Raw genomic sequence first — 57,146 nt, forward strand, 5'->3', positions numbered from 1 at the left:
CGCGAACTCGATCATGTATTCGGCTTAGTTTCGGGCCTATGCAGAGCTACGTTCGACTTGCCGGGCGTCATTGGTACGCCGCGCTACGCGATCGGCTCGCGGCTTTGTGCACCTCCGCCGTGATCCGACTGTGCTTTGCAAATCAGAGATTGCCGACCCCGCCGTCCACCAGCAACTCCGTACCGACCACGAACGTCGATTCGTCCGAAGCGAGGAACACCGCCGCCTTGGCCAACTCGCGCGGTGTGCCCATACGCCCTATCGGCACGAGCGCTCGGATCTCGTTGCGCAGCGCCGCCTCCGCGGCATCCTCCAGTCCCAGTTTGCCGAGGGCCGGCGTTTCGGTGGGGCCGGGGCTGAGGCCGTTCACACGTATCCCCCGGTCTTTCAATTCGCCCGACAGCGTCCGTGCGAGCGAAAGCAGGCCCGCCTTTCCCGCCGCGTAGGAACTGGATTGGGGCAGGCCAATGTGTGCCGAGACCGAGCCGCACAGGATGATCGATGCTGGATCGGCGAAGAGCGGCAGCAATGCCTGGATCAGGAAGAACGGTCCCTTCAGATTGGTCGACAGCTGCGCGTCGAACGTGGCTTCGTCCCAATCCGCCAGGGGCCGGTGTGTGACGTCACCGGCGTTGACGTAGAGGATGTCGAGCGTTCCCCATGCCGTGCGAAGGTCATCGGCGAGCACCTGCTGGGCGTCGACGTCGCCGGCTTCGCTGCTGAACGTGAGCAGTGCATTCCCTAGCTCGCGTTTCGCCGCGATCAGTCCCTGCGTCGATCGGCCGGTGATCGCGACCTGCGCACCTTCCGCGATGAACTGCCGCGCCGTTTCCAGACCGATGCCGCTCGTGCCTCCGGTGATCAGGGCATGCTTGCCCGCCAGTCGTGCCATGTCGCGTCTCCATTACGATGACAGCATATGGCCCGGGTCGGTTTCAATTGTATAGTAGGCACCTTTTTGATACCAATGGGGCATGCAGACGCCGAGTCCAGATCGCGCCGTGGTTGACCCGGGCGAGGGATGTCCCATGGTCGCCTTCGTGAACCTCATCTCCGGCAAATGGGCGATACCGATCCTCTATCGGCTCATCGTCGAGGACTGCCCGGTACGCTTCGGCGAACTGCAGCGCGCGGCCGCTCCGATCACGCAGAAGGAGTTGAGCCGGCATCTACGGCTGTTCGAGCGCCGGGGCCTGGTGACGAGGCGGGTGCACGCCGAGGTGCCGCCACGCGTGGACTATACGGTCACCGATCTCGGCCGCACGTTGAAGCCGACGCTGGATTCCCTCGCCGACTGGATGCGTACCCATGGCGAGACCGTGGCCATTTTCGAAATGCGATCGGCAGATCATCCGGAATGACGCGCATGCGCCTTCCAAGCCGACTCCATTCGGCAGCCGCACCTAACGATTTCCCGGCATCACGCCCGGCCAGCGAATGCCAATCTCCTGCCAGCACGACCTTGCGCTTAGTCGGAGAGGTCGAGCGGCCGGGCTGGCAAGGCGATTGCGCGAGCATTACGGAGACCATGCCGGGCTGAGCTTGACCAACGCCTCGCCGAAGGTCTGTCCCTTCATCAGCCTGACGAAGGCATCCGGCGCTTCCTACAACCCCTCAACTACGTCTTCGCGAAATTGAATCCGCCCTTGCTTCAGCCAGCGCTGCATGTCCGAACGGAATGTGCTTTCGCGATGGGCCCAATCTAGCGAGACGAAGCCTTGATCTGGACTGCCGTCGCGCCCACGGGTCTGGCCGCGGCTAAAACGAGACGCGTCTCGCCCGCCGAGACGCGCCCGATGTCCCTGACCCCGATATGGGCTGCGAAGCCCGGCGCCCCGAGCGGACCTAGGGCGAGCGTCGGTTGAGCCAGGCCGCGAGGCAAACGCCTCAGGCCTTCGCGGTCCGATACGGTGTGGGTCTGCCATCCGCCCTGCGGGATCACGACGTCGCCGGCTACGAAATTGGCGTTGTCCGATTGGAGGACGCGACTGATCGTCCTGCCGACCATCGCATCTCCTATCGGCATCGGTGGCGAATACGACGCGGTGTCACCCATTCGCCCGCGTATGTAGGGTTCGAGGGACAGCCAGAGATACTCGAGGAGTAAGCCACCGGGAGGGCAAGGAGGAATCGGAATGTCTTCGATCCGAAAGTCGGCTCCTGTCGGGAAGCCCGACGGTCGGCGAGCGAGCGCCACCCATCTAGCGGCGGTCACGCCGGACATCCCGCCGGAATCTTAGAAGCATCGCTCGGAGTTTTCGACCGACGTCGGTAACCATGGCGTCGATTGCTTGGCTCATATCCGAGCCGTGATCTGCCCACAATCTTGCTTCGATGTGATCCAGGATCATGACCGTCCTCCTTCTCTCGGCCCGAGGGTCGGCGATCTATGTGAGGACAGCCAGGCGATTGTCCGCAGGGCGCATAAGGTGCGCTTATGTGCTTCGCTGTGATCTGGTTTGCTGGACGCGTGCGTGCACCGCTAATGATCGGGCATGTCCCATCAGCCCTCCTTCGCCGCCCTTCGCGTTTTCGAGGCGGCAGCACGACATGAGAACTTCACGCAGGCGGCCGGCGAGCTTGGCATGACGCAGGCGGCCGTCAGCTACCAAGTGCGACTTCTCGAGCAGCAGCTTGGCATTCGCCTGTTCGTCCGGGAGCGGGGACGCGTTCGCCTGACCCCGGCTGCTGCGGACCTGGCCCGGACCATGACGGGTGCACTAGGATCGATTTCCGCGGCCGTCCGGCGGCTCTACGAGGCGGACGAACAGGCGTTGGTCGTCAGTTGCAGCAGCACGATGGCGGTGAAGTGGCTTGCGCCGCGGCTGGGCCGTTTTCAAGCGCTGAGGCCCGATATCGACCTGCGACTGGACATCAGCGATGCGCTATCCGATTTCAGGGGGGTCGATGCGGCGCTTCGAACGACCGCGATCCCTGCCGAAGGCCTTTACGCCCTCAGGCTCATGGCCATTCATGCGGTCCCCATGTGCAGCCCCGAACTGGCCAGCCGGTTCGCGATCGGTTCTCCGGCGGACCTGCTGGCTACGCCGCTGATTAGCCGGGACGACGTCTGGTGGGAAGACTGGTTCGCCAACGCCGGCATCACGCTCGGCTCCGCACCTCATGGCGGCATCCGGCTCGCCTCGCAGGTGGCGGAAGGCACTGCGGCGATGGCGGGGCACGGCGTTGCGATCCTGACACCGGAATTGTGGGCCGCCGAACTCAACTCCGGACAGCTCGTCATCCCCATCGATCTGCCGTTGGACACGGGAATGTCGCTGTGGTTCGTCTGCCCACATGAGCGACGGTCCGCGCCGAAGCTCCGCGCCTTTGCGGCATGGCTTTCCAGGGAGGCTGGCTAAACAAGGTCGGCGTGCCGTCTGACGATGCACGCGGGACGGCAGGCGAAGGAACGCTGCGCCATCTTGGCCCGGACCGCAGCATCACGAGGGGGTCATCCGTGAAGGGAAGCACAGACCGCATAGCGATCATCCATGCGATATACGGCGCGGCATGTGCCGCAATGGTCTATGCGGAATTGCATCGACCCGTCGCGCTCATCCTGCTGGGCGCCAGTCTCTTCGCGCTGATCGCATCAACTGTCAGTTTCGACGGGCGAGGCGGCGCTGGTCGGAACGATCCCGACGTGTCGGCCGGCATCATCCGCATCAACGTCGCCACCGGTGTCGCCGTCGTGGCTGCCATCGTCATCGCCCATGGCATGCGGGCCGACCGCTACCTCGTAGCAGTCGTACTGGTTGTGATGGCGGTGCACTTCCTGCCGCTCTGGAAGCTGCTGGGCCGCTCCTCGCTCGCGGTGATGGGCGCCGCTCTGGCGGCTTCGGCAGTGTTAGTCTTCCTCAACATTCCCTCCGACGTCGCACCCATGCTGGCATCGCTGATATTCTCGGCGAATAGCGGCCGCCTTGCAGCGCGTCAGCGGGCCCACCGTCCATCGTAGCCTGTCATCGCCGGTTCCTATTTCGCGCCGTAGGTGGCGATGATGCATTGCCAAAGACGCTCAGCGACGGGGCCATGAATGCCACCCGAGCACCTCGATGCGGTCACGGTCTCCACGTGTCGCGGGAGATGCGGAGCTTTGATCCTGACCAGGCGACCCGATGTCAGGTCGTCCCGCACCATAAAGTCGGGGAGGTGGCCCCAGGCCAATCCGTAGAGGATAAGTTCCCGCTTCATCGCATGGTCCGGGACGGAGCAGCGGTTCACCCCGTCGAGCAGGAAATAGTCACCTCCTTGGGCGGCACGTGCGGAGTCGCGGATCACACATTGCGTCGACCGGTGAAGGTGGTCCGGTGGGATGTTCCCGTCCGCGGATGCCGGCAGAAACCCCGGCGCCGCGACGGGGATGAGTTCCACGTCCATCATCGGAATACGCTCGATCCCCGCCAGTTCGGACTCGGCGCGATGAAAAATGATGTCGGCCTCGCCGTTCCGCAGCCGCTCGAAGGGTCCGCCGATCGCTTCATAGTCCAGACGCAATTGCGTGGCCGGCACCCGGGCGAAGAAGGACGATAGCAGGTCGAACACCGGCGCGCGGGGGCACAGGTCGCCGATCACGATCCGAAGGCTGGCCTCCGCTCCCCCGGCAAGCAGCCGCGCTTGTGCGCCAAGCGCGGCTGCATCCCTCAGCGTTGCGGTCACGCGGGCGTGCAGGACGCGGCCCGCCTCGGTCAGCGCGACGCGGTAGCCACCGCGGTCCAGCAACGCGAGACCAAGCCGGGCTTCCAGCCGACCCACGGCCGTGAACACGGACGGATGGGATCGTCCCAGCCTCGCCGCGGCGGCCTGGAAGCTGCCCATGCGCACCACGGCATCGAAGCAGCGCAAATCATGAAGTTTGAGCCCGTCGAGATTGTAGTCGATATCTACAGTCATTTCGCCACCATAGTAATTTTTTAGTAGTCCGAAACCGTCCATCGATAGCGCTGCCAATCAGGAGATCATCGATGGAGAAACAGTTCGCACGAACGGGAGATGGGGTCGCGATCGCATACCGCCTCGACGGCGGCGTGGATGCGCCGGTCCTGATGCTGTCCAACTCCATAGCTACCAGCCTTGAGATGTGGGACGAGATCGTGCCGGCACTCAGCCGGTCGCACCGGGTCCTCCGCTACGATACGAGAGGGCATGGCCGCTCCGGCGTCACGATGGGCGCCTATTCGCTCGATCGGCTGGGGCGCGATGCGCTCGAGCTGCTCGACGCGCTCGGCATCGGGCGAGTCGACGTCTGCGGTCTTTCGCTGGGCGGGATGGTCGGCCAGTGGCTGGGAATTCACGCGCCGGACCGCATCGGGCGGCTGGTGCTGGCGAACACCGCCCCGTCCCTCGCGCCCGCCCAGCAATGGGACGCGTTGATAGCGCAGTTGCGATCACGCACGGACATGGAGTCGATGGCCGACATGTTTATCGGCAACTGGTTTCCTGCGGACTATCCCGAACGGCGCCCTGAGGTGGTGGCGGCGTTTCGACGGATGATAACGCGAACGTCTCCGGATGGCCTGGCCGGTTGTTTTGCCGCCGTTCGCGACATGGACTTCCGACGGACCAACACCCTCATTGCCGCGCCCACCCTGGTGATCGGCGGAACCTCCGATACGGTGACGCTGCCTGCACACAGCGAGCAAATCGTAGCCACGATCCCGAACGCTCGTCTCGTCATGCTTGACGGCGTCCACCTCCTGAACGTCGAGATAGCTGACGATTTCGTTCAGCACGTGGCCGGGTTCCTGTCGGGAGATCATGCTGCCTGACGGACGGGTTCAGCCGCCACCGGCCGGTCGCCCCGGCGTTACGGTGCAACCGAGAGGGTCCATTCCGGCGAGCGCATCCGATCGACATATCCGATGCTGGCGGCTTCACGCCCTTCCCGGCGGTGGTCGTCGACGCAAAGTGACGGTGTCCCGGAACTCCTATGCTTACAGAACGACCAAGGCCACGACAGCGGCATAGAGGACGATGATCAGCATCGTGATATACGCCACCATGCTGAAACCTTGCCATAGGCGAACCAACAGTACGGCGTTGACGATCGCGCCCAAGGCACTCAGCGCGACGACAAGCCATCGTCCCCATGTGACATCGACGGCGGCCAAAGCGGCGAGCACAGGGAGCACGCCGACCCCCACACCAGCGGTCAGTGCGACCTCGAACCGCCAACCCCCATCCGGCAATTCCAGCATCCCACGCAACAGGTACAAGGTCGCCGTCAGCGACAGCAGATAGACTTGAAACGCGATCATGGTCTTCGCCTCCTTCAAGATGCTGGGGCCGCATGGGAGGGGGCCTTCTGCGGACGAGACTAGCTGTTCAGTCCCGGCAATTCGATGATACGAGCCCATCTGTGACGGCGCAGGCGCTAGGTCGGGAGCAAGCCGCCGGCCGGCCTTCCCGACAGATTCGGCTGTTACATCGGCTACAGTCTTGTTTGGGCGATTGCGCAACCGTCCCGCGGCTGGCCCGACTGGGCCACGCAGCTGCGCGACGTGTCCGGTGGGCGAGCCTAGACAAGGCCCTGCGAGTTGCCGAGGCACATTGCGTGCCGTTACGTATCGGCGGGAGAGAGCCTTCGCATCAGTCAGTGGTCGTCACCGATCCGTCAGTCTGGCCGTTTGGTCTCCCCGTGGCGGTACGGATCGGTCTGGCCCTCGAGCCACGGATCCTTGGTGGCTTGCCGCATCGACCGAAGCCGTTCGGCAAGCTGCGCCTTGATCGCGGCGAAATCGGGCGCGTCCGCACGGTTGACGAGCTCGTCGGGGTCGCGGGTAAGGTCGTAGAGCTCCTCGGCGGGACGGTGCCGATAGATCGCCTGGGTGCGCCGTCCCAGGGCGATCGAGGGATCGGCAACGATGGCACGCCAGCTCGGTGATCCCGCGACATCGCCGGCGATCGGATAGTCGAGCGGATGCGCGAGGTTGAGGATATAGCTGTGCGTCCGTGTGCGGATGGCGCGCATCGGGTAATATTGATTGATCTCATGAAAGTCGTGGCTCGCGAACACCGCATCGCGGGCGGGATCGCCGCGCTTGCCCAGGATCGGCAGCAGCGATTTACCCGACAGTGGCGGCGTGGCCGGCGCCGTCACGCCCGTCCATTCGAGGATCGTCGGCGCGATATCGACCCAGCTGACCATCGCGTCGTTGACCGCAGGCGGCGTGCCTGGCGCGCGGATCACCAGCGGCAAATGGAGGCCGGGATCATACAGATTGGTCTTCGCGCCCGGGAACGGTCGGCCGTTGTCGCTGAGGAAGATCACCAGCGTATCGTCGGCGCGGCCCATCGTGGCGAGGTCGTCGAGCAGCATCCCGATGCCCGCATCGAGGCGGCTGAGCGATTCGTAATATTCGGCCAAGTCGCCGCGGACCGCGGGCAGGTCGGGAAGATGCGACGGAATAGGGACGCGGGCCGGATCATACAGCGTCGGCTTGACCCCCGGCCAGGCGCGATCGTTGCCGTAATTCACCGGTGCGCGATGAGGATCGCTGTAGCCGATCGTCACAAAGAACGGCCGATCGTCGTGCGAGCGGATGAAGCTCGATGCCGCGATCGCCAGTTCGCGCACATCGCGGATACCGGAGCGCTCCGGCACCAGTTCCTCCTCATAAGGAAAGGCCGCATTTGGGCCGACATGTTTCTTGCCAACCAGTGCGGTGGCATAGCCGGCGCGGCGCAGCATCGCCGGCAGCGTCTCGATCCCGTCGAGCAGCGACTGGTGATGCACGTCGTGCTGGAGCCCGTACATGCCGTTCTGGTGCGAGTAGAGGCCGGTGTTGATGACCGCGCGGCTGGGACTGCACGACGACACCGCAGCATAGCCCTGCGTGAAACGCGTCCCCTCGCGCGCCAGTCGATCGATTCGCGGCGTTTTGATCGGCACGCCGTAGCAGCCCGCATCTAGCCCCTGATCGTCGGAAATGAGCAGCAGGACGTTGCGGTGCCGGCCAGCACCTGCGGTACGAACGACATCCCCCGCCACGACTGGCGGCGCGGCGGAAACCGCTGTCGAGCTGATGATGCCTTTGATGACGCTGCGCCGATCGACCATCGGATACTCCTTGGCGGCGGCAGCGGACGCTGCCGCCGCGTGATAAAGAACCTCCGGATCAGGTTGGGGGAGGCGCCGGCGATCCGGAGGGCGCCGCCATCTTTAGAAATTGAGCGCGGCGCTAAACCGGAACGAACGACCGAGGATCGGCCGGGCGAGAATAGGCCCGGTGCCCTGCGACCCGATGATGCGCGGATTGCCCTCGGTCAGTCCGATCTCATTGGTCAGATTGTTGCCGGTAACCTGAAGACGGACATGGTCGAACACATCCACCGACACGCCCGCATCGAGCTGATAGAAATGCGGCAGCAGCTGGTTGTTCTCGGGATCGGAGAAGCGATCGCCGGTATATTGCAGCGTTGCGAACAGCGCCGGGCGCAGCGTGCCGATCGGCAGCTCGTACGCGGGCGTCACGCGCCATCCCCATTTCGGCTGCCGCTGGACGCGGTTGCCGGTGTTGTTGATGAGGCCGTTGTTGGTGAAGAATCCCTGATAGGTGGCATCCAGGTAGGTCCCCGATGCATTCAGGCTGAAGCCGCGGAACGGTCGCAGCGTGCCCTCCAGCTCGACGCCCGTCGCCTTGGCACCGCCGGTGGCGCTGGACGGCACGTTGTTGATGATCTGCGTCGTCGCCAAGCCGTCGAACTTGTTGTGGAAACCGGTCGCGTACAGGCTGACCCACGGCAGCGAGACCTTCAGCCCGCCCTCGTAGGTGTCGACCTGCGCGACGATCGTCAGCCCTTCGCGTAAATTGTCGAACGCCGGGAAGCTGTTGCCGCGGCTGTAGCGTCCGAAGACGCCGACCGTCCGGGTGAAGTCGTAATTGACACCCGCGGTCCACGACCATTTCGAATCGGCGTACCGGACCTGGCGCGGGGCCCCGATCACCGCGACGGCATTGTCGTAGAGCGTATTCGGATTGCCATCGAGGTTCACGCTGCCGCCCGGCGTGCGGATCGTGCCGGTAACCTCATGACGCTGCCAGCGGACGCCGCCGTCGATGCGCAGTTCGGGCGTGATCTGCAGTTCGTCGACGCCGTAGAGGGCATAGTCGTTGCCTTCGTACCCTGCGTTGACAAGGAAGGTCGGGCCGCTGGTGAAGCCGCGCAGCGTCGCCTGCTTCAGGCCGGTCGCGTTGGTCAGCGTCATGTCGACGACGCGGGCGTTCGGCGTCGCGGTCAGCAGAATTTGGTTGCCGAGCGACCAGTTATCGCGGGTTGTGTAATTGGCGTAATAGAAGCCGCCGGTCAGCTTGTTTGATCCCGCCGTCCATTCCAGCGCGCTGTCGCTGACGAATGAGGTGATCTTCTTGCGGACTTCCCAGACGCCGGCGCGCATCAGCGGCGTCGCCGCGCCACCCGCGACCGCGCCGCCACCATTGGTATACGTCAGGCTGGTGACGGTCGAACCCGCGCCGCCGAGCGTCGTCGCGAGCGCGGACGCCGCAGTCGGCGCGTCGGCGGGCACCAGGCCAACAGTGTCGGCGGTTCCACCGAGATAGCTGATCCGCTCGCGCACGCGCAGCCCTTCGACAACCGCGTAATCGAAGGTAAGGCCGGTGTTGATGACCTTCGCCCCACGTCCCTGCGCCAGGTCGAGCGTGCGCCCGACGAGGTTGGTCGTCACGCGCGTCTCGGGTCCGGCGAGCGTGCCGGTGCCCGCGTCGAAGTTCGCATATTGACTGATCGACGTACCGTTCTGCACGATCGGAATCGGCAGCAGCCACTGGCCGTGATCGTTCAGGTAGCGCGTATAGACCTCCACCGATCCCTTGTTGTCTTCGAAATCGTGGTGGATATTGGCGGTGACCTGTCCGCCTTGTTCGGCGCGATAGCGGGGGTCGCGGATGCCGTTGCCCTGCGCGTAATAGCCGCCGACCATGAAGCTGGTGTTGCCGCCGAGCGGCCCCGACACCCACGCATCGCCACGCGCTTCATCGTAATCGGTGTACGAAAATTTCGCGAAGCCCTTGAACGTGTCGCCGCCGATGCGTGGCACGACGTTGACGGTCAGGCCCGGCTGCCCGTTGGAGAACAGTGACCCCGTGCCGCCGCGCACCGCCTCGACGCGCTGCACCGTTTCGTCGAGGCGGATCAATTGCGAATTTTCGAGGAACGACAGCGTCGACGGCGGGAAGATCGGCACGCCGCCCAACTGGAAAGTCACGAACTGCGCGTCGCCGCCCGAAGGATAGCCGCGCACGAAGATGTTCGCGCCGTTCTGTCCGCCCGAGCTTTCCGCCATGACGCCCGGTACGGTGCGCAGAAGATCAGCGGTGCTGTTCGGCGCGGCGCGTTCGATCGCATCGTTGCTGAGCGTGGTGACTGCGAACGCCGCGTCCTGCCGGCGCGTGCCGCCGCCGGCGGTGCCCACGACGATGATGTCCTCGCCCGCCTGCGCGTCGGGATCGATGATGCCGGCGTCGGGCTCGGCCCGCTGCGCGGTGCTGGTCGCGGCGACGGGCGCCTCGGCGGGTACGGTCTGCGCCTGCGCCTGGCCGGCGATCATCAGCGCGAACGGTGCGGTGGTGATCAGCAGGCGTGCATGCCTATGGATGGTGTTCATGATATCCTCCCATGATGTTCCGGTGGATCCGGAAGCGCTTGGTTATCGTGTCGTTTGCGACCGATGTGGTCATTGCTCAATGGAATTCGGCGTGTAGCCGCGAATAGTTTTTCTGGTGTTACGGATTTGCATCGCGCGCCCAGGCGAGCCAGATCGCCGCCGCCCGGCGCGCCCTGGAAGGACGTCGCTGTCGCTGGCCTATTTTGCCGCGGTCGTGATGATCCTGGCGATGCGCAGACCCGCGCTGTGCGCGATCGACGGGGCGTCCCGCCTTAAGGATGTGCCGATGGCGATCGGACCGCGGGACGGGCCGTGGTGGCGTCCCGGGCTCATCAGGCCTTGAACAGAGATAGCGGAGGACAATCATGAGAACGTTGGGACGGCACGTGATCGCCCTTGCACTCGCGACGGCGGCGCAGGATCCGTCCCGGCCCGGCGGGGGCGGCGAATATCCCACGCAGGACGGCCTCGGCTGGACCAGCGGTGTCGCCAGCGCGCTGCAGGAGCGGTATCCGGTCACAGCGCAGCCATGATCGCGGCAATGGGTGTCGCGATAGTCGGCTGTCGGGGCGGATGCGCGCCTCGCTGGCAGGTCGATTGCTGATGTTACGGCTTCGGCGTCGTGATCCGTCTAAACGGACGATGCACGACGACGCTGCGATCAAACGATGGTTCACGCAGGAGGTCCTGCCGCTGGAGCGCGACCTCGTCCGGTTCATCGCCCGGCATTGCCGCGACGAGTCCGACGTCCTCGATCTGCGGCAGGAGGTGTACGAGCGGGCGCTGACCGCATCGCCAGCCGACCGCATGCGATCGACCCGCAGCTATGTCTTCACGATCGCACGCAACGTGCTCGTCGACCGGGCGCGGCGGGCCAAGATTGTCTCCTTCGAACAGATCGCCGACATTGACACGGTGAACGTGAACCGCGACCTGCTGGCCGAAGACCGTACCATGACGGCGCGCGACGAATTGCGGCGTGCCATGGCCGGCCTCGACCAGCTGCCGCCGCGGTGTCGTGAGGTTGTGCGGCTGCGCAAGGTCGAAGGCCTGAGCATTCGCGAAACCGCCGACCGTATGCAGGTCAGTCACCACACCATTGAACGGCAGCTGACGCTCGGCCTGCGCGCGCTGGCGAACTTCATGCTCGGCGGAGAAGCGCGGATCAGCCGTCCTCCTGCGCGATCGACATCTGTACGAAAGGCAGATCGATGAGCGCGGCACGGGACATCGAACAGCAGGCCGCGCATTGGCTCGTCGTGCGCGAACAGCCCGGCTGGTCCGCCGATCGCGAAGTCGTGCTCCGGGCCTGGCTGAACGAGAGCGTCGCGCACAAGGCGGCGTTCTGGCGGCTGGAGGCGGGTTGGACCGCCGCCGATCGGCTCGCCGCGATGCGCGGCAGCGAGCAGCGACCGGCGCCGTTGCAGTGGGTCTCCGCCCCCGTCTGGGCGATCGCAGCGTCGATATTGCTGGTGTGCATGGCCGTCCTGTCGTTGTGGCATCTCAGGTCCGGCAGCGCCGATTCATCGATGATCCGCGTCGCCACAGGAATCGGCGGGCGACGTCAGGTCGCGCTGACGGACGGCAGCGCGGTCACGATCAACACCGCCAGTGCGCTGCGCGCGTCCTTCGCCAACGGCAGACGGCGCGTGTGGCTCGATCGCGGCGAAGCCTTTTTCGAGGTCGCGCACGACAAGCGTCATCCGTTCGTGGTGTTCGCCGGCGGTCGCCAGGTCACGGTGCTCGGCACCAAATTCTCGGTGCGGCGCGATGGCGATACCGTCACCGTCGCGGTAGTCGAGGGGCGGGTGCGCGTCGAGGACTCGGATACCGCCATGCCGGAACGCGCGGCGATCATCACCGCGGGGGACGTCGCGATCGTCCGCGGCCGGTCGATGCTGTTGGCCGACCGTTCGGAACAGCGGGTGCAGGACGCACTGACCTGGCGTCGCGGGGTGCTCACATTCGACCAGGTCACGCTGGAACAGGCGGCGCACGAGTTCAATCGCTACAACAGCCGTCAGATTCGTTTGGGCAATGCGCAGGCTGCCCGGCTGCGCATCGGTGGATCGTTCGAGGCGACCAACGTCGATGCGTTCACACGCCTGCTGCACGACGCCTTCGGCCTGACCGTCATCACCGATCATGACGGCGTCACGATAAAATCCTGAAGGCGCGTTACGGTTTTGGCGAGGCCAAACGTCTGACCCCGTGACGGCTCGCAGAGGCCGGCGGGACACATAAGGGGGGGATCATGCGTCAGTCTCATGCGCTTGGAATCATCATGGCGACCAGCGCCATCGTCGGTGCGGTGCCGGCGGCGGCACAGGCCGAAACCCGCAGCACGCTGCGCACCTACGCGATCGGCGCCGGCAGCATGAAGGCCGCACTGGACGCCTGGGCACGCCAGTCGAAACAGCAGATCCTCTATCGGTCCGACGAAATCCGTAGCCTGCGTTCGCCGGGCGTACGCGGACGGCTCCCCGACGCCGATGCCCTTGGCCGCATCCTGTCGGGATCGGGGCTCAAAATGCACCGCGACCCATCGGGTGCGATTGCCGTCACCCGTCCCGTCGCCTCCACCTCCACGAACGCGGGCGTGCAGGAGGTGGCGGTCGCTCCGGCGGCGCCCGAACAGAATCCCACCGCGCAGGCTGCGAGCGGTATCGACGATATCGTCGTCACCGCGCGCCGGACGGAGGAACGCGCGCAGAAGGTGCCCGTGTCGCTGACCGCGTTCACCCAGAACACGATCCGTGAAAAGGGCATCAATACCGCCACCGACCTGCAGAACTTCACGCCGTCGCTGACCGTGCTCGGCAACGTCGCGCGCAACCAGGAAACCTATACGATCCGCGGCATGGGCGGCGGCGGCGGGGCAGGGACCGGCAGCGGCCCCGGCGTCGTCGGCTATTTCGCCGAAGTCCCCTCGTCGGCGAGCGGTCCGGGCAGCTTCTACGACCTCGCCTCGCTCCAGGTGCTCAAAGGGCCGCAGGGAACGCTGTTCGGGCGCAACACGACCGGCGGCGCCGTATTGCTCGAGCCGGCGCGGCCCAAGATGAACCAGGTTGAGGGCTATGTCGAAGGGACGCTCGGCAATCTGCGCCGCCGCAGCGCCCAGGCCGCGCTGAACATTCCGATCGTCGACGGCGTGCTCGCGATCCGCGTCGCGGGTCAGTTCGATAAGCGCGACGGCTATGTCCGCGACGTGCTAACGGGGCGCGACTATCTCAACCGCAACAATTATTCGCTGCGCCTGGGCATCCAGTTCAACCCGACCGCGACGATCAACAGCTACACTGCGGTCAATTATATCGACGTCGACGAACACGGCGGCGGCAGCATCCTGCTCGCGGTGCGCCCGGGCAGCCCCTATGCCGCGCTCCTCCAGCCCTATCTCGCCCAGCAACAGGCGCGCGGGCCGCGGCTGACATCCACGGGCGTCAATACGTTCGAGAAGGCGAAAAACCTGCTCGTCCTCAACAACACGACCTGGTCGCCGATGCCGCAGCTCACGATCAAGAACGTCTTCAGCTACGGCCGCAGTCGCTCGACCAGCGCGACCGATCGCGATTCGACGCCGCTGCCGATCGCCGACCTGCTGGGTGCGTTCCCGGGCGGCTACAACAACAACCTGCGCACGATCACCGAGGAATTGCAGGCCCGCTACCACAATGGCCGGTTCAGCCTGCAGGGCGGCGGTTTCTACCTCGACGAAAAGAGCCCGGCGCCGCTCACCTTCCTGACGGTCAATCCGTTACAGGCGGGCGGTATCCTCGGTGGTGGGCCGATCATCTTGCCGACCGCGGTGCAGGCGCTGCTCGGCGTCAACGGCCCGTTGCTCCCCGCGCTCAATGTCCAGCCCTATGCCTCGGTTCGCGGTCGCAGCAAGGCGCTGTATGCGCAGGCGCAGTATAAGATCGTCCCCACGCTCACCGCGACCGCTGGCTTCCGCTGGACCTGGGACACCTTCGGTGGCGACATCGAAAGCTATCAGGATGCGCAGAGCTATCAGGTGTTCAACCGCCTTGCCGCGCTGGGCATCGTCTCCCCGGCGCAGGCGGCGCAGGTGATCGGCCTCAACGCCAACCTCTGCGTCTACGACGCGTTTCTGGCGGTGGCCGCGGGTGGCTTCCCGACGCTGAAATATCCGAACTGCACGCGGCCGACGTTCAGCGGCAAGAGCGACGGGCCGACCTGGCAGTTGGGCCTCGACTGGCAGGCCGATCCGCAGACCCTGGTCTATGCGGTGTCGCGTCGGGGGTATAAATCGGGTGCGAACAACCCGATCGTGACGCTGTTCCTGGGCAGCGATTACCCGCTCGCGCCGGTCAAACCCGAGCGGGTGACCGATGCCGAGGTCGGACTGAAGCGCGACTGGACGATCGGCGGGGTGCAGGCGCGTACCAACGTGTCGGCCTTCTACACCTGGTTCAACGACGTGCAGGTGGTGCAGCGTGCCGCGATCGCCGGCGCCGACATCCTCGCCAATGCCAAGAAGGCGCGCGTCGTCGGCCTGGAATTCGAAGGCGCGATCGTGCCCTTCAAGGCGCTGACGATCAGCGGCACCTATTCGTACAACGACGCCAAATTCCTCGATTATGTCACGATCCCGATCCCCGCGATCCCTTCGGCGCTGACCGCGGCGCAGCCGTCGCGCGATCTGTCGAGCACGCCCTTTACCTTCGTCGCGCGGCACAAGTTCAGCCTCGACGGGCGGTTGGCGCTGCCGATCCCGGCGGGCGAGGGGGACATGGCGCTGCGTGCGACCTATTCGTGGCAGTCGCGCCAGCGCGTCGCGCCCGATGCGCAGCCTTTCGATACGATCGATCCCTACGGCCTGCTCAACCTGCGCCTAGAATGGAACCAGATGCGCGGCGCACCGCTCGATCTGGCGATCTACGGCACCAATGTGCTCGGCAAAGAATATCGGATCACCGCCAATACCGGCTACAACAATTCCGGGTTCAGCAATTCGATCTATGGTGAAGCCGCGCAATACGGCCTGTCGCTGCGGTATCGCTTCTGATGCGCAGGCATGTTCCGGCGGCGATCATCGCCTTGCTGCTGGCGTCGTGCAGTTCGGGGCCCGGACGTCGCGCGATCACGCCGTCGCAGCAACAGTTGGTGGACCGCATGGGCCGTGCCGGCGCGGCGGGCATCGACGCCAACGGTCGCGCCGACGGGGGCATGAGCGTCGCCGGCACACTCGCCGGCCGCCCCTTCGGCATCGCCGTGCCCGCGCGGTGGAACGGGCAGGCGGTCTTGTTCGCCAACGGCTATTCGATCCCGGGCAGTCCGGTGTCCGTACCGGCCGATCCGGTCGCGAAAGACCCGTCCGGCGGGTTCCTGACTGCCGCCTACAAACAAGGCTTCGCCGTCGGCCAGAGCGCGTACGACAAACCGGCGATGGCGGTGAAAAGCGGCGTCGCCAACACTTTGCGCCTGCGCGGCTGGTTCGAACGGCTCGGCGCGCGGCGCTTCTACCTTGGCGGTGCTTCGATGGGGGGCAACATCGTCATGGCGCTGATTGAACAGCATCCGAAGGCCTTCGCCGGCGCGATGAGCGCGTGCGGCGTCACCGGCGGCTGGGACAGCGAGATCGGCAGCCTCGTCGATCTGCGCGCCGCCTATAACTTCTACGCGCGCGGCACCAAATACGAACTGCCGGGCAATCACGACATCGCCGCGAACGGCGTGTCGCCGACGCCCCCGACGGGGTTTGGGTTCGTCCGCACGCCATGGCTATTCTGGCAGCTCAAGAAGATGAGCGGGGTCATGGCCGACCTGTTCAAGGCGGCGCGCGCCAACCCCAACGGTCCCGAAGCCCGCATGATATCGCGCATTGCATCGGTGGCCAAGGCGGACGCGGATCCCGCCAGCTTCATTTTTCCGATCATGACCGCGATGGTCAGCATGGAGGACATGCGCGCCAGCTTCGGCGGCGTCGTCTACGGCAATGTCGGCAAGGTCTACGACAGCCCGCTGCTGAGCACCGCGGAGAAGGCCGAGCTCAATGCCGGTATCCAGCGGATCGCCTCTGACGCGCCGGCGCGCGCCTTTGCCCGGCAATGGCATGAATCGACCGGGCGCTTCACCACGCCGCTGATCGCGGTCCACAACCGCCACGACGGCCTCGTCTTCGCGCAGGAAGCGCTGCTGCTCCGGCAGCGCGTGAACGCCGCAGGCAATCAGGCGCATCTGTTCCAGTTCTGGGCCCCGTCGCTGCAGAAGGACATTCCCGGCACCGGCCTAAAAGGCTGGGCGCATTGTGGCTTCAACCCGCGGCAGGCGGGGGTGCTGTGGAACACGCTGCACGGCTGGGTCGAGAGCGGCCGCAAGCCCGTACTGGGAGTTTACTGATGATCGATCGGCGACAGGCGCTTGCGCTCGGAGCGGCGGCGATGGCGACGCCCGCGCTGGCGCGTGGCCCCCGCGACACCTTCCTGTGGGGCGCGGCTACCGCGGGGCACCAGGTCGAGGGCAACAATATCAACGCCGATATCTGGCTGCTCGAACAGATGAAGCCGACGCTGTTCGCCGAGCCCTCGGGCGACGCCTGCGACAGCCTGCATCGCTGGGACGAGGACGTGGCGATCGTAAAGGCGCTCGGCCTCAACGCCTATCGCTTCTCGGTCGAATGGAGCCGGATCGAGCCGGCCGAGGGTCAGTTCAGCCAGGCCTATCTCGACCATTATGCGCGGATCGTCGCAGCCTGTCGCGCAGCGGGCCTGGCGCCCGTCGTGACGTTCAATCATTTTACGACGCCGCGCTGGTTCGCCGCGCGGGGCGGATGGGAAGCCGATGATGCGCCCGCATTGTTCGCCCGCTATTGCGACCGCGTCGCCCGCGCGATGGCCGGCGGGATCAGTTATGCGCTGACCTTCAACGAACCCAATCTGTCGATCAGCGGCCCGTGGTCGCGTTTCCGGCCGGACGCGAAGGCCAAGGCGGCAACACAGGCGATGATCGCCGCGGCGGCGAAGGCGTCTGGTTCGGACCGCTTCTCGCTGCTCAACGGTGGCGATCCTGCGCCGATGATTCCGGGCCTGCTGCGCGCCCACCGTCTCGGCCGCGCGGCGATCAAGGCGGTGCGCAGCGACCTGCCGGTGGGAATGAGCCTTGCGATCTCCGACGACATCGCGCTGTCGGGTGGCGAGGCGATGCTCGCCGCCAAGCGCCGCGCCTATTACGAACCCTTCTTCGAAGCGGCACGCGACGACGATTTCGTCGGGGTGCAGACCTATGAACGGACGTACCTCGGCAGCAACGGCCCGGTCGATGCCCCCGTGAAGACGCAGCGCCGGGCCGACGGCAAACCCTATGAACCCGAAGCGATCGGCGGATCGATCCGCTATGCGCATCGTGCCACGGGCAAACCGATCATGGTGACCGAAAACGGCATCGACGCGACCGACGACGCCGAACGGGCACGTTTCATCCCCTCGGCGATCGCCGCGGTGGAGGCGGCGCGGCGTGACGGCTTACCCGTCCTCGGCTACATTCACTGGTCGCTGCTCGACAATTTCGAATGGCTCAGCGGTTACAAGCCGCGCTACGGCCTGGTCGCCGTCGACCGCACGACCTTCAAACGCACCGTCAAGCCCAGTGCCCGCGTGCTGGGACGCATCGCGCAGGCCCGCCGAACGGCATGAGTGCACCGGCATTTCCGCGGGCTGAGTTGATGAGGGAACTCGGGCTCCGTGCCGCGGTGACTTTGCCGGCGGGGCTGCCGAATCCACGCCGATCCAAGGAGACGAACCCATGATCCGCTGGCTGATGCCGATCGTCCTGCTTGCCGTGCCGGCGATGGTGCAGGGACCGGCAACGCCGGTGCCCGCCTTTCGCCTGCCGCCGTCGAACCAGTTGAGCGACGCGGCGAAAGCGGTGCTGGACCGTATGGCCGCGGCGACCGCCCCTGCGTCCATCGCCGGCGACGTCACCAAACAACGCGCCTTCTACGGTCAGTGGAACGACGACCGCCTTGCCGAGATGCGGCGGCGATTCCGTACCGAGGCCAGGCACGACACGATCGGCGGTGTCGGGGTGGACGACGTCACGCCGCAGGCTGGCATTGCCCCCGGCAATGTCGCCCGTCTCCTCATCAACGTCCACGGCGGCGCATTCATGTGGGGTGCCGGCAGCGGAGCGCTGGTGGAGGCGATTCCGGTCGCCGCGACCATGCGCATCCGGGTCGTGACGGTCGATTACCGGCTCGCTCCCGAACACCGGTATCCAGCCGCATCGGAGGACGTGACGGCGGTCTATCGCGCATTGCTCAAACGCTATCGGCCCGAAAATATCGGAATCTACGGCTGTTCGGCAGGCGGCGTCATCACCGCGCAAGCGACCGCGTGGATCGCGAAACAGGGTCTGCCCCGCCCCGGTGCGATCGGCACATTCTGCGGCACCGGCGCGGCGTATAGCGGCGACAGCCCCTTTGTCGCACCCGCGCTGGCGGGCAACGCGCCGCCGGCGATTCCCTCGCTGCCGACGACGCTGCCCGTCAGTTATATGGAAGGGGTGCCGGTAAGCGATCCGCTCGCCTACCCGCTGCAATCGCCGACGCAGATCAGGGCGATGCCGCCGACGCTTCTGCTGGCGGGCGGACGCGACTTTGCGGTCAGCGCGCTGACGCTCGCGCATCGCCGACTGGCCGCGGCCGGCGTCGACAGTGAGTTGCAGCTGTTCGACGGCCTGCCTCACGCCTTCTTCATGTGGCCCGACATGCCCGAATCGGACGAGGCGTTCGCGATTATCGCGCGCTTCTTCGACGCGCATCTCGGCCGTCGTCCTCGCTGATCCCCGACAGGAGAAACCTCATGCCGCTTCGCCTTGCCGCTTTGCCTCTCGCGCTGCTCGCCGTAGCGCCCGCCGCCGCGCAGATCGCGCCCGCTCCGGCCGTGCTCACTGCCGCACAATCCGCGCTCGTCGCGAAGGCGCGCGCGAACGGTGCCACCGATGTCGTGGCACGCCCCGCCCCGGCGGGCGGCGTCACGCTGGTCGGCAAGCTGGAGGGCGATCAGTTCGCCGTCTCCTTCCCCGCCGGATGGAAAGGCGACGGCCTGGTCTACGCGCATGGCTATTCGACGCCCGGCACGCCGGTTGCGGTGTCCGAGGATCCGACAGCGGCCACCACCGGGGGCGGCATGATGCGCTTCGCCTATGACGATGGCGTGGCCGTCGGGCACAGTGCCTATGACAAGGACGGGCTGGGGGTCGAAACCGGCACCCGCAACACCAAGCGCCTGCGCGATTTCCTCGTCAAGATGGGTGCACGGCGCGTGTATGCGACCGGCGACTCGATGGGCGGCGGGATCGTCGTCACGCTGCTCGAAACCTATCCGGGTGCGTTCGCCGGCGGGCTCGCGCGATGCGGCGTCGTCGGCAGCTGGAAGACGCTGCTCGGCCAGCTCTACGACATGCGCGCCGCCTACAATGTATTGACGAAGGGCACGCCTTATGCGCTGCCCGGCGAACAGGACATTCGCCGCTCCGCCTTGTCCACCACGCCGCCCGCGGGCAGCACGATGGATGCCAAGACCTATGGTTGGGCGCAGCTGACACGGATCGCGACGCCCGTGCTGGCGCTGTTCGATGCCGCGAAGAAGAACCCCGCAGGGCACGAGGCGCGCATCGTGAAGCAGGTTGCGGCGATCGGCGGCTTCGACGTCGACCCCGGATCGATCGCCTTTCCGCTCGTCACCATCAGCTTGGGCGCGGACGACATGGCGGGGACGGCCGGCGGGTTGCCCTATGGCAATATCGGCAAGGTCTATGCCAGCGACACGATGACGGCGGCGGAGGCCGCGGCGCTCAACCGCGACATCCAGCGCGTCGCCGCGTCGCCCGCGGCGCTCGCTTATATGACGCGCTGGCACGAAGCGACCGGCCGAATCGCCGATCCGTTGGTCACGATGCACAACAGCATCGATTCGCTAGTACCCTATTCGCAGGAAACCATGCTGGTTGACGCCGTCCGCAAGGCCGGCCGCGCGCGCCTGCTGGCCGGATATCCCGTGCCGCCATTGCGTGCCCCGCTACCCGTCGGGGGTGTCGAGGCGTATACGCATTGCGGTTTCACGCCCGCGCAGACGAAGGCGGCGTGGTCGGCGCTGCACGGCTGGGTGGAGACTGGCAGCCGCCCGGCGCCGGACGTGGTGAAATAGTGTGGTCGTGCGTTGACGATCGTGCCCCGGCGGCCGCAGTTCCGATGCCGAAAGAGCTACGGCCACCTCACGTCGTATCGCAGGCCTCGATCGAATCGACGGAGTATGAAATCTCCCTGCTCCGCCCTTTAGAGTTGAGCCGGTCGGCGAGCGCTAGGGTTCAAACCCAATCAGGTGATTGACGCATGCGCGGATGGCGCCAGAGTGTAGCCGCTGGTTGGAGACGCGCGATGCATGTACCCGAAGGCTTTGGCGTAGTGACACCGTATATCTTCGCTGACGGAGCCGAGGAATATGTGCACTTTCTAAAGACGGCGTTTGGCGCACACGAGATCGGCCGTAGCACGGCTCCGGATGGGCGCATCGCCAACTGCCAGCTTCAGTTCTCAGCGACGACGATCATGGTCAGCGAGGCGTCCGAGCAGTTTCCCGCGACACGCGCGGCGCATTACCTTTATGTCGCTGACGCTGACGCTGCGATGGCGAAGGCAGAGCAGGCCGGTGCCGAGAAAATCATGGATGTCGGGGACATGCCCTACGGCGACAGACAGGGCGGAGTCCGGGACCCGGCCGGGAATATCTGGTGGGTGTCGCAACGGATGACGGCCGAACCGTATTTTTGATGCTGGCTTGATCTTAGGTTGAGGTGGAGGCGGCTTTCCTGATCACAGGCAATTTAGATCATGGGAGGTTGGGCGCGGCGCTGTGCTGGCTATCGAACTATGCGTGGGCGGCGGTCAAGCCGCATCTGCCAAAGAACGAAGGGGAGGCGAAGCTGGCGCGCTGTCTTCGACGGTGCTCGACATCTGTTCCGCTCTGCATGCCATGATTAAGAGGGAGGAAGACATAGACTGGACGCGTCACGGGCAATAGGCGGGTATGCGGCAGTTATGCCCTGGCCACAGCGTGGCTGTTTTTGGGAGCGAGAACCCCGTCAAAGGTCGCGGCGTTCGATGCGATCGACGTAGAACGGCTCAACATCCGGGAGCCGGATGGCACGCTGTGCATGACCGTCGCATCCCGCAGCCGGATGCCCGGGATCATCGTCGCTGGACGAGAGACGCCGCATCCTGACCGACCGCAGGCTGGCATGCTGTTTCAATGACGAAGGCGCCGAGAACGGCGGTCTGGTGTTTTCCGGCGCACTGAAGGACGGCAAACCGACCAATCTGGGGCATTGTCGTTCGATCGCTGGCGACAGGACCAAGACCCTTGCGCTGGGCAGTACTGAGGATGGCAAAGACCGCCAGGTCGGGCTTGCGATCAACGACCGCCCCGATCAGCCAGTTGATTTCCCCGCGGTAGCACGATTGGTGCAGGAGCCGTCAGGCGCAACCCGTGACGCGGCCGTGCGTGCGGCGGGTGCCGCGGTGATGCCGCGCGCGTTTTTGGGTAGGGCTCTGGACAAATCGTCGGTCCTGGCGATGCGTGACGCGGCGGGCCGGAAGCGGCTGGAGGTTCGCGTGGGGGCAGACGGAAAGGCGTCGATCGATTTCCTCGACGCCGATGGACGCGTAAGCCGTTCCATCACGGGAAGCTAGGTGGAACGCTGGGTGGTAAGACCCAGTTGCGGCCATTCGCGGCGACTTAAGCGACTCCCGGAAGCGGACATATGTTAAGTTTGCGTCGATTACGGTTACGGTTTGCAGGTTACGCTCTGCCCTTTTCGACCCGACGGCCTTGCTCCGCACCGCGCGTGCGATCTCGGTAGAGTTCGCTGAGGCGATCGCGAAGCCAGCGGTGCGATGGGTCGGAATCGACCCGCGGATGCCACGCCGCCACCAATGTAAACGGCGATAGCGACAAGGGTGGCTCGCCTAGCGCAAGACTGCGAGCGGAGGCGGTCAGCAAGCTAAGGGGCAGCGTGGCGACGAGATCGTCGGCTGCGACCGCCTCGATCGCCAGTAGATAGCTTTGTACAGACAGCGCGACGCGTCGCGACCGACCGCGGTCAGCAAGAGCCAGATCGACGAGTCCTGTAAACCCACCACCATCGCCCGAAACAAGAACGTGATCGCGGTTACAATAATCGTCCAGATCGACGGGGCACGCACCAGCAGGGCGTACTGCTACCACGAACCGGTCGCGAACGATCGTACGCACCATCAGCGCCGGCAATCGATCGAATTGTGCCGGCGCGCCTAGCGCGAGGTCGATATGCCCCTTCTCCAGATCATCGAGCCGCGCCGTATCAAACTGATGCAACGCGCACCGCACGCCGGGTCCAGCCATTCCGCGCACGGCGCTCACCAACGGCAGAGCCGCGATCGTCGCCGCGTTGTCGTTCGCCATGATGGAGAATATCCGCTCGGCGCGAACCGGATCGAAGACGCGTCCGGCGACTGCGGCGTCGAGGTCCGTGAGAGCACCGCGCGCCGCGTCGGCGATGGCTCTTGCGCGGTCGGTTGCGACCAGCCCGCGCCGCCCCGTCGCGGCCACGAGCAAGGGATCGTGGAGAACGGCGCGTAGGCTTGCCAGCCGCGCGGACATGCGAGGCTGGCTGATGCCCACTCGCTTGGCCGCCCGGCCGACACTCTCTTCCTCGACCAGCGCAACAAGCGATGGCAGCAACGGCAGAAGGGCATCGTTCATCCGCATGACGAATACCAAACATACGCGCCATACTGTTGCCGGATCAACCTATGGCTTCCTACCTCTGACGAGGTACTGTTTCAGGAGATGAATCATGATGACGGCGGAAGACCTAGCCAAGGAATTTCATACCGCGCTGGTTGCGCGCGACTGGTCCGCGATGCGGTCGCTGTTCCATGACGACGCAAGCTGGACCCTGCCTGGGGACAACGCGATCTCGGGAACGGCCGCTGGCGCCGACGCGGTCGTGGAACGAGCCCGTTTGATTGCCAGCTATGGGTTGTCTTTCAAGCTCGAGCATATTCTACTTAGCCGCGACAACATGGCTCTGGCACTTCACAACACGGCTGAGCGCAACGGCATCCGGCTGGACGAAAAGTTGGCTACCGTCTGCCGCCTGCGCGACGGGCGCATTGCGGCGATTGAGACGTTTCTTTCCGATATTCCCGGGATGGACCGCTTTTTCGCGCGCGATTAGAGTAAGCGTTTTCCACGCGAGTTCCGGCGGCCTACACTTTACCTGCACCTCGTCGTCGGCATCAAAGGCAGATGACTGGTTCCAACAACGGACACGTCTCGTTACCCGAGGATTGCCGATGCTTTTCGAGATTGCCACCCTTGCTGGCTCGGTCTTTACCGCGAAGAATGCCAAGAAGGGCGCGCACCGATGGTTGGAGGATGCGTCTGCCGGTTTTGTATTAGGGATGTGGACGACGGAGATCGGTCCCGTTGGCGATCTGATTATCCTGCGGGCTTTCAACGATGCAGAAGCACTCGATGCCGAGCGGCGTCGTGCCTTGCTGAGCGATGATCCGTTCGGGAGTTCGTCCGCTCACGCACGGCTGACGATGGAAAGTTACGCGCCGTTCCCTTTCTTGCCCGAACCCGCCCCCCGCGATTACGGTGGGATCTTCGAGCTGAGGACTTATCATCTCGTATCGGGCGGGTTACCGGCAACCCTGGAGGGTTGGAAAGAGGCGATCGGTCCCGCCCACCGCTATATCGATCATCTCGTCACCGCGATGTATGCGCTCGACGGCGACGCCAGGATCTTCCATCTTTGGGGCTTCGCGAGCGTCGAGGAACGCAACAACCTGCGACGAGAACATTATGCCTCGGGCGTGTGGCCTCCGCGGGGAGGGCCCGAGAATATTGTCCATGCTTATTCGACCCTTGCGTTTGCCGAGACGGGCTATCCCATTTGCTAGGACACAGCCGGGATAAGCGTTGGCAAAGGAAGGGGTCCCGACAGCCGCGGATTCCTCTTCAGGCCCTCGGACGGCAGGCCATGGGCCGCGATATCATGATGGCCCGTCTGACCCCATCAACCCAATCCCGGTCGTTTAGGCCGACCTGAGCCCCGCCCAACTTTGCCCGTTCGTTCAGCTTACTGGCGCGGAAGTGGTCCATCGCGGAGCGGTTGTTCACCAGTAATTACGAACCCCTCAGTGGCAATCGCCGCCGGGGTGACAGCTTCGGTCAGACGTCGGCGATCGCGAGACCGCCGCCGCTCCCTGCCAACCGATTTTGAAGAGATTGACGACAGGATCTAGCTTTCGCGTAATGGAGACCGCTTGGCCTACCGCGATCCTTCGCCGGCTTCGCCCGCTACGGCGCCCTGTCGCCGCCGAGACCGACCTTCTCCCGGTTGACGCACCGATCGAGAACGCGGCGCAGGATCTTCTTCGTCGGTCGCCGCTGGTCGCGAGGGTCGCCGAGCTGCTGGGGCGCCGCAACTTCCCGGCTGGCCGCGTCATCGCGATCAGGGGGGACTGGGGCTCCGGCAAGTCCCCGTTCAAAAACCTCGTCGCCGAGCGGCTATCGTCACGGCTCTGTGGCCGGGTGATATGCGGATGCCCTTCGTCTGCGAGGGCGCTGCCGCCACCGGAAAGATACGGCCCCGATGTCCGGCTCGCGCGTGCCGACGATCGCGGCACCGGGCCCGGAGCCTGGCGGCCCGGGCCCCTCGCGATGGGGCAGGAACGCCTTATCGATTTCGACACCCCAAGGCACCAAGGCGACCTGGTCGGGCGAGGCGGTGCCGTCGGGGAGGATGACGACAGGCAGGATGATCAGCGCGCGATGCGCCAGCCCTTCGATGTCCTCGCGGCTGTCGCGGTGCAGTGCCACGTGCGGCGTCATGCGCCGTCTCCCGTAAAGGCCTTGACCAGGTCCCAGGCGGCAAGGACGTTGGCGCGCCTCGTATCGGTCGCATCCCAGCACTCGACAAGCTCGCTAAAGTGCGCCGCATATTAGGGGAGAATTTCCGCCTCTACGGCATGCAAGGTCTGGCGTCAGCTGCGGCGCAAAGCGTTCTACGTCGCATGCTGCGCTGTTGCCTCCCCCGATGCGGGCAATAGGTCTGGCTGGCGTGATTGGCGACACACCGATGCGTACCACCATCAGCGACAAGGCGGCGCCGTGCCCGCTCGACCGGGTCAACCGGCAGTTCCGCACGCCGGCGCGATTTCGGCGTATGCGTTCTTGCAATCGATTGTTGCAATCCTTTGCAGGCGACGATACCGTCGTATGCATAAGTAGGTCTACGCACGCTGGGCCATGCCGGAAGAGGATGAATGAGCAAGGCTTCCCATTGGCTCGTCCGCGTTGCGCCCTACATCGCGGCGACGGGGAAGACCGGGCGTTTCAACCTCGACGGCAGCGTGCGGTGGAGCAGATCGAAGGCCAAGGCCATCTATGCGTCCAACAACGGCCTGACGACGCTCGACGTCAATCAGGACGGCGTGATCCAGATGCCCGAACGGTCGGTGCCGGTGGTCAGCCTCGCCAATGCCAAGCCGGTCGATTACCGCAAGAGCTACTTCACCTGGTCGGTTGGCGCGAATTACGAAATCCAGACGGACGTAGCGCTGTTCGCACGCGTCAGCCGCGGCGCGCGGTTTAATGCGAACCGGGTCCTGTTCGGCGGCGGCGTGCGTGAAGACGGCAGCATCGCCGACGCGCTCGCGGTCAATTTCGTCAACCAGCAAGAGGCAGGTATCAAGTTCCGGTCGGGCGGCTTCTTCGCCAATCTGACCGCGTTCCGCGCAACCACCGCGGAATCGAACGAACTCGTGATTCCCGTGCACCGGACGATCAACAACAAATACCGCTCCTACGGCCTCGAGCTGGAAGGCGGCCTGGACTATGGCGTCTTCCACCTGACCGGTGGCGCGACCTATACGCATGCGCGCATCGTCGATAGCCAAGTCACCCCCGCGCTGAACGGCTACATCCCCTATCGGCAGGCCGATCTGATCTTCCAGGCATCGCCGCAGGTGGCGATCGACGGGTTCAGGCTGGGCGCGAGCTTCATCGGCACGACGTTCTCTTATGCCTCCGACGTCAATGAGCTGAAGATGCCGGGCTATGTCCTGACCGGCGCGTTCGCGTCCTACGCGATCACCCCGGCGCTGCAACTGTCAGTGAACGCCCAGAACCTCTTCAACGTGCTGGCGATCACCGAGCTTGGCATTTGGAGCGACACGCTGCCGACGAACGGGACCAACGCCGCGCGCGCCTTCCCGGGGCGCAACTTCAGTGCGACGATCGCGCCGCCAGCTCGCTCGTCTCTATGGTGCGACGCACGACTTGGCGGCGCAGTGGACGCGGGTGGAGGCGGCGGTGCCGGCCGGCGCGGCGGCGCGGATCGGCCTGTGCGTCGACCTGGCGCCGAAGCACACCGCCGACGATCACGCCCGGGCGGGCGCGGCGAAAGCCGGCGATCCCTTCTATATCGATTTCCATATCGCGCTCGATGCAGAACACGCCGCAATGCGCGAAGCGGTGCCACCGCAGGCGCTCCCGACCATCGCCCGGCAATTTCACGGTCGGGCCGGCAATGAGCGGACACGTGTGGACGACATTCTACCCGTTCCAATGGGACCTCAACTGGGTGATCATGCTGGCGATGATCGGGACGATGCTGCGGCTCGCCAACCATGGGTTCGAGGCGTTCCGCCTCGATTCCATCGCCCTTCTTTGGAAACAGGCGGGGACGGACGGCCGCAATCTTCCCCAGTCGCATTTCATCGCTCGTGCGTTGCGTGCCGTGCTGGACATCGCCCTGCCTGCGACGCCGCTCAAGGCGGAGGCGATCATGCGCGCGAGCAGCGGGCTGCCGCGCGACGCCAACTGGCGGAGCTCTGTGCGCTGCCACGACGACATCGGCTGGGGCGCCGTGCTCGGCGATCTCGCCGGGATCGATGCCAATCCGGCGGCACGGTTGGCGGCGGTGGCGCGCTACCTAGAGGGGCCGGGGGCGGCTGGGCACGCGATAAGCCGTTCCAGTCGGGCGGTTCGGCGCTGCACGGCACCAACGGCATGCTTGCGTCGCTTGCGGGACTCGAGGCGGCGCAGGATGATGCCGCACGGCAGGCGGTGTTCCGGCGCATCGCGCTGCTCGATGCGCTTGCGATCGGCGCCGGCGGCATCGCGACGACTTACATGAGGGACGAGACGGGGATGACCAATCACTACGGCTATCGCGACGACCCAGCGCGGCGGATCGGCGGCGACCTCGCCCGGTTGCGGCGGGCGCGCATGGCCAGCCGGGGCGCGTGCGTGTCGACGCGGGTCGCGACCGATGAGCCCACACTGCTTGCGGCCCGCTGCGGTGCCGACACCGTGTTATTCGATTTCTCCGGCGATCCGGCGTCGCTGCCCGCGGCGGGCAATGATCGCCTGACCGGCGAGGCGGGGGCGGGGATGTTCGACGGCTGGCAGGTCGCTTGGATCGCTGGAGACGTTCGATGATGCCACGCCTGTCGCTCGCCCGGATCGTCGAGATGAACCTCGGCTTCCTGGGGCTGCAATTCTCGTTCGGCCTGCAACAGGCGAACATGGCGCCGATCTACGGCTATCTCGGCGCGGACGAAGCGTCGCTGCCGCTGCTCTGGCTCGCCGGGCCGATGACCGGGCTCATCGTCCAGCCGCTGATCGGCGCGCTGTCGGACCGGACGACGAGCCGGCTGGGTCGGCGGACGCCCTATTTCCTCGTCGGCGCGATCCTGTGCAGCCTATGCCTGTTGGCAATGCCGTACAGCCCGACCTTGTGGGTCGCAGCGAGCCTGTTGTGGATCCTCGATGCCGCCAACAACGTCACGATGGAGCCGTATCGCGCTTATGTCGGCGACCGCCTTGGCGAGGACCAGCGCCCCACCGGATTCCTGATCCAGGCGGCCTTCACCGGGCTCGCCCAGACGTTGAGCTATCTCGCGCCGTCGCTGCTGGTTTGGTGGGGGATGAACAAGGATGCGGTCGACGCCAACGGCATTCCTGACATCACCCGCATCGCCTTCGTCGTTGGGGCGGTGCTGTCGCTGTCGACGATCCTGTGGTCGGTGCTGCGCGTTCCCGAACTGCCGCTGTCCGCCGAGCAACGGGCGGCGATGCAGGCCGACCGGGTCACTTTGGGCGGTGCAGTCCGCGATGTCGTCGCGGCGATCCGCGACATGCCGCCCGCGATGCGCCGGCTTGGCGTTGCGATGCTATGCCAATGGTATGCGATGTTCGCCTATTGGCAGTTCATCGCCTTCGCGCTCGCGCGCTCGTTGCACGGCACATCCGATGCCGCGAGCCAGGGATTTCGCGACGCCGCGCTGACCGTGGGACAGATTGGCGCCTTCTACAACGCCATCGCCTTCGTCGGCGCGCTGGCGCTGGTGCCGGTGACCCGCCGCTACGGCGCGCGCACCGTCCATGCAGCCTGTCTCGTTGCATCGGGCGCGGCGATGCTGACGATACCGGGCATCGCTAGCGAAGGCTGGCTGTATCTGCCGATGATCGGCATCGGCCTCGGCTGGGCGAGCATGATGGGCAACCCCTATGTCATGCTGACCGACACCGTGCCGCCGGCGAAGTTCGGCATCTACATGGGCATCTTCAACATGTTCATCGTCATTCCGATGATGATCGAGAGCCTGACCGTCCCGTTATTCTATCGTCCGCTACTCGGTGGCGACGCGCGTGGCATGCTGTACGTCGCGGGCGCGCTGATGGTCGCTGGAGCGGTGGCGACGCTTCGGGTCGGCGACCGGAACAAACGGAGCGTGGCGACATGATCACGCGTCGGATCCGCTGGCGGCGGTCACCGCGGACATGCCGCCGTTCTTCATCTATCACACCAGCGACGATCCTGTCGTCGACGCCGGCGGCATCACGCGCTTCTACGACGCGCTTCAAGCCCGCCACATGCCCGTCGAGCTGCATATTTTCCAGAGGGGGCGACATGGCAGCGGATTGGGCGGCGCCGATCCCGCACTCGCCCGGTGGCCCGAATTGATGGAGCACTGGCTGCGTGCGCTGGGCATGATCCGGCCGCCACGTTAAGCGTGGATCGCGGCACGCGAGTGCGCGTTCCTCCCTGTGGCCACGCTGGCGACGCGTACGGGTGGCGTAGGCGACACGATGGCGGCATCGCGTTTGAACCCGGTGCTGCGCAGTCGTGCCGTCGGCAACCGTAGGAGGATGGAAAAAGACATGAGCGACATGCCCGATCGTCCGCAACGCAAGAGCATCCTGCTCGTCGGCGCATCGCGTGGCCTGGGTGAGGCGATGGCGCGCGTTTTCGTGCAGAAGAGCTGGCACGTCGTCGGCACGGTCCGCGGCGATGGCCCGAACCTCCTGCGCGATCTGGCGCGCGATCATCCCGAGCAGGTCGAAGTCGAACGGCTCGACATCACCGATCCTACCCAGATCGCGGCGCTGGGCGAACGGCTCGCCGGCCGGGTCTTCGACATCCTCTTCGTCAACGCCGGCATCACCAACGACGATCAATCGGAAACCATCGCCGAGACGTCTACGGAAGAGTTCGTCCGCGTGATGGTCACGAACGTGCTCGGCGTGATGCGGACTGTCGAGGGGCTACAAAATCGCGTGCGCGATCATGGCCTGATCGGCGTCATGTCGTCGGGCCAGGGCAGTATCGCGAACAATGAGAAGGGCGGTCACGAGGTCTACCGCGGCAGCAAGGCTGCGCTGAACCAGTATATGCGCAGTTATGCCGCGCGCCATGCCAGCGATGGTCGCGCGCTGGTGCTGATGGCACCGGGGTGGATCCGCACCGGACTCGGCGGACCCGATGCGCCGTTCGGCATCGAGGAAACCATCCCCGAACTAGTCGATACGCTGCTTGCCCAGCAAGGTCGGGCAGGGTGCCGTTTCATCGATCGCCACGGCGAAACCGTGCCCTGGTAAACGCGCGCGCGCGGCCATGCGCGGGTACGCAATAATCGACATGGTCGGCGCTGATGGCATCGGCGGGGATCGCCTTGCCCTTCGCGGGGCGGGAGCGATCGGGTTGGGCCATTTGAATGCTCGCCAAAGCCAGCGGCGCGACCGCGGCGGTCATCGGCAAGAGGCCGCATGCGCTGCGCGGACCGCACCGTCTATGCCGGTGACGAGAATTCAGCGGCCATTATTCATAGGCAGACCGACGATCCGGGCGCCGACAGCGACGCGCTGGAGCAATCTGCCTTTCAGACGTTTCGCCAGCCGCGCGATGTCATCGCGGTCGGCATGGCGCGAAAGTCGGCGCGCCTGCTCGCAAAGTCTATCCGCCACCTGAAGCGGTCGCTGTCGCGTCCACTCCTGGCAGGCGGCCGATCAAAACCGGCATTGCCAGGAGAACGAGGGGGTATTGCAACAGCAATCCGGCGATGATCGCGATCGCCAGCGGCTGCTGGATGCCCGCACCCTGGCCGAGCGCCAGCGCGAGCGGCAGCAGCGTCAGGATCGCGGCGAGCGTCGTCATCGTGATCGGCCGCAGCCGATTGTGCGCGGCCGTCCGTGCCGCCTGAAGCGGCGGCATGGTGTGGGCCAGCTCCTGAAATTCGCTGACGTAGAAGATCGCCATCTCGGTGCCGATGCCGATGATCATCGTCATGCCCATCAGCGCGGTGATGTTAAGGTCGACACCGGTCAGCCAGAGCGCGGTGAATACCGCGGTCGTCGACAGCAGCGAGCAGCCGATGATGACGAGCGGCAGCAACAGCCGCCGGTAGAGGACCAGCAGCAGGATGAACTCGGCGACCAGCGCGGCGAGAAACACCTTGATGAGCCCGGCGAAGGCGATCTGCTGCTGCTGATAGAGGCCGCCCAGCTCGTAGCGGACGCCGGGGCCGAGCACGCCGGGGCGGGCGAGCGCGCGCGTGACGTCGGCGATCGTCGCGCCGAGGCCGCGGCCCTGGATACGCCCGGTCACCGCGACCATCGGTTCGAGGTTCTCGCGCGCGATCTGCGGCTGGCCGGTGATGGGGACGAGATCGGCGACGCGCGACAGCGGCAGGACGTGGCCGTCCGCGGCGCGGATCGGCAGCCGCGCGAGCGCGTCCCGCGTGATCGTGGTGGCGCCGGGCAGGCGGACGCGGACGTCGACCGCCTTGGTCGGCAACGCGAGCGTGGTGGCGACATTGCCCTGCAAAGCGACGTCGACCGCGTTCTGGACGTCGGCGGGGGTGACGCCCTGGAAGCCCGCGCGGATCGGATCGATGCGCACATCGATCGCGTCGCCGGCGAGTTGAACGCCGTCCTTCACCTCGACGACGCCGCTGACCTTGTCGATCACGGCGGCGACCTTGCGCGCCTGATCGGTGAGGACGGTAGGATCGGCGGCGAACAGCTTGATCTCGATCGGCTGCGGCACGGCCGTCAGGTCGCCGATAAGATCCTCCATCAGCTGCGCGACCTCGACCTGCACGCCGGGCACCCGCGCGGCAACCTGATCGGCGATCCCCGCGGCGACCTCTTCGGTACCGCGCGCATGATCGGCCCTGAGGCGCACGAAATAATCGCCGTGGTAGCTCTGGCCGAGATCGCCGCCGAGCCCGGTGCCGAGCCGGCGCGAGAAGGTGAGGACGTCGGGATCGGCGCGCAGCAGCGCATCGACCTCAGCCATCCGCCGCTCCGTCTCGTCGAGCGACGTGCCGGGCGGCGTGTAATAGTCCATGACGAAGCCGCCCTCGTCTACCTTGGGCATGAAGCCGGTGGGTACGTTGGCATAGCCGACGTAGCCGAGCACCAACAGCGGCACGGCGATGACGGCGAGCAGCCACGGGCGCATCGAGAGCCGGTCGAGCAGCGCGGCGTGGCCGCGTGCGAGCCGGCCGTCGTCGGCGTCGTCGGCGCCGTGGGCTGCGTCGAACGTCACCCATCGCTGCGCCAAGACGGGCACGACAAAGGCGGTCATCGCCCAGGAGATCGCGAGCGCCGCCGCCATCGTCACCGACAGCGCCTTCGAAAAGGCGCCGGTGACCCCGGTCAGGAAGGAGAGCGGCAGGAAGACGATCAGCGTCGCGAGGCTTGATCCGGTGAGCGGCACGAGGAATTCGCGCGCGGCGGGCAGCACCGCGGCGCGTCCGGCGGGCCCGCCGTCGTCGGCCGGCGCGGCGGCGCGGCGGACGATGTGTTCGACCATGACGATGACGTCGTCGATCAGCAGCCCGACCGCCGCCGCGATGCCGCCCAGCGTCATGATGTTGAAGCTCATGCCGAGGATCGCGAGCACCAGCACGGTGGCGGCGAGCGTCGCGGGGACGACGATCGCGGCGATCAGCGTGATCCGCCAGCTGCGCAGGAACAGCAGCAGGACGAGCGCGGCGAGCACCAGGCCGATCAGCACCGCGTCGCGGACGCTGGCGACGGACTGGGTGACGAGCTCGCTCTGGTCGTACCAGCTGACCAGCCGCGTGCCGGGAGGCAGCGATGCGGTGGCGAGCCTCGCGGCGACGGCATGGGCGATCTGCACCGCATTGCCGTCGGGCTGTTCGTAGATGTTGAGCAGCACCGCGGGCCGTCCGTCCTCGCTGACGCGCAGCCATTGCGGCACGACGCCCTGCTGCACCGTCGCGACGTCGCGGACGCGCACGACCCCGGCGGGGTCGGTGCGCACGACGACGTCGCCGACCGCGGCGGGACTGGTAAGCGTGCGATCGGCGACGACCAGCGACAGGCGACCGCGATCCTGCACGCGCCCGACCGCGCTCAGCACGTTGCCGTTGGCGATCGCGGTGGACAGGTCGCTCATCGCGAGATTGTGGCTGGCGAGGCGCGCGGGGTCGGCGAGCACCTCGACCTCCGCCGTCTCACCGCCTTGGACGTCGACGCGCGCCAGCCCCTCGATCCCGCTGAGCAGCGGGACGAGCTGATAGCGGGCGACGTCCTGCAACTGGGTGGGCGACGCCCGCGTCGTCTCGATCGCGTAGGAGATGATCGGGAAGACCGTCGGGTCCATGCGGCGGACGTTGTAGGTGGTGCCGGGCGGCAGCGTGCCGAGCGCCCGCGACATCGCCGCCTCCACCAGCAGCGTGCTCGCGACCATGTCGCGGCCCCAGCCGAAGTCGATCGACACCTGCGCCGATCCGCGCGTCGTCTCCGAACGGACGTTGCGCACGCCTTGCACCGCACGCAGCGCCTGCTCGACCGGCTTGGTGACGATCAGCGCGGTCTGGTCGGCGGGGCGCGAGCCGGCGTCGATGTCGACGACGACGCGCGGAAAGGCGACTTGCGGGAATAGTCCGATCGGCAGCGACAGCGCCGCGACGGCGCCGGCAAGGGCGACCGCGAGGGCGATGATGAGGATCGCCAGCGGCTGGCGCCGCAGCAGCGCGGCGTAGCTCACCGCGCGCCGCCGGTGCGGACCGGATCGCCGTCCGTGAGCTGATAGGCGCCATCGACGATCACCGGCGCTTCGGACGTGAGAGCGCCGTCGACGAGGTCGTCAGCGGTGCCGTCCACCACGACGCTGACGGGCACGGCCTTCGCCTTGCCGCCGTGAAGCTGGAACACCTGCGCGCGGCCTTCCACATCGATCACGACGGCGCGGTGGGGGACGCGCCAGCCGCTCGCCTGCCCGGTCTGGATCGCGACGCGCAGCGCCTCGCCGGACAGGATCGCACCGGCGGGATAGGCGATGTCGACGTCGATCTGGCGCGTGCGCGGGTTGAGCATCGCGTCGATCCGCCGCACCCGCCCGGCGACCGGCGCGCCGCCGCCGTCGAGCCGGGTCAGCGTAACGGGGGCATCGACGAGCAGGTCGTTACGCCGCGCGGGATCGACGCCGACGGTGACGATCAATCCGCCGGCGCGCGCGATCGTCGCCAGCGCCTGGCCGGGCTGGGTCCGGTCGCCGGGGGCGACGGGCAGGGTCGCGACGACCCCCGCAAAGGGTGCGCGGAGCACGGTTTCGCCGACGCCGGCACCCTCGCTGCGCAAGGCGGCGAGCGCGCTGCGCGCGTCGGCGACCGCCTTGTCCGCCTGGACGAGCTGGTCCCGTGTCGCGAGCTGCTGGGTCAGCAATTGCGCCGTGGTCGCGCGCTGCGATGTCGCCGCGGTCAGCGCGTCCACCGCCTGGCGGTAGGCGCTGCGCGCCGAGGGTGCGACGGTGAAGCGGAGCACGGGCTGACCGGCGCGGACGGTGGCGCCGGCGACCGCGGCGACTGCCGTGACCTGGCCCGGCTGCGGCACGCTGAGCGTGACGACGCCGTTGCTGGCGGGCGTCGCCTCGCCGAATGCCTCGATCGTGTGCGCCTCGGTCCCTTGCCGCGCGGGCGTGGTGGTGACGAGCACCGTCGGCGTCGCGGTGGGTTCGGCCGCGGGTTCGCCGGTGCCGCATCCGGCAAGCGTCAGCAGCAGGGCGAGCGCGAGCAGCGGCGTGGGGGGAAGGATGCGCGCGGTCACCGCGCCGCTCCCTTGGTGCCCGGATCGGCGAGGCCGAGCGTCGTCACACCCGGCAGCCCGAGGCCGAGCAGGGTGCTCACCGCCACCTGCCGGTCGAGCAGGCCCAGCCGCAACGTCGCCACTTCCTGTTCCTTTGCGAAGTGATTGGTGATGAGGTCGACATAGGCGCGCTCGTCGAGCGCAGCCGCGCTGAACGCGGCGGCGGCGCGCATCGCCGCCGAGCGCGCGGCGGGCAGATCGCGCTCCACGATCGCCAATTGCCGCTGCAGTTGTTCCATCTCCCCGAGCAGCGCGCCGACCTCGCCCGTGGTTGCGGCGAGGCGGGCGGCATATTCGGCCTGGAGCTGCGCGCGGGTGGCGCGGGCGATCGCGACATTACCCTGGTTGCGGTCGAACAGCGGCAGGCCGAGCTGCGCGTTGGGGCCGGCGTTGATGACGCGCGAACTGTCGCTCGAGGCGCTGCCGCCGAGGATCAGGTCGGGAAACTGGGCGAGGATCGCAGCACGGAGCGTCTCGTCCTGCGCGAGATAGCCGAAGCGCAGCGCAAGCAGGTCCGGCCGCCGTGCGGGCAGCGTCGGGATCGCGGCGCGCGCGCCTGCGATGTCGAAGGGCGGCAGCTGCGGCGCCGGCTGCAACGGCACCACGACTTCGGGGGTCAGGCCGAGCAAAGCGTTGAGCTTGTGCCGGTCCTGCACCTGCGTCTGGTCGAGCGTTTGCAGGCTGGCGCGCGCCTGCTGGAAGCCGACCACGCTGGGGGCGGCGGTGACGAGGGTCGCATTACCCTGCGCCAATGCCGCCTGCGTCCCGGCGTTGCGACGGCCGAGGATGCGCACCGCCTCGTCGAGCAGCGGCCGTGTCGCCTCGCGCGCGATGAGGTCGACGGCGAGCTGGCGCGCCTGGCCGGCCACCTGCCATTCCTGCCACAGCAGGTCGGCGCGGACCTGCGCGGTGGCGGCGCGCGCGCTGCGGACGCGGGGCTTGTAGACAAGCAGTGCCTTGATGTCCTGCGCCAGGCCGATGTTCCACGCCGGCACCTCGCCCGCGCCGGAAACGAGCGGCAGCAGCGCGCCGGTCAACGACGGGTTGGGCAGCACGCCCGCCTGCACCCGCTGCGCCTGCGCGACGCCCAATTTGGTCCGGGCGGCGGCTAGGTCAGGATTGCGGGCGAGCGCGAGCGCGACGACATCCTCGACGCCAAGCGGCGTGGGCGTTGTGGTGGCGGGCAGCGCTGGCGCGAGCGCCGACGCCGCGGCGAGCGGGGCCGGCGTGTAATGCGCGCAGCCCCCCGCCAGAAGGGCGAGCGCCGGCGCCAATCGGGCCTGGATGCGCACGGATTGTTACTCCTCGGTCCCGGCGGTAGAATTGCCAGCTCAAAGGGCGCTTTAGCCGCGGGTGGGGGCGGACGAACATTGTATCTTCCCAATGTCGCGCAAAGCCGCTGGCGCCGCGGCGCGCGGCGCGATCAAGAGGGGGTGAAGGAGACTCGTGCCATGCCGTCGATCCGCCCCCTTGCTCTCGTCCTGCTTGCGCTTGCCGCGCCCGTCGTTGCTGGCGACACCGTCCGTTCGATACCCGTGCCCGGCGATGGGGGCTGGGATTACGCCAGCATCGATGCGGCCGCGCGGCGGCTCTACATCGCGCATGGCGATGCCGTGTCGGTCGTCGACCTCGCGACCGGACGAGCGCTCGCCCCGATCGGGCCGGCGGCACACGCGCACGCCGTGGTCCCGCTGCCGACGGGCGAGATCGCGGTGACCAACGGCACCGACAATAGCGTGCGCTTCTTTGCCGCGGCATCGGGGCGCCAAGTGGCGAGCCTGACCGTTGGCGCGAAGCCCGACGCGGCGGTCGTCGATCCCGCGACCGGGCACCTGTTGTCGATGGATGCCGATGCCGGATCGGTGGCGGAGATCGACGTCCGCGCGCATCGGCTGGTGCGCACCATTCCGGTCGCCGAAGGCCTTGAATATGCCGCGGTCGTCGGACGTGCGCTGTTCGTCAACAACGAGGACAAGAGCGAGATCGATGTCGTCGACCTGACCCGCGGTGCGGCCGTCGCGCCGATCGCGATGCCCGGTTGCGAGGCGCCGACGGGGCTGGGCCTGGATGCGACGCACCACCGGCTGATCGCCGCCTGTGCCAACGGTGTCGCGGCGATCGTCGACACGGACAAGCGCGCGCTCGTCGGGCGGGTGCCGATCGGGCGCGGCCCCGACGCGGTGATCGTCGATCAGGCGCGGAGCCGCGCCTATATTCCCGCGGGCAAGGACGGCGTGCTCGACGTGCTGTCGCTCGCGGACGCGCGCGCGGTGACGCATCAGGCGACGATCCGGACGGAAGCGAGCGCGCGGACCGGCGCGCTCGATCCGCGCACCGGCACGGTGTGGCTGCCCGCGGCGCAGCTGGCGCCGGCGGCAGGCACCGGCAAGCCCAAGGCGGTGCCCGGCAGCTTCCACGTCCTCGCCGTCCACCCCGGCTGACCGGCGCGGGCGCCCGCGATGCGTATCCTGCTGGCCGAGGACGACGCCGACACCGCCGCGCAGGTCGCGGCCGGCTTGCGCGCGATCGGTCATGTCGTGGCGGTGCATGGCGATGGCGCCGCGGCGCGCGAGGCGGGGCTGACCGAGCCCTTCGACCTCGCGATCCTCGACCGGATGCTGCCGGCCGCCGACGGGATCGCGATCCTGGAGGCGTGGCGCGCAGCCGGCATCCGCATGCCGGTCATCATGCTGACCGCGCGCGGCAGCATCGCCGACCGCGTCACCGGCCTTGATGCGGGGGCGGACGATTATCTGGTCAAACCGTTTGCCTTTCCGGAATTGTCGGCGCGCGTCAGCGCGTTGCTGCGCCGACCGCCGATCGCGGAGGTGGCGACGCAGCTTCGGGTCGGCGACGTGACGCTCGACGTGCTGCGCCGCGAGGTGCGCCGCGGCCCGCGCGAGGTACGGCTGCAGCCGCGCGAATTCCGAATCCTTGAGGAACTGATGCGCCACGCCGGGCGTGTCGTCACGCGCAAGATGCTGCTGGAGGCGGTGTGGGGCTTCCGCTTTGATCCGCAGACCAATATCGTCGAAAGCCACTTGAGCCGCATGCGCGCCAAGCTCAACGACGGGTTCGAGCGCGACCCGGTCGAGACGCTACGCGGCGAGGGCTATCGTATGCGTAGCCATGGCTGACTGGCGGCGCAGCACGGCGTATCGCATCGCGCTGACCCATTCCGCGGCGTTCGCGTTGGCGATCGCGATCCTCGGTACGCTCGTCTATTTCGCCGCCGACGCCGCCTTCCGCCGCCAGCAGGACGTCGCATTGGCCGAGGCGAGCGCGGACCTCGTCCGCGACTATCGCGCCAAGGGCCCGGCCGAGGTCGCCGACACGATCGCCGCGCGCAGCGGACGCAGCGGCGTCGTCACCTTCGGCTATGCGCTGTTCGACGCGCGCGGGCGACGGGTGGCGGGGACGTTCGATCTGGCCATGCCCCCGCTCGGCTTTGCCGACGTCAGCTTCCGCGATCCTGTCGAAGGGGCGGATGCGGCGCGGACGCTGACCAGCCGATTGCCCGACGGCAGCCGGCTGGTCGTCGGCGTCGATTCGCAGGCGCTCGAGCAGATCGACCACGTCATCCTCAGCCTGTTCGTCGGTGCCTTCCTGCTGGTGGTGCTGATCGGCGTGGTCGCGGCGCTATGGATCGGCGGCTATCTGCGCCGCCGGATCGAACAGGTCAGTCTGACCGCGGAGGCGATCATGGCGGGTGACATCCGCCACCGCGTGCCGGTGTCGAAGCGCGGCGACGAATTCGACCATCTCGGCGGCGTGCTCAACCGCATGCTGGAACGGATCGGGCGGCTGCTCGAGAACCTGCGGCAGGTGTCGGCCGATGTTGCGCACGACCTGCGCAGTCCGCTGGCACGCCTGCGCGGCGGCATGGAGAGCGCGCTCGCCGCGCCGGAAGGGCCAATGCGCGACGCGGCGATCGCGCGCGCCATCCGGCAGAGCGACGATCTGCTCGCGCTGTTCGCGGGCATCCTGCACATCGTCGACGTCGATGCCGGCGACGTCCGCCAGCGGTTCGCGCCGCTCGACCTCGGCGCGCTGGTCGAGGATTTATGCGACAGCTATGCGCCCGCGGTCGGCGACCGCGGGCGGACGCTGTCGTGTACCAGCGCGCCCGGTCTGATCGTGAGCGGCAGCGCCGAATTGCTGTCGCAGGCGGTGATCAACCTCCTGGACAACGCGCTGGCGCACACCCCGGCGGGCACGCACATTGACGCCCGCGTCGAGGCGGTGGGGGACGGGGTCGTCGTGGTCGTGGCAGACGACGGCCCCGGCGTGCCCGAGGCTGATCGCGAACGCATCGTCGAGCGGTTCGTGCGCCTCGATCGGACGCGCGCCGCTGCCGGACACGGCCTCGGCCTGAACCTCGTGGCGGCGATCGCCCGTGCGCACGACGGCACCCTGACGATCGGCGATGCCGGCCCGGGCCTGACCGCCACCCTCCGCCTGCCACGTGCCTGACGTGCGGCGAGGCGATCGCATCGGCGCACCGTTCAAGACGACAGCCGCGCTGCAGGAGCGCCTACGCGCACTGATGGCGAAGCCGGAGGTGCGGGAGGTCCATGCCGACCTGGTCGCGCGCGAGACGATCGCGGAGCACGCGACGTTCACCTTCCACGGGCTGCGCAAAAACGCCTGCTGCAACCTCCTCGAGCGTGGTCCGAACGACAGCGAGGTCGGCGAAATCCTTTGCGTGACCCCTGAAACGGTCAGGCACTACGGCAAACGGGCGCGGGTTCTGGTCATAGCGCAAGGCGCTTTGAAACGCGTGACCCGCGGCAGGATTTTGAGCTTTGGGGGAACTGGTGCCGATTCTTGTGGGAACCAACTCACCAGGAAGGGTGCCGCAAGTGCTTGATTTAACACCGAATGGTGACCCCTACGGGAATCGAACCCGTGTTTCAGCCGTGAAAGGGCCGCGTCCTAACCGCTAGACGAAGGGGCCGCTGGAAAGCGTTGGGGGCCATTAGGGGAGGGGCGGCGAGCGGTCAAGCGGGTTCTTTCGCCGCCGTTCGGCGCATCTCCTCGATCCCGTCGAGGCGTGTCAGTCGGCCCAGGCGGCGTCGTCGATATGCATTTCGGCGACCGCGCGGCCGCTCCAATCGTCGCTCCGGATGCGACCGGCAAGCCACAGACGCCGGTGGGGCGCGGCGCCGAGCAGCGTCTGGCCGAGCAAGCTGTCGGCGGCGCGGAAGGCCATCGCCTTGAAACTGCGGCCGTCGTCGCCGGCGACGATCGCGCGGACGTGGTTGGTGCCGACGCGGTCGACCTTGATGAGGCGCACGGGCCCCGTCGCGACGCGCGGCGCGGGCCAGCCGGTGCCATAGGGGCCGCCCGCGTCGAGCGAGTCGACGAGGTCGGGCGTCACGCCGCCGGGCGCGACCACAGTGTCGAGGCGGAGCGCCCGGCCCTCGCGCGCCACCGCGACGGCGGCAGCGAGGCGGTCTTCGAGGAAATCGGCGAGCGCATGGATATTGTCGGCCGCGATGGTGAGCCCCGCCGCCATCGCATGGCCGCCGCCCGCGACGATCAGGCCGTGTTCGCGCGCGGCGAGGATCGCGGCACCCAGGTCGACGCCCGGGATCGAGCGTCCCGATCCCTTGCCGAGCCCGTCGTCGCCGAGCGCGATGACGATCGCGGGCCGGTCGAGCCGTTCCTTGAGCCGCCCGGCGACGATGCCGATCACGCCCGGGTGCCAGCCCTCGCCGGCGACGACCGCGACCATCCGGTCGGCGGCGGCGCGCGCCTCGGCCACCTGTTGCACGTCCGCCTCGATCGCGCGGCGTTCCTCGTTCAACCGGTCGAGCTCGGCGGCGATGTCGCGCGCCTCGTCCGCATCCTGCGTGGTCAGCAGCCGCACGCCGAGGTCGGCGCGGCCGACGCGGCCGCCAGCGTTGATCCGGGGGCCGAGCGCGTAGCCCAGGTCCTGGCACGTCGGCGCGCGCGTCAGCCGCGATGCCTCGATCAACGCGGAAAGGCCGATGTTGCGCCGCTGCGCCATCACCTTCAGCCCTTGTGCGACGAAGGCACGGTTGAGCCCGCGCAACTGCGCGACGTCGGCGACGGTGCCGAGCGCGACGAGATCGAGCAGGTCGAGCAGCCGCGGTTCGGGCCGATCAGCAAAGAAGCCGCGCGCGCGCAAGCTCCGCAGCAGTGCCGCCGCGAGCAGGAAACAGACGCCGACCGCGGCGAGATGACCGTGCGCCGCCGCGTCCACCGCCTCGTCGAGCCGGTTGGGGTTGACCAGAGCATGCGCCGGCGGCAGCGCGGACAGGCATTTGTGGTGGTCGACGACCAGGATGTCGGCGGCACCATCGCGCATCGCCTCCAGCGCCTCGAAAGCCTGCGCTCCGCAATCGACGGTGACGATCAGCCGGGCGCCTTCCGCCGCGAGCCGCCGCAGCGCGGGGGCGGAGGGGCCATAGCCTTCGGTCAGGCGATCGGGGATATAGGGTCGGGCGGCAAGGCCAAGATCGCGCAACAGGCGGATCAGCAATGCGGCGGAGGTCGCGCCGTCGACGTCGTAATCGCCGAACACCGCGACCTGCTCGCCGCGCTCGACCGCATCGGCGAGCCGCGCGGCGGCGCGGTCCATGTCGCGGAAGATCGACGGATCGGGCATGAAGCCGCGGATGGAAGGCGTGCGATGCGCCTCGATGCCCTCGCGCGGGCAACCGCGGGCGAGTAACAATTGCGTGACGAGATCGTCGGTCCCGAAGCCGTCCGTGCCGAAACCATCCCGATGGTCCGCGGCGAGCCCGCGCCACTGCCACGGCTGGCCCAGGATCGAGGCGGACACGCCCAGTGCGGGCGGCGGGCCGACGACGTTGCCGCCGCCGGTGGTCGGATAGGAAGGACGCGGCGGCATCAGTAGCGCGTCCAGCGCCCTTCGCGGAACCACTTGGTGACGACGTATTTCGTCCCCTCCACCACCGCCGTGCCTTCGTGCAGCGTCAGCAGATTGGGGCTGCCATCGGGGTTCATGTTGTTCCAGGCGAGCAGCATGCCGGCGCGCGGCGCGACCTTGAAGCCCGCCTGCGGGAACCAGGTGGCGCCGCCTTCGGCGACGTCGTTCAGGTAGATCATCGCGGTCCAGGTGCGCTGGCCGCCCGATTTCTGCATGTCCGCCCAGTAGCTTTCCGAATCGTGGAAATAATCGTGGTGCGCGCGAAACTGCTGGCCGGGGGCGTAACGCTGGCCCTGCATCGTCTCGCCCTGGTCGGCCGGGATGCCGAGCAGGTCGGCGATCGCCTCGTCGATCGGGCGGATGTCGGGCGAATAACGGTCCATGTCGCAGCTTTCGCTCGTGCGAAAGTCGCTGTCCGCCTTGTCCGACAGCAGCGTCGACGGGCGGCGGCCCGCGTCGATCACTGCCATCAGCATCGCGCATTGCGCGGCATCGAGGAAATCGAGCTGGTAGTAAGCCTGGACGTTGGCGACGCCCGCTGCGGTCACCGCCGGATTGGCGTCGAGCCGTGCGGCGACCTGTTCGCCGATCCGTCGACGGACGGGGTTGGCGCCGGAGGCAGAGGGCTTGCGCGCGAACATGGCCCGGGGATGCCGCCGCGGGCGCGCAAAGGCAAGAGGGTGCGCGGCGCGGCGGGGCAGGGGCCCGGTCGACCGACCGGGCCCCTGCGTTCGGGGTCAGAAGAATATTCCGTAGACGACGTCCACCACCCGGCCGTTGCGCACGTCGACGAGCAGCGCATCGTCGTAGTATCGCACCCAGCGATACGGGCCATAGGCCTCCGGCAGGCGATAGTCGAACGGGTCGTCGATCCAGTAATTCGACCCCCACAGGCCGGTCCAGAGCGTCGTGCCGACCGAGAAGCGGCGATAGCCGTAGCGCCAGCCCGATGGCGCATAATATTCGGGCAGCCGGTAGGCACCGCGGTTCGTCGCGCGATAGCGGCTCCAGTCGTAGCGCCGGTCGTCGCGCCAGCCGCGGTTCCACGCGCCGCGATCGTCGGGCCGCCCGCGATCCCAGCCGGTTTGCGGGTTCCAGCTGCCGCCGCGCCAGCCGGGCCGTCCTGCCGCGAGCGGCGCCTGATTGGCGCCGGGGTGATCCCAGCCGGGTCGCCGGTCGCGCCAGTCCGCACGATCCCCGCCGCGGGGGGCGTCGAAGCCGGGGCGGTCGGGGCCGGGCTGCCCGCGGTCGCCGCGCCAGTCCTCGCGCGGCCGGTCGGCGCGATCGGGGCCGCGATCCGGGCGCGCGGCACCCATGTCGAGGCGGTTGCGCCAGTCCGGCCGCATGTCCGTGCGTCCGTCGGCACCAGGGGCGCCGAACGCGCGATCCGGCTGGCGATCCGGCCGCTCGCCATCGGGGCGCCCGGCGCCACGGCGGTCGTCCCACGGACGTTCGCTACGGAAATCGGGGCGAGCCGCCTGGACGTCGCCCGGCCCACCACCTGGCCCTCCGCCCGGCCCGCCGGGGCCGCGCGGCGCACCGGGGCCACCGGGCCGATCACCCGGCGGACGCTGGCGCTCGGGTCGTCCGCCACGGTCACCACCGACCTCCTGCGCCTGCGTCGCCACGGGCATCAGCATCGATGCCGCCAGCAATGCCTTGATCAACGTCCTCATCTCGTCCCGTCCTCGCTCGCCGGCGCACACGCCGGCCCCGTTCATGCGGTGCTTGTGCACGATCCGCCATGTGTCGAAGCTGAATTGCTTCGTCAGCCTAGCGAAAGAAAGACGGGGTTTGACGCGGCGATCAGCGCGACGACGGCGGGACGAGTGCGGGCACCGCGCGCGCCGCATCGGCGGGATCGATGCCCGGCCGCGCGCCGGCGGGGATCGTCTCCTCACCGCGCAATGCCCGGCCCGCGCGCTGGATCGCCTCGATCAGCCGCGGATAGACGCCGCAGCGGCAGATGTTGCCGATCGCCGCCTCGATCGCCGCCTCGCTGGGGTCGGGTGTGCGGCGCAGCAGCGCCTGCGCGGCCATGACGATGCCGGGGATGCAGAATCCGCATTGCGGCAGGTTGGCGGCGATGAAGGCGAGTTGCAGCGGGTGGTTGCGCTCGCGCGACAGTCCCTCGATCGTGGTGACGTAGCTGCCCTCGATCCGGCCGATGGGTAGCGTGCACGACGCGACGGCACGGCCGTCGACATCGACGATGCACGCGCCGCACTCGCCGGTGCCGCAGCCATATTTGGTGCCGGTCAGGTTGGACGCATCGCGCAGCGCCCACAGCAAGGGCGTTTCGGGATCGAGCCGATAGTCGACCGGCTGGTTGTTGACGGTAAGGCGCGCCATGCGGGCGTCCTACGCCAGCTGGGGTGCCCCGATCCAGCCCCGTCGCCGGATCGGGGACGCGGTCGACATCCCGCGGCGCATCGCACCCTGGCGCCGCAATCATGCAAAATCGCCAAGCCGCTTGCGTCGCGGCGGATTCTGCGGAAAGCCACGCCCGTCACGACGGAAGACGCGCTGTGCCGGCCGGTCATCGCCCGGCTTGCCAGCCCGGCGCGGGCGTGCTTGTACGTCATGTAACCGCTTACAAGCAAAGAGAGAGGGGCCGGAACGCCACATGGCTATCAACGTCAGCACCCATCAGTCGGGGGACGCCGCCGCCGGCGATGCCGCCCACGGCTATGACGCGCCAGATCTGCGCGTCTTCGTCATCGCGCTGTTCTTCATCTTCGGCGGGATCACCAGTCTCAACGACATCATCATCCCGAAGCTGAAGGAGCTGTTCACGCTCGACCATGCGACGTCGATGCTGGTCCAATCGGCGTTTTTCCTCGCCTACGCGCTTTTCTCGCTGCCCGCGGCCGCGATCGTGCGCAAGGCGGGCTATATGCGCACCGCGTCGATCGGCCTCGTCACGATGATGGTCGGCTGCCTCCTGTTCATCCCCGCCGCGCAGAGCGCGAAGTTCGAGATGTTCCTGGCCGCGCTATTCGTCCTCGGCGCGGGCATCACGATCGTGCAGGTGGTCGCCAATCCGCTGATCTCGCTGCTCGGCAAGCCGGAAACCGCGTCGAGCCGCCTGACCTTCGCGCAGGCGTTCAACTCGCTCGGCACGACGATCTTTCCGCGCGTCGGCTCGTCGCTGATCCTCGGCGGCCTCGCCAGCGTCAGCGCCGCCTCGCTCAGCGGCGCCGCGCTCGTCGCCTATCGCCAGGAAGCGTCGCAGGCGATCGTTCATACCTACATCGGCCTTGCCATCGCGCTCGCGATCATCGCCGCCGTCGTGTGGACGCGCCGCAACCGCCTGAACGAGGAACAGGACCAGACGGGCAGCATCTTCCACGCCTTCACCCTGCTCCGGCGTCCGCGCTTCGCGATGGGGGCGGCGTGCATCTTCCTCTACGTCGGCGCGGAAGTGTCGATCGGGTCGGTGATCGTGCTGTATCTGATGCAATCGTCGGTGTTCGGCATCAGCGATCAGGCGGCGGGCAATTATGTCGCGTATTACTGGGGGGGGGCGCTGGTCGGTCGCTTCATCGGGTCGTACGTGCTGACGCGCATCGCGCCGGGCAAGGTGCTCGCCGCCGTGGCGACGGGGGCGATCGCGCTGATCCTGATCTCGGCGAATTCGACCGGCACGCTCGCCGGCTGGACGCTGCTCGCGATCGGGCTGATGAACTCGATCATGTTCCCGACGATCTTCAGCCTCGCCAGCGAAGGGCTGGGCAAGCGGGCGGCGGAAGGATCGGGCGTCATCGCGACCGCGATCGTCGGCGGCGCGGTGATCCCGCCGCTGACCGGCGTGATCGCGGACCACAGCGGGTCGATGCAATTCTCGCTGGTCCTGCCGGCGATCTGCTACGCGATCATCCTCGCCTATGGCCTCTATGCGCGCAAACCCGTGCGCGCGGTCGAGGGCGCCTGAGGCGGATCAGGGCTCGGCGTCGGCCGAGCCCTTTCGCGGCGCCGGCCGGCCTAGCGCCAGGTCGGCGTCGGAAAAGCGGATCGGCGTGCGCAGGCCGCGGATCGGTGCGGTGTCCAGCACCATGCCGCGCGCCATCACCTGCGGGTCGGTCAGCGCCTGTTCGACGCTGTTGATCGGCCCCGCGGGCACGCCCGCCGCCGCGAGGTGCGCCAGCAGATCGTCGCGCGCGAACCGGCGCGTCGCGTCGGTGATCGCGGCGAACAGCGCGGACTGGTGCGCCAGCCGTCCGGCGTTGGTCGCCCATTCGAGCTGCGGCGACAGGCCGACGATGTCGCAAAAGCGCCCGAACTGGCCATCGTTGCCGACCGCCAGGATGAACCAGCCGTCCGCCGTCTCGAACACCGCATAGGGCGACACGTTCATATGCGCATTGCCGACGCGCGGCGGGCTTTCGCCGGTGGCGAAATAGTTCGCGGCCTGGTTGGCGAGCACGCCGACCATCGTGTCGAGCAGCGCCATGTCGATATGCTGGCCGCGCCCCGTCCGTTCGCGCATCGCCAGCGCAGCCTGGATCGCGATGACGCTGTACAGGCCGGTGGCGATGTCGGCCATCGCGACGCCGATCTTCTGCGGCGCACCGTCGGGCTCGCCGGTCAGGCTCATCATCCCGCTCATGCCCTGGACGATATAGTCGTATCCGGCGCGCGTGGCGTAGGGCCCGTCCTGTCCGAAACCGGTGATCGAACAATAGACGAGGCGCGGGTTGAGCGCCGACAGGCTGGCATAATCGAGCCCGTATTTGGCGAGACCGCCGACCTTGAAATTCTCGATCAGTACGTCCGCGTCGGCCGCGAGCGCGCGCACTCTTGCCTGCCCTTCGGGCGTGGTGAAGTCGACGACGTGGCTGGTCTTGCCGCGGTTGCACGCGTGGAAATAGGCCGCGTCGCAGCTGCCGTCCGGATTGGCGACGAAGGGCGGCCCCCAACTGCGCGTATCGTCGCCGGCCGGGGATTCGATCTTGGTCACTTCTGCGCCGAGATCGGCGAGCACCTGGCCCGCCCAGGGCCCGGCGAGGATGCGGGCGAGTTCCAGGACCTTGAGGCCGGCGAGGGGCGTGGTCATTCTGCCTTGTCCCCGCTCGTCATCCCCGCGAAGGCGGGGATCCAGACGCGCAACGCTTCGAAGGAGTCGCCGCGGCAGCGGCTCTGGATCCCCGCCTTCGCGAGGATGACATAGGAAAGAAAGGAGATGGTGCGAACGAGCGCCTCCCTCAAAACGCCGCGATTCCGGTGATCGCGCGGCCGAGGATCAGCGCGTGGACGTCGTGCGCGCCTTCGTAGGTGTTGACCGTCTCCAGGTTCATGACGTGGCGCATGACCTGATATTCGCCCGAAATGCCGTTGCCGCCGTGCATGTCGCGCGCGGTGCGGGCGATGTCGAGCGCCTTGCCGACGTTGTTGCGCTTGACGATCGAAACCATCTCGGGCGCGAAGCGACCTTCGTCCATCAGCCGGCCGACGCGCAAAGACGCCTGCAGGCCGAGCGCGATCTCGGTCTCCATATCGGCGAGCTTCTTCTGGTATAGCTGCCGCCCGGCGAGCGGCGTGCCGAACTGCTTGCGGTCGAGGCCATATTGTCGCGCCGCATGGAAGCAGAACTCCGCCGCGCCGAGCGCGCCCCAGCTGATCCCGTAACGCGCGCGGTTGAGGCAGCCGAACGGACCCTTCAGCCCCTCGACGTTGGGGAGCAGCGCCTCCTCGCCAACCTCGACCTCGTCCATCATCACCATGCCGGTGATCGACGCGCGCAAGCTGAGCTTGCCCTCGATCTTCGGCGCGGTCAGGCCCTTCATCCCCTTTTCCAGGATGAAGCCGCGGATCGCGCCGCCATGCGCGTCGCTCTTCGCCCAGATGACGAAGACGTCGGCGATCGGGCTGTTCGAAATCCACGTCTTGGCGCCGGAGATGACATAGCCGCCATCGACCTGGCGCGCGCGCGTGGTCATGCCGCCGGGATCGGAGCCGGCATCTGGCTCAGTCAGGCCGAAACAGCCGATCCATTCGCCGCTGGCCAGTTTTGGCAGATATTTGCGGCGCTGGTCGTCCGAACCATAGGCATGGATCGGAAACATGACGAGGCTCGATTGCACGCTCATCATCGAGCGATAACCCGAATCGACCCGCTCCACCTCGCGCGCGACGAGGCCGTAGGCGACGTAGCTGGCGCCGACGCCGCCGAATTCCTCCGGGATCGTCGGGCCGAGCAGGCCGAGTTCGCCCATCTCGCGGAAGATCGCGGGATCAGTGTGTTCGTGCTGGAAGGCGTCGATGATGCGGGGCGCAAGTTTGTCCTGCGCGTAGGCCCGCGCGGTATCGCGGATCATGCGTTCGTCTTCGCTCAACTGCTCGTCGAGCAGGAACGGATCCGCCCAGTCGAACTTGCCCATACCGGCCATCGCATCGCTCTCCTTTTCAAGGATGCGGTACGGGGGAAGGCCGGCATAGGCAAGTTCCTCCCCCAGCATTCGCAGGGGAGGAATCAGGCGTCTACAATCCGAACCGCAGCGTCGCGCGCAGGTCGCGGCCGGCAAGCGGCGCGAAGTCCTTGAGGAAGCTGGAATGCCGGCGCGCGACGACGTCGAAGACGTTGTTCGCCGACAGCAGCAGGCTGGTGCGGCTGTCCGGTCCGAACGGCTTCAGCGACACCGACGCATTAACCATCGTATAGGCCGGCGTGCGCGTCTCGAACGCCGCGATACGCCCCTGCGCGAAGGCATGTTCCGCTTCGACGCGCGCGCTCAGCCGGTCGCCCTGCACCTCGATCCCGCCAAGCAGACGGGCCGGCGGGATGCGCGGCACGGGACCCTGGTCGACGATCGTCGCGCGGACGTAATCGCCGAGCAGGTCGGCGTTGATCGCATAGCCGCCGATCTGGGCGAGCTTGACCGACCCGTCCGCCTCGAACCCCCAATAACGGGCGTCGCGCTGCTGATACTGGAAGCAGGGGAGGTCGACGTCACGGCCCGACGGCGCGGCCGCGGCGGCGCAGGCTGCCTGATCGACCTGGTTCTCCGAGATATAGTTGGTGAACCAGTTGTAATAGGCCGACGCATCGAAGCTGAAGCCGGTGCCATGCGCATGCAGCGTCGCCTCCAACCCCCAGGATTTCTCCAGCCGGAAGTTCGGATTGCCCAGTTCGTACGCCTGCGTGCCAGCGTGCGCGCCATTGGCGAACAATTCCTCTGCCGACGGTGCGCGCTCGGTGCGCGATCCGTTGAGGCCGACGCGGATCGTGTCGGTCAGCGCATAGGACGCGCCAAGCGAGCCCGATACCGCGTCGAAATGCCGCTTGCCCGCAAAGAAACGCTGGTCGCCGGCGGGCGTGCGCGCGGCAAGGTCGCTGACCTCGTAGCGCAGGCCGCCTTCGGCGCGGAACGGGCCGCTGGCATATTGCTGCAGCGTGAAGAAGCCGGTCTGGTTGGTCTCGTTCTTCGGCAGGAACGCCTCGTCGCCCTTCACGTCGAACTGGCGGTTGAAATACTGGACGCCGCTTGCCCCCTGCCAGCCGCCGCGGTTTGCCTGCACCAGTTCCAGCCGCGCCTCCAGCCCGTTGTTGTAGAAAGCGGTGCCGACGCTGCCGTCTGCGCCAAGCTCGAAGTGGCGATAGGTCGCCTGGCCGGCGCGGATGCGGATACGGTCGAGGAAGCCGCCGCCGGTCCGCACCTCGCCGCGCAGGTCGACGCGGTTCTGGACGACGGACAGGCGCGGCGCCTCCTGCTCCTGGCCGACCTGGGTCGCGTAGCGGATCGGCACGCCGTACAGGCTGTCGTAATGGCTGTAGCTGATGCCGAGGTTGCCGGTGTCGGTGATGATCGACGCGCCGGCGCCCGCGGTCCACGTTTCCGCCGCCGAATTGGGCAGGCGATCGCGCAAGGCGGCGGACGCGGCGAAGTCGATCGGCTCGTCGGTGCCCGGTTGCGGCAGGCCGACCTGGCTGAGCGCGGCGCGCCGCGCCGCCGAGGACAGCAGATAACCGTGGCCCGTGCGCAGGTCGTCCGACTTCAGATACGATCCGTCGGCGTGGAGGACGAGATGGTCGCCGACCGCGACGTCGCCCGCCATGCCGGCGGAGCGCTCGTTCGCCGCCGACCCGTAATTGGCGATGCCGTTCACGCGATAGCCGTCCTTGGGCAGGGTGCGCGGGATGCGCGTGTCGATGACGTTGACGACGCCGCCGACCGCGGACGATCCGAACAACAGCGCCGACGGCCCGCGCAGCACCTCGACCCGTTCGGCGAGCAGCGGGTCGATGATGACGGCATGGTCGACGCTGGTGTTGCTGACATCGATCGCGCCGATACCGTCGGTCAGCACCCGAACGCGGTCGCCCTGGAAGCCGCGCAGGATCGGCCGCGACGCGCTGGGGCCGAACGAGGTGGCCGACACGCCGGGCTGGCGCGCCAGCGTCTCGCCGATCGTCGGGCGCAGTTCGCGGGTCAGCGCCTCGCCCGACAGCACGGTCGTGCCCTGCAGCACGTCGCGCTCGCTCTGGTCGATCGGTGCCGTAACGATGATGTCGCGGGTCTGGTCGCGCTGCGCGGGCGTGCCGGGCGCGTCCGTTTGTGCGGCGGCGGGAAGCGCGGGCAGGGCGAGCACGGCCGCGCCGGCCAGCAGGGCGAATTTTGTCATCGATACTCCGAACGGCTACTGGGACTGAAAGCATGACGCGCAACGGCAATCGCGCGTCATCTATCTTTCATGATACATCATATCAAATGAAATATTGCGGTGCGACGCGGTTTCCCGATCTGCGGTCGCGCACCGTCGCGCACCGTCGCGCACCGTCGCGCACCGTCGCGCACCGTCGCGCACCGTCGCGCAACGGCCCCTCAATCGTCGTCGATCAGCAGGATCGCGAGTGTCACCCCGCTCGCGTCGCGTCGTATCACCACCAGTTCGGCGACGAAGGCGCCGCGTACCGGCAGTTCGGCCTGCGGCAGGGCGGCGAGCCAGCGGTCTGCCGCGCCGTCACGCGCCGCGTCGATCGCGAAGGTCAATTGCAACCGCCGCCCGGCGAATGTCGCGCTCGCCCAAGCGCGCTCCTCATGCCCCAGTGCCGTAAGCGACAGGCCATGCGCCGCGGCATGACGATCAAGCGCACGGACCAGCCGCGCCGCCGCGCCGATGCGAAAGGTGGCGAAGCTCATGCGCCGTCCTCCCGCATGAACGCGAGGACGCGCGCCAGCGTCGCCGCACGCAACGCCCGTCCCTGACGCAGATCGTGGACCAGTCGCGGATCGTTGATCGCGCGCCGGCCGAACGTGGCCGGCGGCATGCGGGTGCGCGCCAGATAGGCGTTGATCGTAAATAGCAATGGCATCGTCTCCCTCCCGAGTCCCGAATCCGTGTTCCTGAAATGTTCTCATTATTCCAACTTGTCTAGGAAAAATTCCTACGGTACGTTCACGATCGTGGAACCGGATGATCCGAGGGCGACCGTCCGGTCGCTGGCGCAGGCGCGGGGCGTCAGCCTGACGGCATTGTCGCTGATGCTCGGGCGCAACGCGGCTTATTTGCAGCAGTTCGTCACGCGCGGGTCACCGCGCCGTCTCGCGACCGACGACCGGCGGCGGCTCGCGGATTTCTTCGGCATCGACGAGGACGCGCTGGGTGCGGAAACACGCCGCAGGGCGTTCATGCTGCCGCGGCTGGACGTTGCGGTGTCGGCGGGGCCGGGCGCTCTGGTCGATGCGGAGGTCGCGATGGGGGCGGCGGCGATCGACCCGGCGCTTGCCGCGCATCTCGGTCTGCGTGAAGGGGCGGCATCGATCGTACGCGTGCGCGGTTCATCGATGGAGCCGGGCCTCGTCGACGGCGACCTGATCGTCGTCGATCAGGCGAAACGGAAGCCCGATGCGCGCGGCGGCGTCTTCGTGGTGCGCATCGACGGGACGGTGATGGTCAAGCGCGTCGCGCATGGCGCGGACGGCACGCTGGAGGTGCGCAGCGATAATCCCGCCGCGCCGCCCGTGCCCGATGCGCCGGTGGAGGTGATCGGCCGCGTCGTCTGGCTGATGCGCGCGCCGCGTTGATCGATGGGTTTGCCCGGGGGCGGAGTCAGGCGCGCCGGTCGCGCAGCCAGATCGCGACCGCGCCCGCACTGCCGATCGCAAGGCCAGCGAGGAAGCCGATCGTCACCTGACCCTCGGCCAGGCCGATCCCGGCGCCCAGGATCGAACAGGCGGCGATGAGGAAACCGCCCGCGGCGGAGGGGGGAGTGTCGGCCATAGCGCGCGTCCTGCCACGTCCCGCCGCGGTACGCCAGCGTCCCGCTTCGGGATGCCAGGGACGGCGCGGCGCACATGCGTTTACCATCGGGTCGCGCCGCACTGCATCATAAACGGCAATTGGCATGCGGATTGTAGGGGGGATGCGCATGGCCCTGCTGCATCTTTCATCAGATACCCCCATTTACGTCGCCGACGCCGACCAGGTGTCGGAAGCCGCCGATCTGATCGCCGATTTCGGCGAGCATGCCGCGCTGGAAGCCGCGATCCGCGCCGGGCGGATGCGCGACATCGGCAATCATGTGCATTTCTGCCGCTGGCGCCAGACCGAACGGCTCATCGAACTGCTCGCCAGCGACGCGGCGATCGGCACGGTGCATTGACGCGCGGACGCTGATCGCGCCGTACCGGTCGTCTCGTGCGCCCGGACGAACCCGGTCCGGACGACGAGAGGACTGTCGCGGCGGCGCATCCCCCGCTAGAGACGGTGGCCATGACGGCGCGCGTAGGGTGGTTCGGGCTGAGCGCGACTGCCGCGGTTCTCCTTTGCGATCCCGCGATGGCGCAGACGGTCGCGCCGGCACGACCTGCGCCCACGACACCGGCATCCGCGACGCCATTCCCGGGGGCGGACGGCACCGCCATCCCGCTCGATCCCAATGCGCCGCTCGCATCGATGCCCGACATCGGCGTCGACTGGCCCGATCTCGCGACCGCGCCGGGCGCGCCCTCGGGCCGCGCGCCGGGAACCGCCAGCGCCGCGGCCAGCGATGCGGGGGCGGAACGCCGCTATGGCTGGCGGATCGACGGGATCGACGCGGTGGCGACGCCGCTGCTGCGCCGCCGGTTCGACCAATTGTCGTCGCTGTCGGCGAATGACGGTGCGCCCGCCAATGCGGCGCAGCTCGACCGGCGCGCGCGCGAGGACGCCGATCTGCTCACCACCTTGCTGCGCGGCGAGGGCTATTACGACGCCCGCGTCGCGACGCGCGTCGAGCCCGGCGACAAGCCGCAGGTGATCCTGGCCGCGGAGCCGGGCACGCTCTACCGCTTCAGCGCGGTCACCGTGCCCGGCCTCGCGGGCGCGGGGGACCAGACCGATGCGCTGCGCCAGGCGCTCGGCATCAAGCCCGACGATCCGGTCAGCGCAGACGCCGTCGTCGCGGGGCAGGCGCGGCTCAGGACCGACCTGTGGCGCCAGGGGTTTCCCTTCGCCGACGTGCGCCCGCCCGAGCTGGTCGTCGACCACGCGACGCGCACCGCGACGCTCGACCTTGCCGTCTCGACGGGGACGGAGCGCCGCTTCGGCCGGATCGTCGCGCTGCCCGGCAATCGCGTCTTCGGTGCGGATCACGTGGCGGAGATCGCGCGCTTCACGCCCCGCCAGCGCTATGACGTCGCCTCGCTCGACGACCTCAAACGCGCGCTGATCCAGACCGGCCTCGTCTCGTCGGTCGAAGTGAAGCCAATCGACAGCAGCGACCCGGGCGTCGTCGATGTCGGCGTCAAGCTGGAGCCCGCGCCGCCGCGCACGATCGCGGGCGAACTCGGCTACGGCACGGGCGAGGGCGCGCGGGCGGAAATCAGCTGGACGAACCGCAACCTGTTCCCGCCCGAAGGCGGGCTGACGCTGCGCAGCGTGCTCGGCACGCAGGAACAATTGGGCAGCATCGTCTTCCGGCGCAACAATTTCGAGGGCCGCGACCGCGTCCTCACCGCCGAACTCGCCGCCGCGCACACCGTGCGCGACGCCTATGACGCCAAGACATTCTCGCTCTCCGCCAGCCTCGAGCGGCAGACGAACATTTTCTTTCAAAAGGCGTGGACCTGGTCGTTCGGCGCCGAGCTGCTCGCCTCCGACGAGCGCGACGTGATCGCGGCGACGGGCGCGCCGCGGCGGCGCACCTTCTTCATCAGCGCGCTGCCGACCAGCCTGAACTATGACGGGTCGGACGACCTGCTCAATCCGACGCGCGGGTTCCGGCTGGGCGGGCGGGTCAGCCCGGAACTGTCGCTGCAGGGCGCGGTGTTCGGTTACACCCGCATCCAGCTCGACGGCAGCGCGTACCACCCGATCCGCGACGGGGTCGTGCTGGCGGGGCGGGTGCGGTTCGGGTCGATCCTGGGCGCGCCGCGCGACCAGATCGCGCCGTCGCGGCGCTTCTACGCGGGCGGCGGCGCATCGGTGCGCGGCTACGGCTACCAGGCGATCGGCCCGCGCGACGTCAACAACGATCCGATCGGCGGGCGCAGCCTTGCCGAATTCTCGATCGAGACGCGCGTCAAGGTGAAGGGCAATTTCGGCATCGTTCCCTTCCTCGATGGCGGCAACATCTACACCAGCACGCTGCCGGGGCTCAGCCGCTTCCAGTACGGCACCGGCGTCGGCCTGCGCTATTATTCGAACTTCGGCCCGATCCGCCTCGACGTCGGCACGCCGCTCAACCCGCAAAAGGGCGACAGCCGGGTCGCGGTCTACGTATCGCTGGGGCAGGCGTTTTGAAGCGGGCGTGGCGCTGGATCGCGGGCGCAATCGCCGCATTGGCGCTGATCCTCGGCATCGCGCTCGTCGTCGTCGACAGCGACGTCGGCCACCGCTGGGTCGCGACGCGCATCGCCACGATCCGCACGGCCAACGGCCTGCGCTTCGCGATCGGGCGGATCGACGGCTCGCTCTATGGGCGCAGCCGGCTGCGCGACGTGCGCGTCTACGACCTCGACGGGCTGATGCTGCAGGCGCCGGAGGCGGCGCTCGACTGGCGGCCCTGGGCATGGCTGCGCAACCGGCTGGACATCCGCGCGCTGATCGTGCCGCAGGCGACGCTGTTCCACGCCCCCCGCACCCGCGCGAGTGCGACGCACGGGCCTGTGCTGCCCGATTTCGACATCCGCATCGGCCGGCTGGCGGTCGGGCGCATCCTGCTCGAAAAGCCGGTGCTCGGCAGCGTCCGGTCGGGGCGGCTCGTCGGGCGCGCCGACGTCCGGTCGGGACGCGTGCTCGTGTCGCTCGACGGTATCGTCGCCGGCACCGACCGGCTGCATGCGCATGTCGATGCCGCGCCCGATGCCGACCGGTTCGACCTGTCCGTCCATGCCGTCGGGCAGCGCGGCGGATTGCTGGCGCGGGCCATCGCGCGGGGCCGCCCCGTGTCGGTCGACGTCGATGGCGACGGCAGCTGGTCGCGCTGGCGCGGGCGGGCGCGGGCGCGCACCGGGGCAGGGCCCGCGCTGCTGCGCCTCGCCGATCTGTCGCTTGCCGCCGACGCCGGGAGATACCGGCTGGCCGGTCGCATCGCGCCCGCCCCGCTGCTGACCGGCAAAGCGCAACGGCTGACCGCGCCATCGGTGCGCGTCCGGGGCGATGCGACGCTCGCCGGGCGGCAGCTGGAAGGCAGCATGCAACTCGACAGTGCGGCGCTGTCGGCGCGCGCGACGGGCGGCATTGATCTGGCGCGCAGCGCGTGGCGCGACGTGCGTATCCGCGCGCGGTTGCTCCGCCCGGCGGCGCTGTTTCCCAACATGAGCGGGCGCGACATTGCCGCGCGTGCGATCCTCGACGGTGCCTTCGCTGCACCGCGCTTCGATTTCCGGGTCGCCGCCGCGCATGTCGCGTTCGACCGGACGGGCTTCGATTCGGCCTATCTCGCCGGCGGCGGGCGGCTCGGGCGCAGCCCGGCGCGGATCGTCGCGCGCTTCGCCGCGCGGCAGGTGACGGGCGTCGGCGCGGTCGCGGGCGGCATCCTGCGCAACCTGTCCGTCGATGGTCCGCTGCTCGTCACGCCGCGGCTGCTGCGCGGCGATGTCCTGCGCCTGTCGTCCGATCGGCTGCGCGGGCGGATCACGCTCGCGCTCGACCTTGCCAACGGCCGCTATGCGGTCGGGCTGGTCGGCGCGCTGGGCCGGTACCTGATCCCCGGGCTCGGCATCGTCGATGTCCACTCCTCGCTAAACGTCGTACCCGGACCGGGCGGCCGGGGCACGCGCATCGTCGGGCGGGGCAGCGCGGATGTGCTGCGCCTCGACAACGCCTTCTTCCGCACGCTGACCGATGGTTTGCCGCACCTGACCAGCGCGATCGAGCGCACACCCGACGGCATTCTGCACTTCACCGATCTACGCCTCACATCCCCGCTGCTGACACTTCAGGGCGCGGGCTATCGCCGCCGCGACGGCAGTTTCCATGTCGAGGCGAACGGGCGACACCAGCGCTACGGCCCCGTCGTGCTCCGCCTCGATGGCCGGATCGAGCGGCCGACGATCGACCTGCAACTTGCCGCGCCGGCGCCCGCGCTCGGCTTGTCGGGGGTGCGGGCGCATCTCGATCCGACCCCGGCGGGATTCGCCTTCATCGCGATCGGCGGGTCGCGGCTCGGCGGTTTCACCGGCAACGGCGCGATCCTGTTGCCCAAGGGCGGGCAGGCGGCGATCGACGTCGCCGCGCTGACCATCGGCGCGACCGTGGCACACGGGCGGTTGCAGATCGTGCCGGGTGGTTTCGACGGCCGGCTCGCCGTCGCAGGCGGCGGCATCGATGGCGCGCTGCAATTCCGCCCGGTCGCCGGCAACCAGCGGATCGTCGTCGCGCTCGATGCGAAGGACGCGCGGATCGCCGCGGCGACCTTGCGCCGCGGGCATCTCGACGCCGACGTCGTGCTCGATCCCGCGGGCACGACGATCGATGCGACTGCGACGGGGCAGGGCCTGCGCCAGGGTCGGCTGGTGTTGGCACGGTTCGCGGGCACCGCGCGGCTGCGCGGCGGCGTCGGCACGATCAAGGGTTCGCTCGCCGGATCGCGCGGACGCGGCTTCGACATCCATGCCGCCGCCGACATCGCGCCCGATCGCTATGCCATCACCGCGGACGGCAGCGTCGACCGCCGTCCGTTGCGCCTGTTGTCGCCCGC

51 protein-coding genes, 1 tRNA gene and 1 pseudogene (1 of these 53 only partly in view) are annotated in these 57,146 nt (G+C 67.8%); 31 read left to right on the forward strand and 22 right to left on the reverse strand.

Annotated elements, in window-relative coordinates; genetic code table 11:
* Positions 1-142 precede the first annotated feature (142 nt).
* Positions 143-892, reverse strand: coding sequence for an SDR family oxidoreductase (locus DM480_RS12010; protein ID WP_115379328.1), 750 nt, complete (start codon positions 890-892; stop codon positions 143-145).
* Between the two features lie 136 nt (positions 893-1,028).
* On the opposite strand from DM480_RS12010, the gene DM480_RS12015 reads away from it, so the two are divergent.
* Positions 1,029-1,361 (forward strand): winged helix-turn-helix transcriptional regulator, encoded by a 333-nt coding sequence (locus DM480_RS12015; protein ID WP_232833982.1) that lies wholly within the window; start codon positions 1,029-1,031, stop codon positions 1,359-1,361.
* A 341-nt stretch (positions 1,362-1,702) separates the two neighbouring features.
* Here DM480_RS12015 and DM480_RS18870 read toward each other — a convergent pair whose 3' ends face one another.
* Positions 1,703-2,224 carry a hypothetical protein gene (locus tag DM480_RS18870; RefSeq protein WP_198665818.1) on the reverse strand — a complete coding sequence of 174 codons (522 nt, stop codon included), beginning with the start codon at positions 2,222-2,224 and terminating at the stop codon, positions 1,703-1,705.
* Between the two features lie 271 nt (positions 2,225-2,495).
* Here DM480_RS18870 and DM480_RS12025 point away from each other — a divergent pair, with 271 nt between their 5' ends.
* Both DM480_RS12025 and DM480_RS12030 read left to right on the forward strand, forming a co-directional pair.
* Positions 2,496-3,362, forward strand: coding sequence for a LysR substrate-binding domain-containing protein (locus DM480_RS12025; protein WP_115379332.1), 867 nt, complete (start codon positions 2,496-2,498; stop codon positions 3,360-3,362).
* 98 nt (positions 3,363-3,460) lie between these two features.
* Complete coding sequence (locus tag DM480_RS12030; RefSeq protein WP_125471520.1) at positions 3,461-3,961, forward strand: hypothetical protein; 501 nt, start codon at positions 3,461-3,463, stop codon at positions 3,959-3,961.
* A 17-nt stretch (positions 3,962-3,978) separates the two neighbouring features.
* Here the strand turns inward: DM480_RS12030 and DM480_RS12035 are convergent, their stop codons facing one another.
* On the reverse strand, positions 3,979-4,938 hold the full coding sequence (locus DM480_RS12035; RefSeq protein WP_198665819.1) for a LysR family transcriptional regulator: 960 nt from the start codon (positions 4,936-4,938) through the stop codon (positions 3,979-3,981).
* Between the two features lie 29 nt (positions 4,939-4,967).
* Between DM480_RS12035 and DM480_RS12040 the strand changes: the two genes are divergently transcribed.
* Positions 4,968-5,771: an alpha/beta fold hydrolase gene (locus tag DM480_RS12040; protein WP_115379338.1), complete on the forward strand. Its 804-nt coding sequence runs from the start codon at positions 4,968-4,970 to the stop codon at positions 5,769-5,771.
* A gap of 165 nt (positions 5,772-5,936) precedes the next feature.
* On the opposite strand, the gene DM480_RS12045 is transcribed toward DM480_RS12040, so the two are convergent.
* The 3 genes from DM480_RS12045 to DM480_RS12055 all read right to left on the reverse strand — a co-directional run bounded on the left by DM480_RS12045 (position 5,937) and on the right by DM480_RS12055 (position 10,627).
* On the reverse strand, positions 5,937-6,260 hold the full coding sequence (locus DM480_RS12045; RefSeq protein ID WP_115379340.1) for a hypothetical protein: 324 nt from the start codon (positions 6,258-6,260) through the stop codon (positions 5,937-5,939).
* A gap of 356 nt (positions 6,261-6,616) precedes the next feature.
* Positions 6,617-8,062, reverse strand: coding sequence for a sulfatase family protein (locus tag DM480_RS12050; protein ID WP_115379342.1), 1,446 nt, complete (start codon positions 8,060-8,062; stop codon positions 6,617-6,619).
* A gap of 102 nt (positions 8,063-8,164) precedes the next feature.
* Entirely contained in the window at positions 8,165-10,627 is a 2,463-nt protein-coding gene (locus DM480_RS12055) for a TonB-dependent receptor (protein ID WP_115379344.1), read from the reverse strand.
* 386 nt (positions 10,628-11,013) lie between these two features.
* Here DM480_RS12055 and DM480_RS18110 point away from each other — a divergent pair, with 386 nt between their 5' ends.
* The 10 genes from DM480_RS18110 (at position 11,014) to DM480_RS12100 (ending at position 22,337) form a co-directional block, all read left to right on the forward strand.
* A complete protein-coding gene (locus DM480_RS18110; RefSeq protein ID WP_157968794.1) occupies positions 11,014-11,160 on the forward strand; it encodes a hypothetical protein in 147 nt (48 codons plus the stop codon).
* A gap of 109 nt (positions 11,161-11,269) precedes the next feature.
* A complete protein-coding gene (locus DM480_RS12060) occupies positions 11,270-11,842 on the forward strand; it encodes an RNA polymerase sigma factor (RefSeq protein ID WP_198665820.1) in 573 nt (190 codons plus the stop codon).
* A complete protein-coding gene (locus tag DM480_RS12065) occupies positions 11,839-12,798 on the forward strand; it encodes a FecR family protein (protein ID WP_115379346.1) in 960 nt (319 codons plus the stop codon). The genes DM480_RS12060 and DM480_RS12065 overlap by 4 nt, the downstream gene beginning before the upstream one ends.
* 83 nt (positions 12,799-12,881) lie before the next feature.
* Entirely contained in the window at positions 12,882-15,656 is a 2,775-nt protein-coding gene (locus tag DM480_RS12070; protein WP_232833983.1) for a TonB-dependent receptor domain-containing protein, read from the forward strand.
* On the forward strand, positions 15,656-16,990 hold the full coding sequence (locus tag DM480_RS12075) for a hypothetical protein (protein WP_115379350.1): 1,335 nt from the start codon (positions 15,656-15,658) through the stop codon (positions 16,988-16,990). Before DM480_RS12070 ends, DM480_RS12075 begins: the two co-directional genes overlap by 1 nt.
* A complete protein-coding gene (locus DM480_RS12080) occupies positions 16,990-18,282 on the forward strand; it encodes a glycoside hydrolase family 1 protein (protein ID WP_115379352.1) in 1,293 nt (430 codons plus the stop codon). The genes DM480_RS12075 and DM480_RS12080 overlap by 1 nt, the downstream gene beginning before the upstream one ends.
* 109 nt (positions 18,283-18,391) lie before the next feature.
* Positions 18,392-19,429, forward strand: a complete 1,038-nt coding sequence (locus DM480_RS12085; RefSeq protein WP_232833984.1) for an alpha/beta hydrolase — start codon at positions 18,392-18,394, stop codon at positions 19,427-19,429.
* 20 nt (positions 19,430-19,449) lie between these two features.
* Positions 19,450-20,796, forward strand: coding sequence for an alpha/beta hydrolase family protein (locus DM480_RS12090; RefSeq protein ID WP_115379354.1), 1,347 nt, complete (start codon positions 19,450-19,452; stop codon positions 20,794-20,796).
* Positions 20,797-21,026: 230 nt separating this feature from the next.
* Positions 21,027-21,419, forward strand: a complete 393-nt coding sequence (locus tag DM480_RS12095) for a VOC family protein (protein WP_115379356.1) — start codon at positions 21,027-21,029, stop codon at positions 21,417-21,419.
* 507 nt (positions 21,420-21,926) lie between these two features.
* Positions 21,927-22,337 (forward strand): hypothetical protein, encoded by a 411-nt coding sequence (locus DM480_RS12100; protein ID WP_115379358.1) that lies wholly within the window; start codon positions 21,927-21,929, stop codon positions 22,335-22,337.
* Between the two features lie 109 nt (positions 22,338-22,446).
* Here DM480_RS12100 and DM480_RS12105 read toward each other — a convergent pair whose 3' ends face one another.
* Complete coding sequence (locus tag DM480_RS12105) at positions 22,447-23,388, reverse strand: LysR family transcriptional regulator (RefSeq protein WP_198665821.1); 942 nt, start codon at positions 23,386-23,388, stop codon at positions 22,447-22,449.
* 94 nt (positions 23,389-23,482) lie between these two features.
* On the opposite strand from DM480_RS12105, the gene DM480_RS12110 reads away from it, so the two are divergent.
* The 3 genes and pseudogenes from DM480_RS12110 to DM480_RS18875 form a co-directional block, all read left to right on the forward strand.
* Positions 23,483-23,866 (forward strand): nuclear transport factor 2 family protein, encoded by a 384-nt coding sequence (locus tag DM480_RS12110; protein WP_115379362.1) that lies wholly within the window; start codon positions 23,483-23,485, stop codon positions 23,864-23,866.
* A gap of 118 nt (positions 23,867-23,984) precedes the next feature.
* The gene (locus tag DM480_RS12115) at positions 23,985-24,596 is read left to right on the forward strand and encodes an NIPSNAP family protein (protein WP_115379364.1); all 612 of its coding nucleotides are present in this window, start codon (positions 23,985-23,987) and stop codon (positions 24,594-24,596) included.
* A gap of 355 nt (positions 24,597-24,951) precedes the next feature.
* Positions 24,952-25,158 (forward strand): annotated as a pseudogene (locus DM480_RS18875) (hypothetical protein); the annotation flags it as partial.
* A gap of 54 nt (positions 25,159-25,212) precedes the next feature.
* On the opposite strand, the gene DM480_RS17945 reads toward DM480_RS18875, so the two are convergent.
* A complete protein-coding gene (locus DM480_RS17945; RefSeq protein WP_125471524.1) occupies positions 25,213-25,530 on the reverse strand; it encodes a hypothetical protein in 318 nt (105 codons plus the stop codon).
* A gap of 434 nt (positions 25,531-25,964) precedes the next feature.
* Here DM480_RS17945 and DM480_RS12125 point away from each other — a divergent pair, with 434 nt between their 5' ends.
* The 5 genes from DM480_RS12125 (at position 25,965) to DM480_RS12150 (ending at position 30,585) form a co-directional block, all read left to right on the forward strand.
* A complete protein-coding gene (locus tag DM480_RS12125; protein WP_115379368.1) occupies positions 25,965-27,233 on the forward strand; it encodes a TonB-dependent receptor in 1,269 nt (422 codons plus the stop codon).
* Positions 27,234-27,711: 478 nt separating this feature from the next.
* Positions 27,712-28,143 carry a hypothetical protein gene (locus DM480_RS12135; RefSeq protein ID WP_115379372.1) on the forward strand — a complete coding sequence of 144 codons (432 nt, stop codon included), beginning with the start codon at positions 27,712-27,714 and terminating at the stop codon, positions 28,141-28,143.
* Entirely contained in the window at positions 28,140-29,450 is a 1,311-nt protein-coding gene (locus tag DM480_RS12140; RefSeq protein ID WP_115379374.1) for an MFS transporter, read from the forward strand. The genes DM480_RS12135 and DM480_RS12140 overlap by 4 nt, the downstream gene beginning before the upstream one ends.
* Positions 29,451-29,487: 37 nt before the next feature.
* A complete protein-coding gene (locus DM480_RS12145) occupies positions 29,488-29,718 on the forward strand; it encodes an alpha/beta hydrolase (protein ID WP_115379376.1) in 231 nt (76 codons plus the stop codon).
* A 36-nt stretch (positions 29,719-29,754) separates the two neighbouring features.
* Positions 29,755-30,585 (forward strand): SDR family oxidoreductase, encoded by an 831-nt coding sequence (locus DM480_RS12150; RefSeq protein ID WP_232833985.1) that lies wholly within the window; start codon positions 29,755-29,757, stop codon positions 30,583-30,585.
* A 355-nt stretch (positions 30,586-30,940) separates the two neighbouring features.
* On the opposite strand, the gene DM480_RS12155 is transcribed toward DM480_RS12150, so the two are convergent.
* Genes DM480_RS12155 through DM480_RS12165 form a run of 3 tightly spaced genes read right to left on the reverse strand, consistent with a single transcriptional unit; the run spans position 30,941 to position 36,395 of the window.
* Positions 30,941-34,006 (reverse strand): efflux RND transporter permease subunit, encoded by a 3,066-nt coding sequence (locus DM480_RS12155; RefSeq protein ID WP_115379380.1) that lies wholly within the window; start codon positions 34,004-34,006, stop codon positions 30,941-30,943.
* Entirely contained in the window at positions 34,003-35,064 is a 1,062-nt protein-coding gene (locus DM480_RS12160) for an efflux RND transporter periplasmic adaptor subunit (protein ID WP_232833986.1), read from the reverse strand. Before DM480_RS12160 ends, DM480_RS12155 begins: the two co-directional genes overlap by 4 nt.
* Entirely contained in the window at positions 35,061-36,395 is a 1,335-nt protein-coding gene (locus DM480_RS12165) for a TolC family protein (RefSeq protein ID WP_232833987.1), read from the reverse strand. The genes DM480_RS12160 and DM480_RS12165 overlap by 4 nt, the downstream gene beginning before the upstream one ends.
* A 159-nt stretch (positions 36,396-36,554) precedes the next feature.
* On the opposite strand from DM480_RS12165, the gene DM480_RS12170 reads away from it, so the two are divergent.
* From DM480_RS12170 to DM480_RS12185, 4 genes are read left to right on the forward strand one after another with little or no spacing between them, the layout of a single operon-like run.
* Positions 36,555-37,544, forward strand: coding sequence for a YncE family protein (locus DM480_RS12170; RefSeq protein ID WP_115379384.1), 990 nt, complete (start codon positions 36,555-36,557; stop codon positions 37,542-37,544).
* 18 nt (positions 37,545-37,562) lie between these two features.
* A complete protein-coding gene (locus tag DM480_RS12175) occupies positions 37,563-38,240 on the forward strand; it encodes a response regulator transcription factor (protein ID WP_115379386.1) in 678 nt (225 codons plus the stop codon).
* Positions 38,233-39,576: a sensor histidine kinase gene (locus tag DM480_RS12180; protein ID WP_115379388.1), complete on the forward strand. Its 1,344-nt coding sequence runs from the start codon at positions 38,233-38,235 to the stop codon at positions 39,574-39,576. Before DM480_RS12175 ends, DM480_RS12180 begins: the two co-directional genes overlap by 8 nt.
* Positions 39,569-39,973: a hypothetical protein gene (locus DM480_RS12185; protein WP_115379390.1), complete on the forward strand. Its 405-nt coding sequence runs from the start codon at positions 39,569-39,571 to the stop codon at positions 39,971-39,973. Before DM480_RS12180 ends, DM480_RS12185 begins: the two co-directional genes overlap by 8 nt.
* A gap of 12 nt (positions 39,974-39,985) precedes the next feature.
* Here the strand turns inward: DM480_RS12185 and DM480_RS12190 are convergent.
* From DM480_RS12190 to DM480_RS12210, 5 genes are all read right to left on the reverse strand, one after another.
* Positions 39,986-40,060, reverse strand: a tRNA-Glu gene (locus DM480_RS12190).
* Between the two features lie 99 nt (positions 40,061-40,159).
* Positions 40,160-41,983, reverse strand: coding sequence for a single-stranded-DNA-specific exonuclease RecJ (gene recJ, locus DM480_RS12195; RefSeq protein ID WP_115379392.1), 1,824 nt, complete (start codon positions 41,981-41,983; stop codon positions 40,160-40,162).
* The gene (locus DM480_RS12200; RefSeq protein ID WP_115379394.1) at positions 41,983-42,663 is read right to left on the reverse strand and encodes a prolyl hydroxylase family protein; all 681 of its coding nucleotides are present in this window, start codon (positions 42,661-42,663) and stop codon (positions 41,983-41,985) included. The genes recJ and DM480_RS12200 overlap by 1 nt, the downstream gene beginning before the upstream one ends.
* A gap of 96 nt (positions 42,664-42,759) precedes the next feature.
* The gene (locus DM480_RS12205; protein WP_115381263.1) at positions 42,760-43,698 is read right to left on the reverse strand and encodes an RcnB family protein; all 939 of its coding nucleotides are present in this window, start codon (positions 43,696-43,698) and stop codon (positions 42,760-42,762) included.
* 130 nt (positions 43,699-43,828) lie between these two features.
* Positions 43,829-44,374: a (2Fe-2S)-binding protein gene (locus DM480_RS12210; protein ID WP_115379396.1), complete on the reverse strand. Its 546-nt coding sequence runs from the start codon at positions 44,372-44,374 to the stop codon at positions 43,829-43,831.
* A 274-nt stretch (positions 44,375-44,648) separates the two neighbouring features.
* Between DM480_RS12210 and DM480_RS12215 the strand changes: the two genes are divergently transcribed.
* Entirely contained in the window at positions 44,649-45,956 is a 1,308-nt protein-coding gene (locus DM480_RS12215; protein WP_115379398.1) for a sugar MFS transporter, read from the forward strand.
* Positions 45,957-45,962: 6 nt separating this feature from the next.
* Here the strand turns inward: DM480_RS12215 and DM480_RS12220 are convergent, their stop codons facing one another.
* The 5 genes from DM480_RS12220 to DM480_RS18300 form a co-directional block, all read right to left on the reverse strand.
* Positions 45,963-47,078 (reverse strand): CaiB/BaiF CoA transferase family protein, encoded by a 1,116-nt coding sequence (locus tag DM480_RS12220; RefSeq protein ID WP_115379400.1) that lies wholly within the window; start codon positions 47,076-47,078, stop codon positions 45,963-45,965.
* A 148-nt stretch (positions 47,079-47,226) separates the two neighbouring features.
* Positions 47,227-48,411 carry an acyl-CoA dehydrogenase gene (locus DM480_RS12225; protein ID WP_115381265.1) on the reverse strand — a complete coding sequence of 395 codons (1,185 nt, stop codon included), beginning with the start codon at positions 48,409-48,411 and terminating at the stop codon, positions 47,227-47,229.
* Positions 48,412-48,502: 91 nt separating this feature from the next.
* Positions 48,503-50,644: a TonB-dependent receptor gene (locus tag DM480_RS12230; RefSeq protein WP_115379402.1), complete on the reverse strand. Its 2,142-nt coding sequence runs from the start codon at positions 50,642-50,644 to the stop codon at positions 48,503-48,505.
* A 200-nt stretch (positions 50,645-50,844) separates the two neighbouring features.
* The gene (locus DM480_RS12235; protein WP_115379404.1) at positions 50,845-51,162 is read right to left on the reverse strand and encodes a hypothetical protein; all 318 of its coding nucleotides are present in this window, start codon (positions 51,160-51,162) and stop codon (positions 50,845-50,847) included.
* The gene (locus DM480_RS18300; RefSeq protein ID WP_198665822.1) at positions 51,159-51,335 is read right to left on the reverse strand and encodes a hypothetical protein; all 177 of its coding nucleotides are present in this window, start codon (positions 51,333-51,335) and stop codon (positions 51,159-51,161) included. Before DM480_RS18300 ends, DM480_RS12235 begins: the two co-directional genes overlap by 4 nt.
* Positions 51,336-51,426: 91 nt before the next feature.
* Between DM480_RS18300 and DM480_RS12240 the strand changes: the two genes are divergently transcribed.
* Complete coding sequence (locus DM480_RS12240) at positions 51,427-52,047, forward strand: S24 family peptidase (protein WP_115379406.1); 621 nt, start codon at positions 51,427-51,429, stop codon at positions 52,045-52,047.
* Between the two features lie 25 nt (positions 52,048-52,072).
* On the opposite strand, the gene DM480_RS18305 is transcribed toward DM480_RS12240, so the two are convergent.
* Complete coding sequence (locus DM480_RS18305) at positions 52,073-52,243, reverse strand: hypothetical protein (RefSeq protein ID WP_198665823.1); 171 nt, start codon at positions 52,241-52,243, stop codon at positions 52,073-52,075.
* Between the two features lie 148 nt (positions 52,244-52,391).
* Here DM480_RS18305 and DM480_RS12245 point away from each other — a divergent pair, with 148 nt between their 5' ends.
* From DM480_RS12245 to DM480_RS12255, 3 genes are all read left to right on the forward strand, one after another.
* Entirely contained in the window at positions 52,392-52,625 is a 234-nt protein-coding gene (locus DM480_RS12245) for a hypothetical protein (RefSeq protein WP_115381267.1), read from the forward strand.
* A 110-nt stretch (positions 52,626-52,735) separates the two neighbouring features.
* Positions 52,736-54,745, forward strand: a complete 2,010-nt coding sequence (locus tag DM480_RS12250; RefSeq protein ID WP_115379408.1) for an autotransporter assembly complex protein TamA — start codon at positions 52,736-52,738, stop codon at positions 54,743-54,745.
* Positions 54,742-57,146: the 5' portion of a translocation/assembly module TamB domain-containing protein gene (locus DM480_RS12255; protein ID WP_232833988.1), read on the forward strand. 1,723 nt of this gene lie beyond the right edge of the window; 2,405 of the gene's 4,128 nt are visible here — the first part of the coding sequence; its start codon is at positions 54,742-54,744; its stop codon lies beyond the right edge, outside the window. Before DM480_RS12250 ends, DM480_RS12255 begins: the two co-directional genes overlap by 4 nt.

This window comes from Sphingomonas sp. FARSPH (assembly GCF_003355005.1).
In the GTDB taxonomy this organism is placed as follows: Bacteria; Pseudomonadota; Alphaproteobacteria; order Sphingomonadales; family Sphingomonadaceae; genus Sphingomonas.

What these genes read in the sequence shown, in the direction of transcription:
- DM480_RS12235 (WP_115379404.1), bottom strand. Translation starts at nt 51,162, where the DNA reads ATGAGCTTCGCCACCTTTCGCATCGGCGCGGCGGCGCGGCTGGTCCGT.
- DM480_RS12015 (WP_232833982.1), top strand. Translation starts at nt 1,029, where the DNA reads ATGGTCGCCTTCGTGAACCTCATCTCCGGCAAATGGGCGATACCGATC.
- DM480_RS12135 (WP_115379372.1), top strand. Translation starts at nt 27,712, where the DNA reads ATGCTTGCGTCGCTTGCGGGACTCGAGGCGGCGCAGGATGATGCCGCA.
- DM480_RS18305 (WP_198665823.1), bottom strand. Translation starts at nt 52,243, where the DNA reads ATGGCCGACACTCCCCCCTCCGCCGCGGGCGGTTTCCTCATCGCCGCC.
- recJ (WP_115379392.1), bottom strand. Translation starts at nt 41,983, where the DNA reads ATGCCGCCGCGTCCTTCCTATCCGACCACCGGCGGCGGCAACGTCGTC.
- DM480_RS12110 (WP_115379362.1), top strand. Translation starts at nt 23,483, where the DNA reads ATGATGACGGCGGAAGACCTAGCCAAGGAATTTCATACCGCGCTGGTT.
- DM480_RS18300 (WP_198665822.1), bottom strand. Translation starts at nt 51,335, where the DNA reads ATGCCATTGCTATTTACGATCAACGCCTATCTGGCGCGCACCCGCATG.
- DM480_RS12175 (WP_115379386.1), top strand. Translation starts at nt 37,563, where the DNA reads ATGCGTATCCTGCTGGCCGAGGACGACGCCGACACCGCCGCGCAGGTC.
- DM480_RS12245 (WP_115381267.1), top strand. Translation starts at nt 52,392, where the DNA reads ATGGCCCTGCTGCATCTTTCATCAGATACCCCCATTTACGTCGCCGAC.
- DM480_RS12215 (WP_115379398.1), top strand. Translation starts at nt 44,649, where the DNA reads ATGGCTATCAACGTCAGCACCCATCAGTCGGGGGACGCCGCCGCCGGC.
- DM480_RS12205 (WP_115381263.1), bottom strand. Translation starts at nt 43,698, where the DNA reads ATGAGGACGTTGATCAAGGCATTGCTGGCGGCATCGATGCTGATGCCC.
- DM480_RS12210 (WP_115379396.1), bottom strand. Translation starts at nt 44,374, where the DNA reads ATGGCGCGCCTTACCGTCAACAACCAGCCGGTCGACTATCGGCTCGAT.
- DM480_RS18870 (WP_198665818.1), bottom strand. Translation starts at nt 2,224, where the DNA reads ATGTCCGGCGTGACCGCCGCTAGATGGGTGGCGCTCGCTCGCCGACCG.
- DM480_RS12145 (WP_115379376.1), top strand. Translation starts at nt 29,488, where the DNA reads ATGCCGCCGTTCTTCATCTATCACACCAGCGACGATCCTGTCGTCGAC.
- DM480_RS12125 (WP_115379368.1), top strand. Translation starts at nt 25,965, where the DNA reads ATGAGCAAGGCTTCCCATTGGCTCGTCCGCGTTGCGCCCTACATCGCG.
- DM480_RS12055 (WP_115379344.1), bottom strand. Translation starts at nt 10,627, where the DNA reads ATGAACACCATCCATAGGCATGCACGCCTGCTGATCACCACCGCACCG.
- DM480_RS12115 (WP_115379364.1), top strand. Translation starts at nt 23,985, where the DNA reads ATGCTTTTCGAGATTGCCACCCTTGCTGGCTCGGTCTTTACCGCGAAG.
- DM480_RS12140 (WP_115379374.1), top strand. Translation starts at nt 28,140, where the DNA reads ATGATGCCACGCCTGTCGCTCGCCCGGATCGTCGAGATGAACCTCGGC.
- DM480_RS12075 (WP_115379350.1), top strand. Translation starts at nt 15,656, where the DNA reads ATGCGCAGGCATGTTCCGGCGGCGATCATCGCCTTGCTGCTGGCGTCG.
- DM480_RS12220 (WP_115379400.1), bottom strand. Translation starts at nt 47,078, where the DNA reads ATGACCACGCCCCTCGCCGGCCTCAAGGTCCTGGAACTCGCCCGCATC.
- DM480_RS12070 (WP_232833983.1), top strand. Translation starts at nt 12,882, where the DNA reads ATGCGTCAGTCTCATGCGCTTGGAATCATCATGGCGACCAGCGCCATC.
- DM480_RS12060 (WP_198665820.1), top strand. Translation starts at nt 11,270, where the DNA reads ATGCACGACGACGCTGCGATCAAACGATGGTTCACGCAGGAGGTCCTG.
- DM480_RS12170 (WP_115379384.1), top strand. Translation starts at nt 36,555, where the DNA reads ATGCCGTCGATCCGCCCCCTTGCTCTCGTCCTGCTTGCGCTTGCCGCG.
- DM480_RS12105 (WP_198665821.1), bottom strand. Translation starts at nt 23,388, where the DNA reads ATGAACGATGCCCTTCTGCCGTTGCTGCCATCGCTTGTTGCGCTGGTC.
- DM480_RS12010 (WP_115379328.1), bottom strand. Translation starts at nt 892, where the DNA reads ATGGCACGACTGGCGGGCAAGCATGCCCTGATCACCGGAGGCACGAGC.
- DM480_RS12025 (WP_115379332.1), top strand. Translation starts at nt 2,496, where the DNA reads ATGTCCCATCAGCCCTCCTTCGCCGCCCTTCGCGTTTTCGAGGCGGCA.
- DM480_RS12085 (WP_232833984.1), top strand. Translation starts at nt 18,392, where the DNA reads ATGATCCGCTGGCTGATGCCGATCGTCCTGCTTGCCGTGCCGGCGATG.
- DM480_RS12040 (WP_115379338.1), top strand. Translation starts at nt 4,968, where the DNA reads ATGGAGAAACAGTTCGCACGAACGGGAGATGGGGTCGCGATCGCATAC.
- DM480_RS12080 (WP_115379352.1), top strand. Translation starts at nt 16,990, where the DNA reads ATGATCGATCGGCGACAGGCGCTTGCGCTCGGAGCGGCGGCGATGGCG.
- DM480_RS12065 (WP_115379346.1), top strand. Translation starts at nt 11,839, where the DNA reads ATGAGCGCGGCACGGGACATCGAACAGCAGGCCGCGCATTGGCTCGTC.
- DM480_RS12035 (WP_198665819.1), bottom strand. Translation starts at nt 4,938, where the DNA reads ATGGACGGTTTCGGACTACTAAAAAATTACTATGGTGGCGAAATGACT.
- DM480_RS12250 (WP_115379408.1), top strand. Translation starts at nt 52,736, where the DNA reads ATGACGGCGCGCGTAGGGTGGTTCGGGCTGAGCGCGACTGCCGCGGTT.
- DM480_RS12230 (WP_115379402.1), bottom strand. Translation starts at nt 50,644, where the DNA reads ATGACAAAATTCGCCCTGCTGGCCGGCGCGGCCGTGCTCGCCCTGCCC.
- DM480_RS12180 (WP_115379388.1), top strand. Translation starts at nt 38,233, where the DNA reads ATGGCTGACTGGCGGCGCAGCACGGCGTATCGCATCGCGCTGACCCAT.
- DM480_RS12050 (WP_115379342.1), bottom strand. Translation starts at nt 8,062, where the DNA reads ATGGTCGATCGGCGCAGCGTCATCAAAGGCATCATCAGCTCGACAGCG.
- DM480_RS12090 (WP_115379354.1), top strand. Translation starts at nt 19,450, where the DNA reads ATGCCGCTTCGCCTTGCCGCTTTGCCTCTCGCGCTGCTCGCCGTAGCG.
- DM480_RS17945 (WP_125471524.1), bottom strand. Translation starts at nt 25,530, where the DNA reads ATGACGCCGCACGTGGCACTGCACCGCGACAGCCGCGAGGACATCGAA.
- DM480_RS12200 (WP_115379394.1), bottom strand. Translation starts at nt 42,663, where the DNA reads ATGTTCGCGCGCAAGCCCTCTGCCTCCGGCGCCAACCCCGTCCGTCGA.
- DM480_RS12095 (WP_115379356.1), top strand. Translation starts at nt 21,027, where the DNA reads ATGCATGTACCCGAAGGCTTTGGCGTAGTGACACCGTATATCTTCGCT.
- DM480_RS12225 (WP_115381265.1), bottom strand. Translation starts at nt 48,411, where the DNA reads ATGGCCGGTATGGGCAAGTTCGACTGGGCGGATCCGTTCCTGCTCGAC.
- DM480_RS12045 (WP_115379340.1), bottom strand. Translation starts at nt 6,260, where the DNA reads ATGATCGCGTTTCAAGTCTATCTGCTGTCGCTGACGGCGACCTTGTAC.